35 protein-coding genes and 1 pseudogene (1 of these 36 running past the window's edge) are annotated in these 57671 nt (G+C 58.1%); 14 read left to right on the top strand and 22 right to left on the bottom strand.

What is annotated here, in order from left to right; genetic code table 11:
- From OBACDRAFT_RS25605 to OBACDRAFT_RS16065, 9 genes and pseudogenes are all read right to left on the bottom strand, one after another.
- Nucleotides 1–3414 carry the 5' portion of an RCC1 domain-containing protein gene (locus OBACDRAFT_RS25605; RefSeq protein WP_052362121.1) on the bottom strand. Its footprint begins 1659 nt before the window's first position, so the window shows 3414 of its 5073 coding nt (coding positions 1–3414); the start codon lies at nucleotides 3412–3414; its stop codon lies beyond the left edge, outside the window.
- 79 nt (nucleotides 3415–3493) lie between these two features.
- Nucleotides 3494–4195 carry a hypothetical protein gene (locus OBACDRAFT_RS16100; RefSeq protein WP_043587354.1) on the bottom strand — a complete coding sequence of 234 codons (702 nt, stop codon included), beginning with the start codon at nucleotides 4193–4195 and terminating at the stop codon, nucleotides 3494–3496.
- Between the two features lie 476 nt (nucleotides 4196–4671).
- Nucleotides 4672–5160: pseudogene (locus OBACDRAFT_RS16095) on the bottom strand ((E)-4-hydroxy-3-methylbut-2-enyl-diphosphate synthase); the annotation flags it as partial.
- Nucleotides 5093–6790: a (E)-4-hydroxy-3-methylbut-2-enyl-diphosphate synthase gene (ispG, locus tag OBACDRAFT_RS26790; protein WP_081722112.1), complete on the bottom strand. Its 1698-nt coding sequence runs from the start codon at nucleotides 6788–6790 to the stop codon at nucleotides 5093–5095. The pseudogene OBACDRAFT_RS16095 and the gene ispG, both read right to left, overlap by 68 nt.
- A 36-nt stretch (nucleotides 6791–6826) precedes the next feature.
- Entirely contained in the window at nucleotides 6827–8314 is a 1488-nt protein-coding gene (gene rseP / locus OBACDRAFT_RS16085; protein WP_043587350.1) for an RIP metalloprotease RseP, read from the bottom strand.
- 120 nt (nucleotides 8315–8434) lie between these two features.
- Nucleotides 8435–9601: a 1-deoxy-D-xylulose-5-phosphate reductoisomerase gene (dxr, locus tag OBACDRAFT_RS16080; protein WP_043587348.1), complete on the bottom strand. Its 1167-nt coding sequence runs from the start codon at nucleotides 9599–9601 to the stop codon at nucleotides 8435–8437.
- A gap of 45 nt (nucleotides 9602–9646) precedes the next feature.
- On the bottom strand, nucleotides 9647–10570 hold the full coding sequence (locus OBACDRAFT_RS16075; RefSeq protein WP_043587346.1) for a phosphatidate cytidylyltransferase: 924 nt from the start codon (nucleotides 10568–10570) through the stop codon (nucleotides 9647–9649).
- Between the two features lie 119 nt (nucleotides 10571–10689).
- Nucleotides 10690–11496 (bottom strand): polyprenyl diphosphate synthase, encoded by an 807-nt coding sequence (uppS, locus tag OBACDRAFT_RS16070; RefSeq protein WP_081722111.1) that lies wholly within the window; start codon nucleotides 11494–11496, stop codon nucleotides 10690–10692.
- A gap of 271 nt (nucleotides 11497–11767) precedes the next feature.
- Entirely contained in the window at nucleotides 11768–12982 is a 1215-nt protein-coding gene (locus tag OBACDRAFT_RS16065) for a collagen-binding domain-containing protein (RefSeq protein WP_043587344.1), read from the bottom strand.
- A 114-nt stretch (nucleotides 12983–13096) separates the two neighbouring features.
- Between OBACDRAFT_RS16065 and OBACDRAFT_RS16060 the strand changes: the two genes are divergently transcribed.
- The 10 genes from OBACDRAFT_RS16060 to OBACDRAFT_RS16035 all read left to right on the top strand — a co-directional run bounded on the left by OBACDRAFT_RS16060 (nucleotide 13097) and on the right by OBACDRAFT_RS16035 (nucleotide 25928).
- A complete protein-coding gene (locus OBACDRAFT_RS16060) occupies nucleotides 13097–14584 on the top strand; it encodes a hypothetical protein (RefSeq protein WP_043587342.1) in 1488 nt (495 codons plus the stop codon).
- Nucleotides 14581–16242, top strand: a complete 1662-nt coding sequence (locus OBACDRAFT_RS16055) for an exosortase/archaeosortase family protein (protein WP_043587340.1) — start codon at nucleotides 14581–14583, stop codon at nucleotides 16240–16242. Before OBACDRAFT_RS16060 ends, OBACDRAFT_RS16055 begins: the two co-directional genes overlap by 4 nt.
- 157 nt (nucleotides 16243–16399) lie before the next feature.
- Nucleotides 16400–17797, top strand: coding sequence for a PEP-CTERM sorting domain-containing protein (locus OBACDRAFT_RS16050; RefSeq protein ID WP_157837133.1), 1398 nt, complete (start codon nucleotides 16400–16402; stop codon nucleotides 17795–17797).
- Between the two features lie 587 nt (nucleotides 17798–18384).
- Nucleotides 18385–18948, top strand: coding sequence for a hypothetical protein (locus OBACDRAFT_RS29950; RefSeq protein ID WP_052362120.1), 564 nt, complete (start codon nucleotides 18385–18387; stop codon nucleotides 18946–18948).
- A 44-nt stretch (nucleotides 18949–18992) separates the two neighbouring features.
- A complete protein-coding gene (locus tag OBACDRAFT_RS16040) occupies nucleotides 18993–19640 on the top strand; it encodes a type II secretion system protein (protein ID WP_043587336.1) in 648 nt (215 codons plus the stop codon).
- Between the two features lie 36 nt (nucleotides 19641–19676).
- Nucleotides 19677–20459 (top strand): pilus assembly FimT family protein, encoded by a 783-nt coding sequence (locus tag OBACDRAFT_RS26785; protein WP_081722109.1) that lies wholly within the window; start codon nucleotides 19677–19679, stop codon nucleotides 20457–20459.
- An 11-nt stretch (nucleotides 20460–20470) separates the two neighbouring features.
- Complete coding sequence (locus OBACDRAFT_RS28390) at nucleotides 20471–21007, top strand: type IV pilus modification PilV family protein (protein ID WP_157837132.1); 537 nt, start codon at nucleotides 20471–20473, stop codon at nucleotides 21005–21007.
- A 12-nt stretch (nucleotides 21008–21019) separates the two neighbouring features.
- Nucleotides 21020–22219 carry a prepilin-type N-terminal cleavage/methylation domain-containing protein gene (locus OBACDRAFT_RS26780; protein ID WP_081722108.1) on the top strand — a complete coding sequence of 400 codons (1200 nt, stop codon included), beginning with the start codon at nucleotides 21020–21022 and terminating at the stop codon, nucleotides 22217–22219.
- Nucleotides 22220–22260: 41 nt separating this feature from the next.
- Nucleotides 22261–25206: a hypothetical protein gene (locus tag OBACDRAFT_RS28385; protein WP_157837131.1), complete on the top strand. Its 2946-nt coding sequence runs from the start codon at nucleotides 22261–22263 to the stop codon at nucleotides 25204–25206.
- Nucleotides 25182–25928 carry a hypothetical protein gene (locus OBACDRAFT_RS16035; protein WP_157837130.1) on the top strand — a complete coding sequence of 249 codons (747 nt, stop codon included), beginning with the start codon at nucleotides 25182–25184 and terminating at the stop codon, nucleotides 25926–25928. The genes OBACDRAFT_RS28385 and OBACDRAFT_RS16035 overlap by 25 nt, the downstream gene beginning before the upstream one ends.
- 276 nt (nucleotides 25929–26204) lie before the next feature.
- Here OBACDRAFT_RS16035 and OBACDRAFT_RS16030 read toward each other — a convergent pair whose 3' ends face one another.
- From OBACDRAFT_RS16030 to OBACDRAFT_RS26775, 4 genes are all read right to left on the bottom strand, one after another.
- Nucleotides 26205–27392, bottom strand: coding sequence for an IS256 family transposase (locus tag OBACDRAFT_RS16030; RefSeq protein ID WP_198529925.1), 1188 nt, complete (start codon nucleotides 27390–27392; stop codon nucleotides 26205–26207).
- 130 nt (nucleotides 27393–27522) lie between these two features.
- Nucleotides 27523–37437 carry an autotransporter-associated beta strand repeat-containing protein gene (locus OBACDRAFT_RS16025; protein WP_198529921.1) on the bottom strand — a complete coding sequence of 3305 codons (9915 nt, stop codon included), beginning with the start codon at nucleotides 37435–37437 and terminating at the stop codon, nucleotides 27523–27525.
- A gap of 466 nt (nucleotides 37438–37903) precedes the next feature.
- Complete coding sequence (locus tag OBACDRAFT_RS16020) at nucleotides 37904–38809, bottom strand: polysaccharide deacetylase family protein (RefSeq protein ID WP_052362119.1); 906 nt, start codon at nucleotides 38807–38809, stop codon at nucleotides 37904–37906.
- A 134-nt stretch (nucleotides 38810–38943) separates the two neighbouring features.
- Nucleotides 38944–40020: a glycoside hydrolase family 113 gene (locus tag OBACDRAFT_RS26775; protein ID WP_232767248.1), complete on the bottom strand. Its 1077-nt coding sequence runs from the start codon at nucleotides 40018–40020 to the stop codon at nucleotides 38944–38946.
- 127 nt (nucleotides 40021–40147) lie between these two features.
- Here OBACDRAFT_RS26775 and OBACDRAFT_RS26770 point away from each other — a divergent pair, with 127 nt between their 5' ends.
- Nucleotides 40148–40993, top strand: a complete 846-nt coding sequence (locus OBACDRAFT_RS26770) for a helix-turn-helix domain-containing protein (RefSeq protein WP_043587329.1) — start codon at nucleotides 40148–40150, stop codon at nucleotides 40991–40993.
- 58 nt (nucleotides 40994–41051) lie between these two features.
- Here the strand turns inward: OBACDRAFT_RS26770 and OBACDRAFT_RS16005 are convergent, their stop codons facing one another.
- The 5 genes from OBACDRAFT_RS16005 to OBACDRAFT_RS15985 form a co-directional block, all read right to left on the bottom strand.
- Nucleotides 41052–42362: a hypothetical protein gene (locus OBACDRAFT_RS16005; protein ID WP_157837129.1), complete on the bottom strand. Its 1311-nt coding sequence runs from the start codon at nucleotides 42360–42362 to the stop codon at nucleotides 41052–41054.
- Nucleotides 42326–45901: a hypothetical protein gene (locus OBACDRAFT_RS16000; RefSeq protein WP_043587326.1), complete on the bottom strand. Its 3576-nt coding sequence runs from the start codon at nucleotides 45899–45901 to the stop codon at nucleotides 42326–42328. Before OBACDRAFT_RS16000 ends, OBACDRAFT_RS16005 begins: the two co-directional genes overlap by 37 nt.
- Nucleotides 45902–46009: 108 nt before the next feature.
- Nucleotides 46010–47377, bottom strand: coding sequence for an autotransporter-associated beta strand repeat-containing protein (locus tag OBACDRAFT_RS15995; RefSeq protein ID WP_052362116.1), 1368 nt, complete (start codon nucleotides 47375–47377; stop codon nucleotides 46010–46012).
- A gap of 42 nt (nucleotides 47378–47419) precedes the next feature.
- Nucleotides 47420–48250, bottom strand: a complete 831-nt coding sequence (locus OBACDRAFT_RS15990) for a hypothetical protein (RefSeq protein WP_232767246.1) — start codon at nucleotides 48248–48250, stop codon at nucleotides 47420–47422.
- Nucleotides 48251–48292: 42 nt separating this feature from the next.
- Complete coding sequence (locus tag OBACDRAFT_RS15985) at nucleotides 48293–49030, bottom strand: type II secretion system protein (RefSeq protein WP_043587322.1); 738 nt, start codon at nucleotides 49028–49030, stop codon at nucleotides 48293–48295.
- Between the two features lie 195 nt (nucleotides 49031–49225).
- Between OBACDRAFT_RS15985 and OBACDRAFT_RS15980 the strand changes: the two genes are divergently transcribed.
- Nucleotides 49226–50263, top strand: a complete 1038-nt coding sequence (locus OBACDRAFT_RS15980) for a LacI family DNA-binding transcriptional regulator (RefSeq protein ID WP_043587374.1) — start codon at nucleotides 49226–49228, stop codon at nucleotides 50261–50263.
- 131 nt (nucleotides 50264–50394) lie between these two features.
- Here OBACDRAFT_RS15980 and OBACDRAFT_RS15975 read toward each other — a convergent pair whose 3' ends face one another.
- On the bottom strand, nucleotides 50395–51681 hold the full coding sequence (locus OBACDRAFT_RS15975) for a Gfo/Idh/MocA family protein (protein ID WP_052362115.1): 1287 nt from the start codon (nucleotides 51679–51681) through the stop codon (nucleotides 50395–50397).
- Nucleotides 51678–52685 carry a KpsF/GutQ family sugar-phosphate isomerase gene (locus tag OBACDRAFT_RS15970; protein ID WP_043587320.1) on the bottom strand — a complete coding sequence of 336 codons (1008 nt, stop codon included), beginning with the start codon at nucleotides 52683–52685 and terminating at the stop codon, nucleotides 51678–51680. Before OBACDRAFT_RS15970 ends, OBACDRAFT_RS15975 begins: the two co-directional genes overlap by 4 nt.
- 88 nt (nucleotides 52686–52773) lie before the next feature.
- On the opposite strand from OBACDRAFT_RS15970, the gene OBACDRAFT_RS15965 reads away from it, so the two are divergent.
- Nucleotides 52774–53763 carry a LysM peptidoglycan-binding domain-containing protein gene (locus OBACDRAFT_RS15965; RefSeq protein ID WP_232767243.1) on the top strand — a complete coding sequence of 330 codons (990 nt, stop codon included), beginning with the start codon at nucleotides 52774–52776 and terminating at the stop codon, nucleotides 53761–53763.
- A gap of 339 nt (nucleotides 53764–54102) precedes the next feature.
- Here OBACDRAFT_RS15965 and OBACDRAFT_RS15960 read toward each other — a convergent pair whose 3' ends face one another.
- Both OBACDRAFT_RS15960 and OBACDRAFT_RS25585 read right to left on the bottom strand, forming a co-directional pair.
- Nucleotides 54103–55401, bottom strand: a complete 1299-nt coding sequence (locus tag OBACDRAFT_RS15960; RefSeq protein WP_043587318.1) for an FAD-dependent oxidoreductase — start codon at nucleotides 55399–55401, stop codon at nucleotides 54103–54105.
- The gene (locus OBACDRAFT_RS25585) at nucleotides 55398–56168 is read right to left on the bottom strand and encodes an IclR family transcriptional regulator (RefSeq protein WP_052362114.1); all 771 of its coding nucleotides are present in this window, start codon (nucleotides 56166–56168) and stop codon (nucleotides 55398–55400) included. Before OBACDRAFT_RS25585 ends, OBACDRAFT_RS15960 begins: the two co-directional genes overlap by 4 nt.
- A gap of 185 nt (nucleotides 56169–56353) precedes the next feature.
- Here OBACDRAFT_RS25585 and OBACDRAFT_RS15950 point away from each other — a divergent pair, with 185 nt between their 5' ends.
- The gene (locus tag OBACDRAFT_RS15950; protein WP_043587316.1) at nucleotides 56354–57670 is read left to right on the top strand and encodes a hypothetical protein; all 1317 of its coding nucleotides are present in this window, start codon (nucleotides 56354–56356) and stop codon (nucleotides 57668–57670) included.
- Nucleotide 57671 lies beyond the last annotated feature (1 nt).

Below are 57671 nucleotides of genomic sequence, written 5' to 3'. Positions count from 1 at the left end.
GGTCGCGCCCTTGATCGCCTTGCCATTGAAATACCATTGATAACTCAACGTGCCTTGACCGGTGGCGCTCACCGAGAAGGTTGCGCTTTCGCCTTGCCATTTGTTTTGTGATACAGGCTGTGTCATGATAACGGGGAAAACTGAAAAAGTCGTCCCGATTCCACTGACTACACATGTGTTCGTTCCACTGGTCGCATCGGAGAGGATCGTCACCTTGCCGCTATAGCTCAATGCCGCTGTCGGCTTAAAGGATACTGTCACGGCCTGAGTGCCGCCTGCCGTAATCGTGCCGCTGTTCCAATCGCCGCTGAAGCCGGACGGGAAGCTGATGCCTGTCACGGTGAGGAATGCAGTGCCCGTATTGCTGATGGTCAGAGTTTGCGTTGCCGTCTGTCCCACTATCACGCTGTCGAAGGACAGATCGCCCGACAGCGCGATCACGCGAGTGGGGACGGGGGCAATGGCTTGCACTGGTTCATCACGTTTGGTCCTGGTGCCATCACCAAGCTGGCCATAGTAATTGTAACCGGAAGCCCAGGCAGAACCATCGTTTTTTAGATATAATGAATGAGAGGTACCAGCGGAAATAGCCGTGACCTCGCTCATGATATGCACTGGCGCATAGTTTTCAAAGGTCCAGCCGGTAGTCCAGACGGTCCCGTCGGCCTTCAAAAACAAAGAGTGAGAGCCGCCTGCTGAAATAGCAGCCACATTCCCCATGATCTGCACTGGCGTGCTGCGATTGGTGGTGGTGCCGTCGCCAAGCCGACCAGACTCATTGATACCAGAGGCCCAGACGGTGCCATCCCTCTTTAAAAACAAGGAGTGAGAATCACCTGCTGAAATAGCCATAACGCCACTCATGGTTTGCACTGGCGTAGAGCGATCGGTTTTGGTGCCGTCACCAAGCTGACCGAAATTGTTGGAACCGACAGCCCAGACGGTGCCGTCCCTTTTCAGGAACAAGGAGTGCGAGTAACCAGCCGAAACGGCAGTCACGTCACTCATGACTTGCACGGGCGTATCACGGTCGGTCTTGGTACCATCACCGAGTTGGCCGTCGCTGTTGTAACCGGAGGCCCAGACAGTACCGTCGGCCTTCAAAAACAAAGAGTGATTACCGCCTGCAGAAATAGAAGCCGCGCCATCCATGACCTGCACCGGCGTAGAGCGATTAGTCCTCGTGCCATCGCCAAGCTGGCCGAAGCCATTAGAACCGGAGGCCCAGACGGTACCGTCATTCTTCAAAAACAAGGAGTGAGAGTTGTCTGAAACGGCGACCATGTCATTCATGATCTGGACAGGAATTGTCATACCGGAGGCACTACCAGAAGCCCAGGCCGTGCCGTCGGCTTTGAGAAAAAAAGAACTGGAACTGCCTGCAGAAACAACAACCACGTCGGGAGCATTTTCGGCGGCAATGCCAATGCCGGAGACACTGCGAGTATCGGTGTCGCCAGAGTGATTGACCCGGATTGCTACATCACCGCCGTAGCTTTGGGCGGCAGTCGGCTTAAACATCACGGTCACGATTTCGGTCTCTCCCCGTGGGATGATCTGACCATTCCAATCGCCAGTGATGCCAGAGGGATAGATGATCCCGGTCACGTTGAGGGTGGAGGCACTGACGTTGGTAATCTCAAGCACTCGGACGGCCGCTTGCCCAACAGTAACGTTGCCAAAAGACAGATTGCCAGAGAATGCGACAATGCGCGTGGCTTCAATATCTGACCGAACCGCGCTACGTCTGGGGATAGTGGTGCCGTCGCCAAGCGCCCCGGAACCGTTGGAACCGGAAGCCCAGGCAGTCCCATCGGACCTCTGGAATAAGGAATGTTGGTTGCCTGCAGAAATGCCAGTTGCCTTGTTCATGACCTGCACCGGTGTGGTCCGGTTGTCGGTGGTGCCGTCGCCGAGTTGCCCATACTCGTTGGAACCGCAGGCCCAGACGCTACCGTCTCTCTTGAGAAACAAGGAGTGAGAGGAACCGGCCGAAATGGCGACTACATCTCTCATGACCTGTACCGGCGTGCTACAGTTGGTCGTCGTGCCATTGCCAAGCTGGCCGGAACTGTTATAACCAGTGGCCCAAGCGGTGCCGTCACTTTTGAGAAACAAGGAGTGAGAGGAACCGGCCGAAATGGCGACTACATCTCTCATGACCTGTACCGGCGTGCTACGGTTGGTCGTCGTGCCATTGCCAAGCTGGCCGGAACCGTTATAACCAGTGGCCCAAGCGGTGCCGTCACTTTTGAGAAACAAGGAGTGAGAACCGCCTCCCGAAATAGCAGCAACATCGCGCATGACTTGTACCGGCGTACTGCGGTTGGTGGTGGTGCCGTCGCCAAGTCGCCCAAGGTAGTTATAGCCGGAGGCCCAAGCGGTGCCGTCAACCTTCAGAAATAAGGAATGCCAAGCACCAACAGAAACTGCAGCAACGTCAGTCATAATCTGCACCGGCGTATGGGAGTCGATTTTTGTGCCGTCACCAAGCTGGCCATAGTAATTGGAACCGGAAGCCCAGGCAGTGCCGTCGTTCCTCAGAAAAAGTGAGTGGCCGAGGCTAGCCGAAATGGCAACTCCGTCGCTCGTGATCTGTACCGGTATGCTGCGATGGGTCGTGGTGCCATCGCCAAGCTGGCCATCATTCCAACCGGAACCCCAGACGATGCCGTTACTGGATAGAAACAAGGAGTGATTGCCAGCGGAGACTGCGACTATAGAAGATCCTGCCGCCGGGATTCCATTGCCGAAAACACTTCGGGTCTTTGTGCCGCCGACGGCATTGGTGACGACAGTCACATTACCTTCGTGCCTCTGGGTGGCAGCGGGTACAAAGGAGACGGTCACATTGCGGGTCTCACCGGCATCAATGGTGCCGCTGCTCCAGTTGCCGGAAAAGCCAACCGGGTAGGTGATATTCATTACCTCAAAGGAAGTGTTGCCGGTGTTGCTGATCGTCAGCTTGCGCGTAGCGGTTTGCCCCACCAAAACGTTGCTAAAAAACAAGTCACCGGAGAGGGCGAACGCAATGCCAGAGCCAGAAACTTCCTGGGTGTTTGTGCCGCTGGCGGCGTTGGAGACGATGGTTATGTTGCCTCCATAGCTTTGGGCTGCAGTGGGTGTAAAGGTAATGGTTACGTTGCGCGTTCCGCCAGCAGCGATGGTTCCGCTGCTCCAGTCGCCGGAAAAACAACCATTCGGGTAAGTGATACTGTATATCGCAAGGGAGGTACTGCCGGTATTGCGGATTGTCAGCGTGCGTGTTGTGGTCTGATCGACGATGACGTTACCAAAGGACAGGTCGCCTGACAGGCTGATGGCCGAGGCTGCTATCGCTACTGCTGTGCTCGCAAACAGAAGTAACAGGGGCAGCACAGCGAGTACGCGATTGGTGCTAATTTTTGTATTCATAGCGAATGATAATTCAGGTGCTCCGTTGCTGTGTTTTATCGAGTTGATGACGGTTTGTCGGTTGATGTCGGGCGGAGTATCATTTCAGCAAGAAACCGGCTTTACGAATTGATCGGATTTCCTCGACGAGAGGTTTCCAGGAATCCTTTGATTTCCGTGCAGGGTGCCAATAGTCGATCATAATACGATCCTGTCCCTGATGATAACTGCAGTCTGCACCGGGGATCCGCTTGTATCCGGGAAACAATTCATCTTTTACAAGCCCGAAGGTGTTTCCGCACAGAATCAGACGTGGACTCAACAGGTCGATCTGCTGGCGGAGAAATCGGGCATCCTTCTTTACGACATGGTTCAAGTCGTCATAATCGGATGTCGCCACGCCGTTTGCTTTTTTTATATTAACCCAAGCCGAACGGAGCATGGTTTTCCGCGCCTCCCGGTAATCCTCCTTCCGGTCCTTTTCGATATTCGGATCGGCTTGATCCAACGTGCATTCGATCGCATGCAGCCATTCGATCATTCTGTAATGGGTGGCTTGGTTTGCGGTTCCTCCAACACGAAGCAAACCGTCGGCCTCCTTGATGGCTTCCGCATGATTCCACTTCCCACCTCCATGCGCCTCTTTCAAAAGGCACATGATCCGCCAGCGGCTTTCGATCCACAGCGTCGGGTCTGTTGCGCCATCGTAGATAAAATCAATATCCGGGTTTTTGTAGGAATTAAACCATTCCTCACGCAAGGAGTGGTCTTCTTTTATAAATTTTGGAACTGTTGTGTTCATAAGGCAAAAGGAACGCGCTTTTGCCAATGTCCTTGGATGTACCCTTGATTCAAGGGCGAGGAGAAAACCCTTGTTACTTGGATACAAAAAAGGGACGCATTTACTTGCGTCCGTTATCGGGCACCTTGGAAGGCCCATAGAGAAGACGCTTTCAATGCGCCCCAGCACGGGGCGCATCTCCAGCGCGGCCTCTCTATCTCGAAATTTCCAAGGTTTCGATAACGACAGCAGCCGAAGCTACGCAAAACTAGAGTTATTTTGGGTTAGTGGTTTCCGGGTTAAGTGATGCCTGGGTTGAATGAGTTGGCGGAAAATTGCGTCGATGCGACGAGAGAAGGGCGTTGTCTGGCGTTTTCCGAAGCCGAGGTCAAGCAGGCACTTCTCTTTGCGGCTTCACGCCTTTGTTCTTCCAAAACGACTTTGCAGAACACGGAGCCCGGACACAGGATTTCCGATAATTCCCCGTCGTTTACCGGTCAGCCTGAACCAGAAGGCACCGGGACGGGAGCTTCGGGCACGGCATCGGCGGGCTCCATCCACTTGCCGTGTTCTTTGATGAGGGCGATGAGGCGGGCGTCGGCTTCGGCTTGGGGGATGTTGTATTGGACGCAGGTTTTGCCGACGTAGAGGTTGATTTTCCCCGGTGCGCCTCCGACGTATCCAAAATCGGCATCCGCCATTTCGCCGGGGCCATTCACGATGCAGCCCATGATGGCGAGTTTCACGCCTTTGAGGTGGCCGGTTTTTTCACGAATGCGTTGCGTGGTGGTTTGCAAATCAAAGAGGGTGCGTCCGCAGGAAGGACAGGCTACGTATTCGGTTTTGGATACGCGGGCTCCAGCGCCTTGCAGGATGTTGTAGGCGAGTTTGGTGGCGCGGGTGGGGTCGGGGTCAGTTTCAATGCTCACAATGTCTCCAATGCCGTCGCAAAGGAGAGCGCCGGTGAGGATCGAGGCGTCGAGGAGTCGCGAAAGAAAATCTTGGGGATGCGAAATGGGGGGGGGGGGGGGGGGGGAGGGTAAAGATGAGACGTTGGTCGGGTGGAAGCGTGCGGAGTGTGGGCGCGAGCGTGGCAAGGGCGTCGGCGGTTGTTGCGATGGCGAGGGTGTGGTGCTGCGCGTGAGCGTAGGCGGCAAATTCGCGCAGCACGGTGGCGTCGGTGTTTGAGGAGGTGAAAGAGCGGAGGAGGATTAACGGCGGGAGTTCGGGGTTGGAGATTTGAGATTTGAGTTCGGCGAGCGTGATGGATGGGGCGAGGTCGAGGACGAATGGGGGCGGCAGGGGGTCGGCGGTTTTTGGCTGAGGGGCAAGGGTTGCGGGCGGGACGCCCGCGCCACGAAAGGGGTGTGGGCGTTTGGCAGAAAAAGCCCGCGCCACGAAGGCGGTTAGGGTGGCGGTGTCAGGGATGGCGATGATGCGGCCTTCGATGGGAGTGTCGGCAGAGGGGGGGGGGGGGGGAGGGTAAACGTCACGGGTGAAGACACGCGGGGGATGGTCGGGGCCGACAGGGATTCCGCAGGCTAGTTTTTGCGGGAGGATTTCGCGGCGGGTGTAGTGGTAGGGGTCGATGCTATCGGTGGTCGAGGAGGCAGTATTCGGTAGGGAGGTCTCTCCGAGGCCTCCGCAATTGCGCGCCGAATTTTTATGCGTTTCGCATTCCTTCAACTGGTACGACGACGGAGGCCTCGGAGAGGCCTCCCTACCATTTGCCCAGATGGCGTGGGCTTTGGCGGCGAGTTTTTGGGCGACGGGGATTTCGTAAACGCTGTCCTCGGTAAGGGAGACGCGAATGGTGTCGCCGAGTCCGTCGTGGAGGAGGCTGCCGATGCCAATGGCGCTTTTTATGCGGCCGTCTTCACCGTCGCCCGCCTCAGTCACGCCGAGATGGAGCGGGTAGTGCATGTTTTCCTGATCCATGCGGGCGACGAGAAGGCGGTAGGCCTGGATCATGACCTTGGGGTTGGACGCCTTCATCGAGAGCACAATGTTTTTGAAATTGTGGCTTTCGCAGATGCGCAGGAACTCAAGGGCGCTCTCGACCATGCCAAGCGGGGTGTCGCCATAGCGGTTCATGATGCGGTCGGAGAGGGAACCGTGGTTGGTGCCGATGCGAAGGGAGCGGCCAAGGGCTTTGGCGCGGAGAACGAGCGGGGTGAAGGCTTCGTAAATGCGCTGAAGTTCGCGGTCGTATTCGGCATCCGAATACTCGTTGACGGCGAATTTTTTCTTGTCGGCGTAGTTGCCGGGATTGACGCGGATTTTTTCGACGTGCTCGACGGCCTCCATCGCGGCGGAGGGCAGGAAGTGGATGTCGGCCACGAGCGGGATGTGCCCAAAGCCGGCGGCGGTGAGTTTTTTGCGGATGTCCTTGAGGGCGCGGGCGGCGGCGTGGTTGGGCGCGGTGACGCGGACGATTTCACAACCGACTTCGGCGAGGGCGATGGATTGTTTTACGGTCGCCTCGACGTCCTGCGTGTTGGTCGTGGTCATCGACTGCACGCGCACCGGATTTTGGTGTCCGATGCCAACGGCGCCGACCTTGGCTTCGGTCGTGAAACGGCGAACGGTGGCGTAGCGGGATGAACAATAGTTCATGCTGGGAGCAGTAATCGGTAATCCGTAAGCCGGATGTTATTTGGCTGGAGCGTCCGCAGGTTGTTCGACGGCGGGTGTGTCGGGCATGATGTCGCGTTTGACGCGGCGGATGTCGAAGAAGGACACGTAGAGGATCATCGTGAGGAGCAGGGCCATGAAAACGGCCTGGGTGTTCATGACGAATTTCATGGGAAGGGGGCGGCCACGGAGTTTTCCAATGGTGGCAAACATCATGTGCCCGCCGTCGAGGACGGGGATGGGAAGGAGGTTGAAGATGGCGAGGTTGATGTTGAGGAGAACGGTGAACCAGATGACGCTGCGCAGATCGACTTGGGCGAGGCGGATGAAGACGTGGGCGATGCCGACGGGGCCGCTGAGTTTGGAAACGCCGATGTCGGACTTGGGGCTCACGAGGCTGACGATCGTGCGCCAGGTGGTGCGTATGTGGCGCGCGATTTGTTCGTGCGGGGGGATGTGGACGAGGGGGGCGTTGAGGATGTGGGGGTTGAGGAGAACGCCGATGCGGGGGACGGGCTGGCCGGTGTTTTCGTCGTTAACGAGACGCGGGGTGACGGTGAGGGTGAAGGGCTGGCCGTCACGCAGGCCGGAGACGCGGACGGGCTTGGCTCCGTGTTCGCGGAGGTAGTCGGAGATGGAGCCGACATAGTAGGCGGCGCGGTCGTCGATGTGTGTAATGATGTCGCCGATACGCAGGCCGGCGTCGCGCGCGGCGCTGTCGGCGGAGAAGCTGTCCACGGCGGGGTTGGCGGAGGGGGCGATGCCGATGGAGCGAATGCGTTCGGGGCCGACGTAGGCGGGGATGAGGCTGAGGGTGAGCGGGGTGTTGTCGCGCAGGACGGTGAGCGCGACTTCGGGGGAGCCGTCGGGGGTGCGTCCAGAGCCGAGGATGACGAGGTCTTCGATTTCGCGGAAGCGGGACACGGCTTTGCCGTCAACGTGGGTGATGATGTCGCCCGGGCGGAGGCCGGCGGTGGCACCGGGAGAGGGGATTTTGTTGCCATCGGTCGTGACGAGGGTGCTGGCGACGTAGCCGATTTGGGTGGGTTCCTCCTGCGGGAGTCCGGCGATCCAGAGGATGGAGGCGAGGGCGAAGGCGAAGATGATGTTGCAGACGGCTCCGGCGACGAAGACGAGCATTTTGGTGGAATAGGAGGGGGGGGGGGCGGGGCTTCGCCCCGAACATCCAACGTCCAACGTCGAACGTCCAACATCCAAATCGGAAGCAACGCTTGTGGGTTCGCCCTCAATGCCGCGCATGTCGGCGAGTTGCGGGAGGGCAACGTAGCCGCCGAGGGGTATCCAGGAGAGGCGGTATTCGACGCCGTCTTTGCCGGTCCAGGCGAAGATTTTGGGGCCGAATCCGATGGAGAAGCGGTCCACTTTCACCCCGCGGCGGCGGGCGGCGAGGAAGTGGCCGAGTTCGTGAACGAAGATCGAGCCGCCAAAAAAGAGGGCCATGAGGACGAGGGCCCAGAGGAGTGAGAGGACGGTGGTGATGGACATGTGGGAAAAGGCTGAAGGACTGAAGGCTGAAGGGTGGATGGTGGAAGCTGAAGGGTGGAGTTGGTAATGGGAGGTTGTTGGTGTTCGTTTGTGTATTATCGCGGCGGGGGCATTCAGCCTTCAGGCTTTCAGCCCTTCAGCCTTTTGCTCCGCGATTCGGCGGGCTTCGGCATCGGCCGCAAGGACGGCGGAAAGTTCGGTGGGCGTGGTCATCATATCGATCGGGATCGTGGAGAGAGTCTGCTCCACGACTTGGGGAATCGCAAGGTAGGGGAGCCGACCGGCGAGGAAGGCGGCAACGGCGATTTCGTTGGCGGCGTTGTAAACCGCAGGGGCCGCGCCTCCTGCGTGCATGGCGGCGCGGGCGAGGCCGAGCATGGGATAGCGGGCGGGGTCGATGGGGCGGAAGTCGAGCGAGAGGGTTTGGGTGAAATCGAGCGTGGTGCGGGCGGCGTCGGGGGCGCGGTCGGGGTGAAGCAGGGCGTGCTGGATGGGGAAGGTCATGGAGGGGGGGGTCATTTGCGCCATGATTGAGCCGTCGGTGTATTCAACGAGCGCATGCACGATGCTTTGCGGGTGGAGGACGGCGTGACATTGATCGGGGCGGAGGCCGAAGAGGATTTGGGCTTCGATGAGTTCGAGTCCTTTGTTGGCGAGCGTGGCGGAATCGACGGTGATCTTGGGGCCCATGCTCCAGTTGGGATGCCGGAGGGCGTCGGCGGGAGTGGCGTGGGCGAGGCGCGCAGCGGGCCAGTCGCGGAAGGCTCCTCCAGAGGCGGTGAGGTGGATGTGGCGGACGTCGTCGGCAGAGTGGCCGGTGAGACATTGGAAAACGGCGTTGTGCTCGCTGTCCACGGGGAGGAGTCGGGCTCCGCTGGCTTTCGCGGCGGCGAGGACGAAGGGGCCGGCGAGGACGAGAATTTCTTTGGAGGCGAGGGCGAGGTCTTTGCCGGCGGCAAGGGCGGCGAGCGCGGGGGCAAGCCCGGCGGTGCCAACGACGGCGACGAGAACGATGTCGGCTTCGGGGAGCGTTGCCAGGATGGAGAGGGAATCGGGGCCGGTGTGGAGTTTTGTGAGGGGGGGGGGGGGGGGGGATGCATTGGCGGCGACGGGGTCTGTGAGGGCGGCGTGGGGGACGGAAAATTCGCGGCAGATGGCGGCAAGTTTTTGCGCGTTGCGACAGGCTCCGACGCCAATGAGTCGGAGTTTGTCGGGGTGGGCACGAAGGACGGCGAGGGTGTTTTCTCCGATCGATCCGGTGGCTCCGAGGAGGACGACGCGTTTCATGTAATGGGCTGAAGGCTGAATGATGGGCGCGGGGAGGGAGGGGGTTTACTGGAATAGGGCGAAGAGAAGGAGTCCGATTGGGGAGGCCAGGAGGAACCAAGCAGCGGGAGCGGCGAGGAGGAGGCTGTCGGTAAGGTCAAATATTCCGCCGATGCCGGGGATGATGTTGCCGGAATCTTTGGCACCGGCCCGACGTTTGATGACGGACTCAAGCAGATCGGAGACAATGCCGAGGATTGCAATGGGGACGGCGATGGCGGCGGCAATGGCAGGAGTGAGGGAGTCGGGGAGCCATGCACTGCAGTAGGCGACGATGACAACACTGACCAACACGGAGGTTAGGACACCGCCAACCGCGCCTTCCCAGGTTTTCTTGGGACTGGTGAGCGGCGCCATTTTGTGTTTGCCGCAGGCCAGCCCGGTGAGGAGCGCACCGACATCGCAGAACTTGGCGGTGGCAATGAGCCAAAGGGCAAGGACAACACCGGTACGGGGATGGGGGACGTTGATGCAAATTATCCTGACAAGGTAATGGAGGAGGAAGGGAACGCAGAGGAGAACGAAGAGCGTCCATGCAAGGGACTCGACGCGGTTTTCCATGTCGCGGCGCGCGAGGAGGAGGAGAACACAAACGATGGCGGCAAGGGCAAGGAGGTTGGCGGGGTTGCCCGCAAACCGGCACGCATGGAGGAGAAAAAAGCTGCCGCTCTCCATCTGCCAGCTGGAGTTGGCGAACAGGGCGTTGGCGACGATTTCGGCGGCCGGGGCGAACATGATTAGAATGCCAAAAAGGAGACTGGTGCGAACAAAGGGGCGGTGTCCCATTTTTCTGACCAGCAGGCAGAGTTCGAGCTGGGTAAGTGCGCCGACGAGGACGGCCAGCGCGACCGCGCCGGGAGCGCCGAAAAACCAGAGGACACCAATGACAATGGCCCAGAGGGAAAGAGTGCTGAGTGTGCGTTTGAGCATGGGAAAATAAAGGGCTGAAGGCTGAAAAAAAACGGAAGGATGGAGTGCGGAGTGGCGACAGGATGGATGTGGACGGTGGTGAAGATGGAGGGTTGATGTTTTTTTCAGATTTCGGATTTTCAGCCTTCAGCCTTCAGGCTTTCAGCCTTTCCGTCCCGCGCTTGCTCGCCGGTGCAGCCGAAGCGGCGTTCGCGGCGGTGGTATTCGGCAACGGCGGCGGCGAGGTCGGTTTCTCGAAAATCAGGCCAGAGGACGGGCGTAAAAATAAACTCCGCATAGGCGGCTTGCAGGAGCAGAAAATTGCTGATGCGCATCTCGCCCGACGTGCGAATGACAAGGTCGGGATCGGGAATGTCCGCAGTGTCGAGACGGGCGGCAATGGCGTCCCACGTAATGGCATCGGGCGTGAGCGTGCCCGCAGCGGCATCGACGGCGATCCGGCGAACCGTATCGGTGAGTTCAATACGCGAGCCGTAGTTGAGCGCGAGGATGAGGGTGTGTTCGGTAAACGGCGCGGTGGCCTCAATGGCGGCGGCGAGTTGCGCGCGGACGGGGGGGGGGAGGGCGTCGGTCCGTCCAATGGTGCGCAGGCGGATGCGATTTTTGACGAGGGTCTTGGTTTCGCGTTTGAGGAAATGCTCCAGGAGATTCATCAAACCGCCCACTTCATCCTGGGGACGTTTCCAGTTTTCCGAGGAAAAGGCGTAGAGGGTGAGATAACGGATGCCTTGCGCTTGCGCGCCTTCGATGGCGGCCCGCACGGCGTCGGCTCCGCGGCGGTGGCCTTCGAGGCGGGGCAGGCCGCGCTGGCGGGCCCAGCGTCCGTTGCCGTCCATGATGATCGCCACGTGAACGGGCGGCGCGGGGGGGGAGAGCGTCGTCGTTGTGGATAGGTTGGAGGAGGCGTCGGGAGGAGCGTCGGACATGCAGGAAACCCGGGAGTTAGGGGGGCGCGACGAGGTTGTTCAACGCAGAAGGCAAGGGGCGATGGGGATGGGGTGCCTCAAAGTGATGTCAGGCACCGGGGGGCGAGGGGGGGGGGGGGACGATCGGCCGATCTCTGCCGACGAGGCTCGGCTCGCGTCAGCAAGCCTCGCCCTTCCGAATACAGGATTATGATACGGATGGGCGCGGCTGCGCCGCGTCTGGCGGGTCAGGAGACCCGCCCTCCGGCCAATCCTGCCGCACTTGAGAGGGCTACACCTGTTGGGGAAGTGCCACGGGGCAAGCGGCCGCCTGCTTGCGCTTGCGGTCACGCCAGGATTTGAGGCCGAGCACAAAAGCGCCTGCACCCACCATCATCATGCCCCAGGTCTGAGGCTCGGGGACGGGGGAAAAGGCAACGGAAGGCGCGGCGGTAAAGGCCCCGTTGTAATAAAGCTCCCCGCCCTGCCCCTGAGTGTAGCTATTGGCCACAATCTGGCCGTAAATCTTGGTGGCGTTGCCCACGTTAAGGTCCACCAGCGGGGCAAGGATGCTCCCGTAAAATTGAGAGGAGTTGCTGCCAAGAAGGGTCGCGGATTGAACGGTGGTGCTGGTGTCGGTGAGGGAACCGGGGAGGATGTTCCAGAGCAGGTGGTCGTTGTTGGTGCCTTCATGGACATTGACTCCAGAGGCGGCGATAACCGTGCGTCCGGCGGCGTTGGTGACGTTGATCACAAGGTTTACATCGTCGGGCACATCAATGCGGACCGAACTGACTGTCTGGCCGTTGTACTGATTGCCAACGAAGAGGTTGGCATCGAGCGTCACCGTGACAATACCGGTGACTCCACTGGGCACGGACACGCTAAGAGTTTGGTCGGTCACGATGATTGACGCGGTGGCGGTGACGGCGGCCAAGGTCTTGGAGGCGGCGGCAAACGTGGACTGCAAGTCGTTCCACGCCCAGTTGGGGCTGGCTCCGTTGGTGCCAGGATTGAGGGAGCGGTTGGGGTCTTTGGAATTTTCCAGATTCAAAATCTGACCGCCGGCCATGAATTTGATCTGGTTGGAATTCGGAGAGACGTCAGTCCAACTGCCAGCCATGCCGGGCGTGGAGGCATAACCGTTGCGGAGTTTCGATTCCCCCTGCAAGGCGAGTTGCCCGCCAACATACAGGGTAAGGGCGGAACTGCTCTGCGGATAGAGAGCGTCCTTGCGGGCGATCTCCGAGCCACTGCCCAAGGTGAAATCCCCCCCAACGGCAACGGCGGAGTCGGTCTTGCTGTTGCCGCCCATGCTGGTGTTGCCGAAGGTGACCAGATTGTAGCCTTGGATGGCGCTGGCGTAGTTAATAATGGCTTCGTTAGCCGTTGATGCGCGGATTGTTGGGGCGACAATGAGGGCGCAGGTCAGAGTGGCCAGTGAGGCCACGGCGTGCATCGTGTGGTAGCTGATGCGACGCATCGAAGAGATGTGTCCTGAGTTCATTTGTAAAAAATAAGTTTAGCCCACCCAGGGAATTTCGTCAAAGATCAGTAAGGCTTTTACCCCATATAAGAAGTTGCCGAAACGGAAATCTCCTCATTACCATATTGTTCGCACATGGGGTGGTTCACCGATTTTTTTCGACTGGCATGGGGGTTCTTTTACTGGAACGCGCGCAAAACCGCTTGGAAGGTCCGTTCCACGCGGGGCCGCTGTCCCTGCCAGCATCCCAGCGACTCCGGCCGCGCGTGGGAAACCGGTTGCGAAGCTCTGGCGGGCTGGAACAGCCCCGTGCGCTTTCGCCGCCTCTGCCCACTCCTCCAGCGTACCGAAGCCGGCCTCTGGCGCTGTTCCGTGAACCGGTCCGACGTGCGGCCCTTCTGGGGTCGCGCGCTCGCTTTCCACGGCGGCGTCGTGCTCGTCCTCTACCTCGTGGCGACACTGGGGGCGTTTACCTTCCTTCGCACGGTCGGCTACGCAGTCACCTACCCCGGTGTGCTCTGGCCTCCCGCCTGGAAAAAATACCCTGCCATCCGCGCCGAGTTTTTTCTGGAAAAATACCGCCATGCCTCGGCAGCGGGCGACAACCGGCAGGCCCTCATGGCGCTCTCCACCGCCTACAATCTGGATCCGCGCAACTACCAAGTCGGCCTGCTCCTTGCCAACCTGTCCCAAGCCAGCAATCCCGGCCTGTCCGACCACGTCCACCAGCGACTCATAAACGAGCACCCGGCGCAGGCCGCCGCCATCGCGCAACTCTGGCTCCGTGCTCTCATCGTTCGCGGTGATTTCCAGACCATCGAAACCCTGGCCGCCTCCCGCCTCCAAGTCTCCACGGACCAGGCCGCCGTCTGGATGCACGCACTCCTCTTTGCCAATCTCCGCACCGGCAACGGCAACGTAATCTCCACTCTGCGCAATTCCCCTCACCTGCCAGCCTGGGCCTCCGACCTGCTCGCCCTCCACGCAGACCTGGGCACCCTGCCGCCCGCAGCCATTCCCCCCCGCCTCGCTGCCATCGCCAGCAACACAACCGACCCGTTTTCCTTCTTCTTCGTCTGCCGCCGCCTCATCCAACTCGGCCACGCCCACGAGGTCATCACTCTGCTGGAGAACAGGGCCGGCCTGCTCCGTCGGCGCGACTTCGTTTCGTTGCGCTTCGACGCCCTCGCAGCTCTCGGGTGGGACTCGATTCTGCGCAACGAAATCAGCTCCCTGCTCCTCGCCGATCCCACGCCGGCCGTCGTGGAACTGCTGGCCACGCACCTCATCCGCCATCCTGACTCCGCCCGGCTTGCCCTCGTGTTTGACCGTCTCGCCCAAGCTCCCCTTCCCGACACCACGGAAAACTACCCGGCCTATCTCGCGCTCTTTTGCGCGGCGGGCGTCGGACGCGACCAGCCCCGGCTCGACTGGGCCGCAGTTCATATCAGGACCATCGCCCGCGTTCCATTCCGCAGCCTCGATATCATCGGGCGCGGCCTTGTTAAAGGCGAAGACGTTCATGCCGAAAACCATCTGCCCGCGCTGCGGCAACTCCCGTTTGAGACAACCTATGCGTTGCTCGACCGCCTCAAGCCGCCACCCTCCCCTCCCGGTCAATGAACCGCCTCCCGCCTCCACCTCCGCTCTCCAAACCCGCCTGGATCACGCTCGTGCTCTCCGCTGGCCTCATGCTCGCCCTTTGCCTGCGCATGTGGCCCGAATGGACGCACAATCCCGACCTCTCGCACGGCCTGCTGACCCCCGTCCTCTTCCTGATCCTGCTCTATGAAAGCCGTCGCAACGGTCCGTGGAGACATCACGCCGACACGACCGGCCTGCGCCTGTTACGCGGCGCTTCGCTCGCAGCCAGCGTAATGCTGGTCATCATTGCCGGACTCTATGCGGCGGCCGTGGACTGGGCCCATCCCCTCGTCAGCCTGTCACTGTCCCTGGCCCTCTCGGCACTCCAATTCGCACTGCTCCTCTGGCTGTCCGGCAACCGCGTGCGCGCCCTGCCGCTCAACTGGCCGGCCCTCGTCGCCATCGCGCTCTGGCCACTCTGCGCACCCATCCCCCCCGGCACCTATTCCCGGCTCACGCTCCAACTCCAATTCTGGATAACCGACCTCGTGCTTGCCTCGCTGCACCTGCTCGGCATCCCCGCCGACACCGCCGGCAATGTGATCCTCCTCGCCCATGCCAGCGTGGGCGTCGAGGAGGCATGCAGCGGCATTCGCAGCCTGCTCTCGTGCATCGTCGCCGCCCTGTTTTTCTCCGCTACGCTCGTGCGCCGTCCCTGGGCTCGCGTGCTCCTCATCGCCCTCGCCCCGCCGCTCGCGTTTGGCATGAACATCCTCCGTTCGCTCGCTCTCACGCTTCTGGCCAACTCCGGCGTGGACATCAACGGAACCTGGCACGATGCCACGGGCTTCGCCGTGCTCGGCATCACCGTCGCGGCCATTGCGGGAATCGCCGTCATGCTCGAAAACCGGCCAGCCTCCACCCCGCAGCCAGCCATGCAGCCGGCCAAGCTGCCGGCCAAGCTGCCGGCCACGCCACCCGTGCCATCGCCAGCCCCACCCGCCGCCGGCCCGGCTTCCCGGCACCCTTGGGATGCACTCGCCGCCACGATTGCCGTCACCCTGCTCGTCGCTTTCTTCGTTATCAACACCCGCAGTCCTCCCCGTAATCCCGCTCCGCCTCCCGACCTGGCAGCCATCCTGCCGTCCCACCCCCCCCCCGGCTGGGATCTCGTCGCCACCGAGGATCTCCACCGCTTCAGCGGCATCCTTGAAACCCAATACATCATTCAGCGCACCTACGTGCGTCGCTCCCCATCGGCGGGGACGCCCGGCCCTCTCCAGATCACCGTCTATCTTGCCTACTGGCCTGCTGGACAAGCACCGGTAAGCCGGGTGGCCATGCACACGCCCGATGCCTGCTGGCCCGCAGGCGGCTGGCAGATGAATTCCCCCGAACCTCCGCCCGCGCCCTTCCTCGTGGGCGATCAATCGCTGCCCGCCCCCACGTACCGTTCGTTCACGCAAACAGGCGTCGTCCAGAACGTCTGGTATTGGCATCTGCACGACGGACACGCCCTCTCCCAAACCGATCCACGCTCGGCCCTCTCGCTCCTCAAACTCGCCTGGCGGCACGGCTTCCGCACCGCCGGGGACCAGTGGTTCGTGCGCATCTCCAGCAACCACCCTTGGTCCGCCATCCAGCACGATCCGCTCCTTCAGGAAATTTTCGCCCTCCTCCGTCCCTACGGACTCTGACTGCGAACCGGGGGGGGGGGGGGGGGGGGGCGAAAACGAGAGAGATGATGCATGCTCCCTATTTAAATGTAGGGTGAATACCTGATATACCTATTGACGAGACCCCAATGATCCATTTACTCATTTTTTACAAATGGACTTGGGACACATCTTTTCGATGCGTCGCATCAGCTACCACACGATGCGCGCAGCAGCCCTTCTGGCGATGGGGCTGTTGGTTGTAATCAATTTGCAATCAGCGACCTACACATGGGATGGAGGCGGTAGCAACAACAATTTATCCACGGCCGGAAACTGGAACCCCGATGGCGCTCCCGCACAAGGAGCCGGGGCCGATTTGATTTTCGCCGGGAGCACGCGCCTTAGTCCCACTGTCGAGTGGGGTTGGACGGTCAAATCGCTTTCATTCAATAGCACCGCCGGGGCGTTCACCCTCACTGGAGGCCAGTTTACCATCGGCACGGGCGGCGTCACCAACAACAGCACCAGAACCCAGACAATCCAGAGCCAGATCGCCCTCTCAGCCAATCAGACATGGAACGCCGCCGTCGGCGCGATCGTCTCCACTGACAATTTCAACGGTGGCAACAACACCCTCACGCTGGCGGGCTCCTCTGCCATCACCATCTCCGGCCAGGTCAGCTCTGTCGCCACGCTCAACCTCACCGGCAGCGGCAGCCGCACGTTCGGCACTCAGACCACCGCCTCCACAGTCAATATTACCGGCACTGGCGCCAGCAGCTTCAACGGCCAGCTCAACGTCGGCACGCTGAACATGAGCGCCGGCACGAACAACTTTGCCAATGTTCAGGCCACCGGCGGCATTAACATCAGCGGCTCGGCCAACGCCAATTTTACGGGACCGGTCACCGGTGGCAGCAGCGGCATGAACATTTCCAGCAGCGGCAACGTCAACTTCAACGGCTCCATCAACAGCGGTTCCATCACCCTGAATGGAAGCGGCACCACCACCATCAGCGGCAACGGCAGCATGAGCACCGGCGCCGTGACCGTGAACAACGGCACGCTTGTCCTCGACCACAATGGCGCCGCAATCAACAGCACGCTCACCGTCAACAATGGCGGCACTGTCATCTTCGGGCAGAACAACCAGATTCCCAACTGGCAAACCGTGACGCTGAACGAAGGCAGCACGCTGCACCTCGGCAACACCTCTCAAACCATCGCCAACCTGATCATCACTGGAGACTCGGTAATCGATTTCGGCGAAGGAGGCTCCCAGCTTAATGTTCAAGAGTGGGGCAACATCTCCATCGCTGACGGCATCACGATCACCATCGTCAACTGGGACGACTCCAAGGGCGATGTTTTCACCGGAAGAAATCCCGGCACCCCTGTAGTGAACATCCAATACGCCGACAACAACGGCAACGTTTACGCCACCGGCACCTGGGGCGGCGGTCTCATCACTCCCGGTGCTCCGGTGCCCGAACCCGCCACCTACGGCTTCATGATGCTGGGCTCAGGAATCGCATTCTTCGCCTGGAGGCGTTGGCAGACGGCGCGCAAGCAGGCGCAAGCCCAGCATGTCTGACAACTGATGTTACGCGAAGCGTCCGTGGCGCGGGCGTCCCGCCCGCAACGTGCATCCCGTAGCGCAGGCGTCTCGCCTGCAATCCATAGGTTGCGCGAAGCGCGGTGCTCTCTTCTGCTTTTTGCTGATTGTGTTATTTGGGAAAGCGGCACTTCGCGCAATAGACTGACTTGCAGGCAGGATGCCTGCGCTACGCTATGGCGCGGGCGTCCCGCCCGCTTCGGGGATTTGGGTTGGCGCGCGTTTTTTCTGCAATCCTCCGTCACGTAACTTCAGTGAATCTGTTTTCCATCAGAGTCCATTAGTGTGCATTAATGGTTAAAAAATGGATTTTCAGGTCCTGACTTTTCAGCTTTCCGGTTAACTTTTCCCCCGTCCGCGTGTCTTACCCAACGTCACCCATGCCTTTTCCCCCTCCAAGCCCATCTTTGCGATTGCTCCCCGAAAACGGATGCCTTTCCCTGTTCAGCTTTCCCCCTATGCTTCGAAAATTCTCCCATCATCGCCTCACTCCGCCACTTCAGCGTTTAGCATTCAGCGGTCAACGTTCAACTCCCCTCCCCCCCCCCCCCCGCCGAGCCTTTACCTTGATTGAACTGCTTACCGTCATCGCAATCATCGGAATTTTGGCTGGCATCACCTTCGGCATCACAAAAGGCGTCAATGAACGCGCCGCCATTAACCAAGCCAAAGCCGAACTCGCCGCCCTGTCCGTTGCCTTGGAAAACTATAAACGGCAATATGGGGATTATCCGCAAACAAATCGTATCGCGGCGACTGAAATTACAGCTACATTAAACGAAACCAGTGTATCGGGTAAATTTTTCAATTCGCTTGCCGGAAAACTTGGCCCCAAAGGCGATCCCATAGACGGGCGTAGTTTTGTGGAACTTGGCAAGTTCACGCTGGAGACTGCCAATTTGCCAACATCAGGCAATACAATTTCCGTTGCCAATGCCTTCCTCGACCCGTGGGGAAAACGTTATCTGTATTCCTATAAAAACAGTTCCAGTCCCGGTACATGGAAAAACCCATCTTATATTCTATTTTCAGCCGGTCCGAACGGGACCTTCACACAACCTGGCACAAACGGGGATTTACCAACCGCCTCCGATGATAAAAATGCTGATAATATCTACGCCAACGAATAGTCTCCCCCCTCGTCCGAACCTCACCATTACAATTTTTTTGAAATATGAAACATCTCATCCATAGGAACAAAGCCTTCACACTCATTGAGCTTCTCACCGTGATTGCCGTTATCGGCATCTTGGCTGCAATTATTATCCCGACGGTCGGTTCTGTTCGCACTTCCGCCAAGAAGGCAAAAACCAAAGTCCAGTTTTCGCAAATCATCCAAGCCTACGAACTTTTCAAACAAGAATATGGCTTTTATCCATCTCTTTACACAAGCACAACGAGCACTCCAAACATTAAAAAGCTGACTGGGGCAACAGAGACAAGATTACTTGCTGGAGCACTGACAGGCAAAGAACCAAATGGTGCCAAAATAGAGGATGATGATAAAGACAATCTTTGTGGGAACAGAAAAAGACTTGGTTTCTATTCATTTGCAACGGATGAGCTTACAAATGACTACAAAATAAAGGATGCGTTTGGAAATACGGAAATAGTCATTATCTCTGATAAAAATGGTGACGGACGGATTACAAAGAATGGAACAGCTAGCGAAAAAGATGTTGCTGATTTTGAAGACGTAACAGGCAATGATGGAGAAATTTTCACAAAAGCCAAACTGGGTATTCCAACTGAAGGAGTTCGCGCTAGTGTCATCATCTATTCCGCTGGGGACAAAGGCAAAGGCGTGAAAAGTTGGGAATAACCCTCCCACTTCGAATACCTCCTTACAACGCACGCCATGCATCAAAAAACGATAAAACAAACAAAAGCGTTCACGCTTATCGAACTGTTGGTGGTGATAGGCCTGATTGGGGTTCTGGCTGCAGGCATTGGGGTTGCACTAAAAACAAACGATGGCGGCACTTCCCTCCAAGCCGCCCAAGCTACTGTCAACAGTCTTATCTCCGCCGCCCGCTCCCAAGCCGCACTCAAAAACGCCCGCGCGGGTGTCTTCGTCAATGTTACCACCAATACCAATGATGAAGCCTCCAATGGGTTTCTGTCCACCTTGCGTGTCGCTTACGAAAATTCATCAGGGAAATGGGTGACGACTGGTACTGCAACATCGCTTCCCAAAGGCATATTTATCGTGCCTGGTCATGGACAATTTTCAAGCGGTAGCAACGTGACCCTTGCAAGTAGTTGGCCCACGACATTACCGACTGCTGCAATCTCCACTGTGTTAAAAACCGATGCAGGCACTGAAGCAGATACGATTACAGACATGCGAATGCAAGCCACAGGGTCCGAAACTGTAGGAGGAAATTATCAGCCATTGGTCGTCTTTACGTCGGGTGGTTTACGAAGTCAGACAAAAGAAGCGGCACAAGGCGGCACTGGGCCCGCATGGATAAGTTCAGGAGATCGCATCGCATTGGCTCCTGCACAATTACTATCTCCTGCGCACATTTCCTTTGAAAACGAAAACAATGTGCTCGGCCTCAAAATTGGCACATATGGCATCGTTACATTCTTGAATGAGAAAGATGCCTTTCATTCAGACAGTTCAGGTGGTGATTGATAAACTCTAAAATGAAAACGAATGAATTAAAAACTGGTTTCTCACTTGTCGAAGTGGTTGTGGCCACTGGTATTTTTGCATTGGCAGTAGTTAGTGTTTTGGGCGTTTTGGCTGCCACAAGCAAATCCATTGTCGAAAATAAAGAAAGTGATGACGCATCCCGACTTCTCACACGTATTCAAGCCGGATTACAAGAGGAATACAAACACAGCAATTATTCGACATTTGTCAGTTTTATAAATTCTCCATCTTCCCTAATCTATGCAAATCGAAGTGGAGAAAAGATAGGATCTGGAACGGCTAAGATTTCAAAAAAGGATGGTTCAGGAACGGAGGACATGTGGCCATCTGGGAAAAATGGAGAGAAATTTTTTGAAATTAAATTATTAAAAAATGACAATCTAGATCCTGATCCAAATTCTGGTTTCATTGCATTTAATGTGAAAATCTCATGGCCAGCTTATATGCCAACTGCCGATGGTGATGGAAGTCCTGTGGAAGAATCACAACGCAACGCCTTGATCGTCCCCTCGGCTATTGTTCGTTAAAACCCACCTCCTATGGAATCGTTTATTCAAAAAAATCTTATTAAGCGGAAAGACGGATTTACAATTATTGAATTGCTTGTCGCCCTTGGGATAACCGCCATGCTGATAACTTTGATGGTGACGATCACTATGAGCGTGCTAAACGCATGGAATCAATCCGCTGCAAATCTCACGACAGAAAATCAAGCTCGTTTCGTTTTTAATCAATTAGCAACCGATCTTGAAGGAATGCTCTTCAAACAAGATGGGAATAATTGGCTTGCGGCAACAGTACAAAGAGATCAAACTGTTGACATTGGTGGTGGTGCAACAGCAGGCGACACAAAAATTGGTGTAAGTGCATCAGGTAGCGATAAACCCCCATTCTATACGAAATGGACCCCCATAAACAATGCTGGATCTGGCACAACGACGACGAGGAAACCTAGTTCAAGTGCGTCAGGAAGCAACAATACAATTTTAGGTAATAATAAATCATTCGATATCGATACCAGTGATAAATTGGAAGATTGGAGATTTGGGCATGCTGGCGTTTGGCTTCGTTTTTTCACGACTGGCACAATTGAAAGTCAGCCCTGTGCGGTCTCTTATCAATTGATACGCATCCAAATTGGAAATCCCGCCGTGAGTGCTCAATATCGCTATATGTTTTTCCGTTCTGAGGTTAGCGCTGAAAACACAATAAAAGCTGGATATAATATAATTTATCGCGGATCATACACAGATAGTTCAAACAGCAATGCAGGAAAGGATGTTTACGACATAGGGAATGGAGACAGCAATTACCGATACCCAGGCATCATACGGCGTCCAGCAGCGTCATTGGTGATTGCCAATGATATCATTGACTTTGGGATTCGTTTTTTTGCACGAAACGCCACAACCGGTTATGAGGAAGAAATTTTTCCTCACAAAGCAGGGAATGTTACGCCATCATCAGTGCCATTTACCTTTGTCGCAACTTCAAACCCTGACCCGACGAGTAATTCTGATCCTGCAGCTTATACAGGGTATGGCAACGACTATCAATCAACATGGACGGGAATTCCTGTTGCAGCAGAAATCATGTTGAGAATTCTAACACCAGAAGGTTCCAAGATTTTGGAAGATTTTGAACGCTCTCGTATAACAACAGGAAATTGGTGGGAAATCGCTGAAAAATATTCAAAAGTTTACACTCGTCGCATTTCATTAAAAACAAACGCACTGTGACTCCCCCCTCCGGCAGTAAATATCAGTTAAATAAAATATTTATGAAGACGAAGAAACAACAATGCGGCTTCGCCCTTTTGATCACAATCGTGCTGATCGCCTTCTTGGTGCTAATCTTGGTTGCGATGTCCACGCTGACGCGGGTCGAGACACAAGTTTCCTCGAACTCGCAAGATGTTGCCAAGGCCCGTCAAAATGCGATGATGGCGCTCAATATAGCTGTTGGCCAACTCCAGAAATACGCCGGGCCAGATGCTCGTATTACAATTCGCGGAGATTGGCAAAGCGCCACTGTCAATCAACCCTATTTGACTGGCATTTGGAATAAAAATACCAATACTATTGATACTTGGTTGGTTAGTGGAAATGAAAATTCTATTGTGACAGATCCAGCCACGATGGTTCCTTCATTGGCTTTGCATAACCTCTTTAATGACGCCAACTCCGGACCCGAGGGAGGCGGTGGAGAAGTTGCCTTGGTTGACGAGTATTCTGTACCTACGACGGGCAACGATGTTTGGGGCGAACCTAATATCAAAAAACGCATTGTGCTAGATAAGCAGAAGATCAAAATCAAGCAAGATGACATACCAGGCATGAGTGGAACTACCGATGCAACGATTGGCCATTATGCCTACTGGATTGGCGATGAAGGTATGAAGGCAAGCATTGCGCTGACCGATGCAGTCAGCAAAGACTATGCCAATCGTATCGATTATAATAACTCTGGGACATACAGCCAAAACTGGGGGGGAGGGGGAGCCGTTGGCACCGCTGATACAAATAAAGACCGCCAACGCCTGAATCAACTATCTTTAATACGCCCACGTTTGGAGTTAACATTAAATGACCCACCCAGCAGCTATGACAGCATCCATGTTGATACGATTAACTTTTTGCCACGGATCACTAATCGAGCCCAAATGCGTCTGTTACCAAATGCAACTGCTAGTGCAAGCAATCGCGCAGAAGCTATTCGCACGCAATTTCATAATTTAACGCCATTAAGTGAAGGAGTGCTTGTTAACTTAAGTGCATCACATAACGGGGATGGGAATGTGATATTAAAAAAAGATTTATCCCCACTTAATGAAGCAGCAGACTCCGACGCTGTTAAATTCATGCGCGTAAGGCCAGAACCGGGTTCCGCCACACCTTACGAGGCAACATATTATCCTAGGACACAAAACTCGGTTCCTGATGCTCTTATGCCCATTGGCCCGATTGTGACAGATTTTAAACTCCGATTTTCTATAAAGAAAAATCACACCTCCAGCACCGCAACCAGTTTGGTGATTGATATGGGGTATGCTATTGATGTAGAATTATGGAATCCATATGCGGCCAAATTGGAAATAGGCGGTACAAATGGCATTCAATTTTATGTTGAGGGGGCATTACCTGTCATAAAAATAAAGAATGGATTGAGCCCAAGTTATGATGCCATACCTTCGTATTCGTCAGTCATTTCCTTGGCCTCACCTGTAACGATAAACATACCAAATACCTTGATCTTGGAGCCCGGCGAAATCAAAGGAATTTCTGGAACAATCAGCGCCGGGCTTTCGGTCGGGGGCGGGAGTGGAGCGGCACAAACAGTATTAACACAAACAACTACTGCTGACACAGATATTGATAAAATCGAAGTAGAAGCTGTTTCCAACCTAAAGGTGACAATGCGAATGGCCGAAATAGGAAATACCGAAATTCAATCATATAATCTAGAATTCGATAATGAATCTGACATATCACCTTCAGGCAGTTATGATTTTGGTTATGGATTTATATTGGCCAACAATCTCCAGCAATGGACAAATGGAAATCCTGAAAACTCATCTGGGACGCCGCATACAAGCAGTGATCCACGAGTAAATATTGATATAACTGGCGCCACTCCGACCACAGACCTTACTCTTCTGGCATCCACAAAAGCCCCATCGAGTTTGAGCGGCGATGTGGATGGCCTATTTGCTGGTCAGTCAAAAATCATACTTTTTGACCTTCCCCGTCAGGAGGTGACTTCATTGGGAATGCTGACTCATCTGAAAAAAAATAAAGCATATTCTATTGGTAGTCCTTGGGGGGGGGGGGATAATGCCATATTGGATGAATGTTTCGTATCAACTATACCGCGAGAGGGGCACGATATCGTATTAAGCAGCAATTGGGGATTTGGCTCACCGCTTGCATTACCCAATCGTTACATACACATATATTTGCCTCAGGGCCAATCAGCAATGTCAGAGGCCAATATTCGTTCCGACATAAAGGCATATGATAAAGCCGCACGCTATTTAGTGATTAAAGGCGCATTTAATATTAATTCAACATCCAAGGATGCATGGACAATGCTGCTGGGCAATGCACTGTCGGATTGGGAATATCAGGGAGGCACAGAACCTAATCTGGATGATGTATTTTTTCGTTTTCCACACGGTGCGCAGCAACTTTCGAAACCTGTTGATGGCAGCACTTCCATAAGTGATATGGATGCGCTTGAAGGCGCAGGACGACAAGTAAACGCAACCAACGCAATTCAGAATCTGGCACAAAAGATCGTAGATCAAATACAGAGTTGGACAACTTCAAATAATAAGCCATTTGACAGCTTAAAAGAATTTATAAATTCTGGAGTAATAGAAGGAGCGATTACAACCCAAGGAATAAACAGTTCCATCTCTGCCGATCTGCGCAATACAGCGGGTGCTTTGACACAGGCGGATGTCGTTGCATCAATGGCACAATTCATAACAGCGCGTTCCGATACGTTTCTTGTCAGAGCATATGGGGATGTCAGGAATCCCATAACCGAAGAGATTATATCGCGAGCATGGTGCGAAGCAACGGTGCAGCGAGTCCCCGATCTCACGAAACCCACCTCTGGCTCATACAGCACCGATAACGAATTAAACCCTCCCGCCAGCTATAAATTTGGACGACAATTCAAGATAATCTCCTTCCGATGGCTCACCACAGACGAAATTTAATCCGGCTTGTCTTATTCCTGTCTCCACTTTGGACGACATTTGCGCAATCAGTCCCCGATAAAGAGAGACGAACCGAGGGGAAGGATACCCATCCCTATTCATTTTGCGCCATCGCATTGGCAAATGATGAAATACTGGAGAATTTTTACTGTTATATAAACGCGAACGATATTCCGATGGTCAAACTGTCGACCAACCGCCGTTCACAACCCATTGCCCTGAAAAAGAAGCCAATTCATTTGGTCTTCGTCGCCAAGGATGGCGAGAATACCCAAAAGCCATGGAAACCTCTCAGCGAAATAGCATGGCCAGGCCAAACCAAAAATGCACTTGTTCTCTTTGCCGTTGTACCATCCGCCAACGGCAAGGAAGTGAGGGGGATGCCGATTGACGACAGCATCGACGCATTTCCGATCCACTTCACACGAATCCTTAATCTTACAGGGCAGGAACTTTATGCCAAGATTGGGAATACCAATATTGTTTTACCCAAGTTGCTATCCAATCCTATTCCCTATCCGCCGGAATTATTAAAGGACAGGGATGACAAATCGACACCCCGTTTCCCGTTGGGATTGGCGGTAAAACAAGGGCAGGACGACTTCAAAATCCTTTATCGTGGCTATACGGAGGCATGGTTGAATGCCCGAAAGCTTCTGATTATACGACAAAACGAAAAAGACAAAACACTACAGGTTCAGGAATTGGTAGATAACGGATAGCTCTTCTGGTGTATTTCTCCGTGCCTCCGTGTGAAATTTTCAGAAGGTGTCTGGTCCGTGAATCTCGCCTTATCAAGGACGGACTTGCCGAATCGCTGGAAATACGCCATCCTTCATCTATAAGGGTAGTGTCTGTCAAGTTGCGCAGATTTTGGGAAGCATATATTCGGCGCAGGAAGGTTCTGTGTTGTTTTTGTTGTATGGTTTTTCGTTGAGGGCTCGGGGCTGCGCGTAGGCCCGGCTTGGCGGGCCGCAGCGCAGCCCCGAGCCAAAGTTTCATGCCGCCTGGACTTCCATCGTCGCGGCGTTGTTAATCCGGGCCATGTCCATGTAACGTTTCTGGCCCCATTGCGTTCCAGCTACGTGGCGCAGGCGCGCGGCCACAAGTACCATGGCCGAGTTGCCGTCGGGAAACGCTCCCACGGCTCGTGTTCGCCGTCGTATTTCCCGCATGAGCCTTTCGAGCGGGTTGTTCGTTCGCAATGAACGCCAGTGCTGGCTCGGGAAGTCGTAATAGTTGAGCGTTTCGTCGATGCTTGTTTCCACCAGTTGCGCGGCGGCGGGCAGTTTCATCTCGCGCAGTTTCGCGCCCACTTGCGCGGCTTTGATGCGTGCCGAGGCCCGGTCCTCGCTCGCGTGAATCGCTTTGAGCATCGCCGCCACCTCACGCACTTTGCCGGCGGGTACCAGCGACCACACGTTGCGGTAAAAATGCACCGCGCAGCGTTGGTGTTTGGCCTCCGGATAGAACTCGGCGAGGCTTTCCACCAGACCGAGGCACTTGTCCGAGATGAACAGTTTCACGCCTTTGAGTCCGCGTTCTTTGATGCGGCGCAGAAAGTTTTGCCACGAGGCTTTGTCTTCCTTCGTCCCTTCCTCCACGGCGAGCACTTCGCGGTAACCCTCTGTGTTTACTCCCACTGCGACCAAGATGCTTACGTTTTTGACTTCGCCGCCCCAGCTGCGTTTCAGCCAGATGCCGTCGAGATAAACATAGGCGTGCTCACCTTCGATCGGGCGGGCGCGCCAGGTGTCGATTTGCACCGCGATCTTCTGGTTGAGTTCGCTCAGCGTCGATGGACTCACGCGCGAGCCCCATAGCGCCTCGGTTATGTCCTCGACGCGTCGCACGGACACGCCCGCCAGATACATCTCCACAAGAGCTTCCTCGACGCTGCTTTCGCGTCGTCGATATCGCTCTATGATCGCCGTTTCAAATGGCAGTTTCCGCAGCTTGGGCATGCGCAGCGTCACTTCGCCCGCCTTCGTGTGGTATTGCCGCTCGTAATGGCCCGCTCGCTGGTCTTTGCGCGCCTCGGTGTGCTCGTACCGTCCTGCCCCGCACAAGCGTTCGGCTTCGGCGTCGAGCAGCGCGTTGAGCGTTTGCTCCACGGTCGATAACACCACCTTGTCGAGGTGGCTTTGGATCATCTTTTCGTCCACGCGGATTACTCCGCCGGGCATTGCTTTGTCTTCGGTCGCGGTTTCATCGCGACCTTCCTTCGTGGTTTCTGTTGTCATCAGGGTTATCTCCCCTGCCTCTATAGCTTTAGAAAATGTGCGCAAGACTCCGGACGTTATCATCCGAAGGCGGTTATCGGCGTTGTTTGCGGCGGTAGATGCAGGTCCAGCCTAGGAATGTGGAGCCGATGATGAGCGCCCAGGTGGCGGGTTCGGGAACGGGGGTGGTGTAAATGAGGTAGTTGCTGCCGTTCTCTGAGATGAATTCAAAGTGGCCGGTGTAATCGCCGTAGGCTGCGTTGTGCGCGGTGTTGAGGGCAAACCAGTTGGCAGCGTCGTAGAGGTCGATGCTGCCGCCGTTGATGAGGTTGAAGCTGGCCAGATAAACAGTGGTGCCGTTGACGTAGTCGTCGAGGTTGACGAGGGCGGTGCCGGTGAGGGTGAGGTTGCCTGCGATGGAGATGAAGTCGCCTTGTTGCCAGTCGATGATGGAGCCGCCTGCGAGGTTGAGGTTGCCGCCGATGTGGAGGGTGCCGGTGTTGGCGGTGTCGGCGTAGTTGCCGGGGGCTATGATGGCGCCGCTGGCAACTGAGACGTTGCCGAGGGCGGTGCCGGTGCCGCTGAGGGTGGTGTTGGCATTGGCTGTGATGGGACCAGCGAGGCGGGCGGTGGTGGCGAGGGCGAGTTCGCCAGTGTTGATGGTGGTGCCTCCGATGAGGTCGGTGCTGGTGCCGGTGAGGGTGAGTTTGCCTGCGCCGGTTTTGGTGAAGTTGCCCGCGCCGTTGAGGGTGCCGGTGTGGGTGAGGTCGTTGGTGATGTCGAGGGTGGCGGTGACGCCTGCGTTGCTGGTGAGGTTGTTGGCGAGGGTGAGTTTGTTGTAGGTGCGCAGGGTGGAGTTGCCGCCAAAGGTGATGTTACCGGTGCCGAGGCCGCGGTTGGCTTCGATTTCAATGGCTCCGGCGTTGATGGTGGTGGTGCCGTGGTAATTTGTATTGTTGTTTTCGATACCGAGGGTGCCGTTGCCGTTTTTGATGAATTGGCTGTTCGTGTCGCCGGTGATGGGGCCGGTGAGGGTGGTGGTGGCGTCGGTGTAGTTGGCGGTGAGGGTGGCGTCGGTGAGGGCTAGGGTGCCTGCGCCGCCGAGGTTGTTGATGTGTTGGTCGTGGTGGTTGAGGTCGAGGGTGGTGCCGGTGTTGGCGAGGGTGACGCGGGTGCTGTTGGCGATGATGTCGGTGGTATTGGCGCGCAGGATACCGTTGGTGATTTGGGTTTCGCCGGTGTGGGTGTTTTGGCGGGAGAGGGAGATGGTGTTGGTGGCGTTGATGTTGAGGTCGCCGGTGCCGGTGATGAGGGCGTTCATGTCGGCGGCGTTGCCTGTGGCTCCGGCGCGTTCGGTGAGGGTGAGCGCTTTGCCGTTGAGGATGTCGATTTGGGTGAGGCCGTAGTTGAGGTAGAGGCCGTTGGAGCCAGTGCCGTTGGTGGTGGCGAGTGAGTAGTCGTAGATGGCGTTGGCGACGTGGGTGTTTGTTTGGGTGATGGCTTGGGTGCGGGGGGTGGTGATGGCGGTGCCGGTGGCGTCGAGGAGGGTGAGGTTGGCGGCGTTGCCTGTGACGGTGTTGGCGTTGATGAGGGTCACGAGGACGCGGTCGTCTTGTTCGAGGAGGTTGGCGTCGGTCGTTGAGGAGGGGGGGGGGGGGGTAGCGCGGATGTCGAGTTGCACGCTGCCGCTGTTGAGCGCGAGTGTAGTGGTGTTGATGATACCGGTCGAGATCGTCGATGAGGGGAGGGTGGCTCCGGGGTAGATGAGTTTGCCGCCGTCGAGGGTGAGGTTGGCAGTGGTTTGGATGCCGTCGGTAACGGTGGTGGTGTTGCCGGTGCCGAGGGAGAGGGTGGCGTTGGCAAGGCGGGTGCTGGCGGCAGCGTCGAGGGCGAAGGTGGAGCGGTCGAGGCGGAGGGTGCCGTTGAAGGCGGAGGTGGCGGGGTTGTTGGCGAGGGTGAAGGTGTCGGTGGCGTTGGCGAGGTTGACGGCGAGGGTGCCGTTGCCTTTGAGGGTGTTGGCAAAGGTGTAGTTGCCGGTGGCGGTGGGGGCGATGGTGAGGCGCGCGGTGGGGGCGTTGAGGTTGAGCGTGCTGGCGGCGCCGAGGTTGTTGGTGTCGGTAATGGTGGCACTGGCGTTGGCGGCTACGTGCCAGTTGCCGGTGTAGCTGGCAGCGTTGGTGGCGAGGGCGATGTTCTGGCCCAGGATGTTGGTGCTGCCGGTGCCGGTAAGGGTGTTGGCGATGGTGCCGTTGGAGAAGTCGAGGTTGAGGGTGGTGTTGGCGGCAAGGGCGATGTCGCCAGTGCCTGCGGCAGAGCCGTGGCCGAGGCGCAGGGTGCCTTGTTGCACGGTGGTGCCGCCTGCATAGGTGTTGGCTCCTTGGAGATCGAGGAGGCCTGCGCCGGTTTTGGTGAGGCGGGCGTTGGCTGCGCCGGTAAGTCCGTTGGCTCCGTAGCCGGTGCCGATGGAGAGGCGTCCGGTGGGGTTGGCGATGTCGAGGGTGGTGCTGGCGGCAAGGGTGGCGGCGCTGTTGCCAGCACCTTGGAGCGTGAGGGCGCGGGGGCCGGCAATGGCGATGTCGCCGGAGAGTGCGATGGCGTTGTGCAGGGTGCGGGCGGCGTTGATGGCTTCGAGGGTGCCGTTGGTCACGGTGAGGGGGCCGGTGCCAAGGGGGCCGTTGGTCACGGCTCCGCCGGAGATGGAGCTGCTGGCTCCGATTTGGAGTGTTCCGTCTTCGAGGATGGTGCCGCCGCGGTAGGTGCTGGTTCCGGCTGTGATGCGGAGGATGCCGTCGCCTTGTTTGGTGAGGCTGGCTGGGGCGTTGATGCCGACGCCGGCGTCGGTGATCTGGCCGGAGAGGGTGGCAATGCCAGTGCCTTCGTGGTTAACGCGGAGGTTGTTGGCAAGGATCAGGTTGGCGGCGATGGTGGGGGAGGCGTTGGATTCGGGAGTGATGCGAATGTGGACGTCGTCTTCAGGGAGTTCGCCTTGGAGTGTGAGCTGGCTGCCGGGGTTACCAATGGTGAAGGCGGCTCCCATGGTGTTGGATACGACAATGGCACCGAGTTGTTTGGTGGTGCCAGTGTTGATGGTTTTGCCGTTAAGCTCCGGATCGAGGTCTCCAAAGAGGGCAGAGTCGCCGATTTTGCTGGGGTTACCGGGGCGGGTCCAGCCGCCGTCCACTTCCCAAGAGGAGCTGCCTTGCCATTCGTAGGTAACCGAGGTGGCAACGAGTTCGTAGAGGCCGTTGCCCAGGGCAATGACTTTGGCTCCGCTGGTGCCGTAGTTGAAAGTGATGTTGCGGATGCGTTTATCAACTTCGCCGGAGAAGTTCGTGAAGAGGAGTTGGTCAACGCCGTTGCCGCTGGCGAGGCCGTTCCAGTTGGTGACGTCAAACATGAGGTCGGCATTGCCAGTGGAACCAAAGAGGTAGCTGCTGCCGGTATCGACGAGCGCGAGGTCGGAGAAGGTGAGTTTGGTGTCGTAGGGGGTGTTGCCGAAGTCGATGCGGGAACTGTTGGTCATGTCGAGGATCGAACCGGCGGCAAGGGTCTGGTTGTGGCCACCAAGGGAAAGGGTGCCGCCGTCAAGGGTGAGCTTGCGGGTGTCGCGTAGGAGGTTGGTTGCGTCGAGTGCAAGCGTGCCTTGTTCGATGATGAGGTTGGCGGTGTCGAAATTGACAGCCGCAGTGGTTACACCAGTGCCGGTTTTAACGATGGCACTGGTATCAGAGACGGTGCGAAGGATGCCGAGTACACTGAGGTTGTCGTCAACTGCGCGTCCGATGCGTTGCGCGGTGCCATCTGGCGTGCCGATAACAAGGCGGGCGTTGTTACCCCAGGAGGCGGGTTCTCCGGGGAGGATGGCACCGGGCGCGGTGGACGAGCCGAGGCGGATGCCTGTGCCGTCTTTGATGAGTAAGTTGGCGTCGGTCAGGTAAGCGGAGTGGCCATCAGCAATACGAATGGCAAGGCCTTGGCCGCTGTCGGAAATAGAGAGGGTGCCTATGCCCAGGGGGGTGCCTGTGCCAGCAACGCGTTTAGCACCAATGGAGATGTCTCCGCTTGTGCCATCGTGAACGTTACCATCGCCAACAATCATGCCGCCTGCCTTGATGGACGTTCCGCCTGTATAGTTGTTGTGGGGGTCGATTAGCTGGAGGTAGCCTTCGCCAGTTTTGGTCAGTTTGGCGTTTCCAGTAAGCTGGGTGTCGGCAGAAAAGACGGTGAAGCCGGATTTGGCATCAATGGTCAGGTCGCGTGTGAGGTTGACCGCCCCATTGTAGGCAAAGGTGAGCACCTGTCCGTTGTTATTGGAGAAATTGTTATAATTACTGCCTGTGCCAATGGCTTCGTTGATTACGCCTGTGTGGAGTCTGGCAACGTTGATCTCCAGCTTATTGTGAAGAGTGACGTCGTTGTTATAGGCATAAACGCCTGCATCCATGACGGTGTTGACGCCTCCGAGCGTGAGTGTGCCAGTACCAATCGGACCTTTGGCAACGGTGCGTCCGTTATCGTTGCTTGTAGACGAGCTGCCGAGTTGGAGACTGAAGGCATTGTCATGCAATTGCTCGCTCATCGTGACCTGACGGAAATTAAGGCCCTCGGAAAAGGTGTTGTCGCCGCCTTCAAAGCGCATGGTCAGGCGGTCGTTCGGTGATTTCTGGGAGATTGATGTAATCTCGAATCCACTCTTGTTTGCGACACCCACACCAGCATCGACGAAAATGTGGTCTTTGCCGAAAACAAGATTTTGGCCGCCAACAGAGTTTTGGCTTGTTATAGAGAACATGCCACTGCCAAGGCGACTGGTGCCAGCATGCGTAAAGCTGAAGTTGCCACCATTGAGCATGACGCCGCCACTCCAATCCAAGCGGTTCTGCAGAATCCGTGTGGTCACAGGAGGCGTAGTTGTTGCATTGGATTTTCCGTCTATAGCGCGAATCGTCGGACTGCCCGTGATCGTAAAGGTGCCACTACCCAACGCCGTGTCACTGCCAATATACAAGTGGCCGGAACCGAGTTCAACTCCACCTTTGAAGGTATTATTGCCAGACAGTGCGAGCCTGCCCATGACGCGCAGGCCACTGGTGTCGTCAACACCAACCATGTTTTGACGAATATAGAGGTAGGCTCCGTCACCGGCATTGGTTGCGCTTGATATGGTTTTTATTCCGGAGCCAATCAATCCATTGGTATTCTTGGCGGGATCGTGGCTGCCAAATTGGATAAGAGCATTGGCCTGCGTCTGGCGTGTGGTGTAGGCGAATTGCAGATCCGCATCCAAAAATAATGGTGTGTCAATGGTATAACTGCGACCCACCGTGGCATGCAATATGTGTGAGCCCGGGCCGGAAACATGCAGGCTATTGGTGCCGAAGAGCGTGCCTGATGCACCTATGACGATACCACCATCAAGCCAGAGCGTTTCGCCCGTGTAGGTATTATTGAGGACAGAATTGGCGGTCAGATTATCACCCACTTGCCAGAGACCGACACCGGTTTTGGTGATTCCATAATTGCCACTGATGACACCGGTGGTGGTGAGGCGTCCCCAAAGGTCTTCGCCGACGCCGGTATTGCCTGATGCATTGGCTGATTTTGTATTACCAATAGTATCGATGGTCAGATTATCCCGAAGTTCCAAGTCGGCTGCTATAACAGGCGCACTGGCAGAAACGGCTTTGTTATCATAACTGATTTTGGCACCGTTGCCATTGTTATCCAATATGAGTTTGCTGCCACTTGTGCCAGCGATGGTGAAGGCCTGGTTGATATTGGCTTTGATATTGATGCCGCCAAACGTGTTGGTGCCGTTGAGCAGGATGGTTTTTCCATTCAGGGCTGTATCATAGTTGTGAATCAAGGCCATCGAGCCAGCAGCATTTGGAATTGTAGAGGCTCCAACGGGAGACCAGTTGTCGTTTTGCTGGAAGCCATTGCTGTCGAGGTCGTTGTTTCCGAGCCATTCGAAGAGTTGGTTCTGGCCAGGAGTAAAATAGGTGTAATTGCCAGACGTGAATGTATCGGCATCTTCATAGCCAACGAAATGCATGTTGTTCAGCAAATTATTGATCAAGGTGCCAGTCAGACTAGATGTTAAAATACGGAAATAACCATATTGATCAATGTTGCTTGCATTGGATGCCCATTTTCCGTCCGAAGCGGAATTCATCATGTAGAGCAGTCCGGGCGCCGCATCCATAACAAGGCTCTCAAAGGTGAGTCCGCCTGTGTTCTTTCCGATATCGATAGTGGATCCAGTTGTTGTTATATTGAGCCTACCAAATTGTTGTTTGTAACCATTGGCATCAAACTTGCCGCCTTGGAGTGAAAGCGCGAAATTGGTGTTAGTCATGCTTCCATCAATAATGGAAGATATTTTATTATCCGAACCAAGACGAATCGTGCCACCGGCGGTCGTGACTTTGTAAATATTAATATTGGCCTGATTCGTCTCGATGGTACCTCCGGTGTAAGCGACAAGCTGACTGTTACTGTGGTTGAGGCCGGAAACAACATTAGATGCACTGCCAAGATCCAGGATGCTGCCTTGTTCGGGAGTGACGCCAGATGGTGTATAATTTACTGCGATGGTAGAGGCAGTCAGACTGGTTTCAAGAGTGGTGCGGCCAGTCCCGGTCTTGTTCAACATTGAACTGGCACTATGCGACTTTAAATCTGCCGATGAGCCACCCAAGATGAGCGGAGCATCGCTTTTTAGCACTGTATCATAACCAGCGGTATTCATTACCAGGTTAATGTTCCCGACTGAACCAGTTCCGTAATTGAGAGACGCCCCGTTTTCAAACGTAAGGTTGCCATCGGAAATAAGGAATACGGTGCCAGCACCGGAGGTATTAACGAATTTGGCGTTCGCGCCACTGAAAAGGACGTTGCCACTGACGCTGGAGTTTCCCTTCACAAAATTGAGACGGGCGCCATCATCTGTCATGTTTATTGTGCCAGCAACAAGTGTATCGTAACCGTTGTTTTTAACAAAAAGGCCGTAAGTTCCTGATGTTTTATGCCCGCTGCCGATATTGAGCACACCGCTGCCAAGATAGTTTGTGTAATCAGTGTATCCGACAAGAGTGCCTTCCCTCTTGCCGATCAAAAGATTGTTTTGAAGGTTTGTATTCGCAGCGTAGATACCTTTGGCAATCGTTAGACCTCCGGAAAATGTGCTATGGTCTCCATTGAGATCAATCTGTCCAATAGTACCATTCCCATTTTTGAATGTTAGTGCGGAGCTGAGCACCGTTCCGGTTTGATCAGCGCCATCGACGAAATCGAAGTTGAAGGTATAGCGACCTGTGTTTCCAGATATGGTGGTGCTAGCTTGATTGAGGGCCACGTCGCCGGAATAGCCAAAGATCACAGGGGAGCCGGCCATGCCGTTATGCTGAACGGTGAAGTCGCTGTTTATGATGAACTTATTTAAGTTTGGCAGATTAGGAGCGGCCATTGCAACAGTGCCTGTTCCATCAATGGAAATGGTAGCATTTCCGATCGTTGCACCCGTGCTGCCACCCGGAATAAAAAGTATGCCCTCTACCAAATGGATCGTGCCAGAATAGGCTCCTGCACCTGATTGTGTATCAATACGGAGTGAGCCGGTGCCAGTTTTGATAATGTCGCCAGTTCCATAAAGCGTATTGGCTGTAAAATTGATGTCGTAGCAGGCGGGATTAGAGAGCGATGCGGTTTTGTTTGAGGTAATATTAAACTCAACCGTATCGTCGATATCAACACGTGAGGTGTTGCCAAAAATCACTTGGGAGGTGGCGCTGCCAACATATTTCACCACAGAATTTTTATCTGCGATGCCATTGTCGATTTTGAGGATGCCTCGGTTTGAGGTGCTGGTTCCGTTGAAGGTGAGGCTTGTGCTGGCTCCAGAGAGATTAAAGTCCAAGCTTGCGACATGGAATGTATTGCTGCCGAGCGACATGGTTCTGGCGGTAGAACCGGAGAAGGTCATGTTGGCCGTCATTCCCGAGGTATTGGGCACACCGCCGTCCCAGTCTTGTTCATTGAGCCAAGTGAAGGTGTTGCCAGCAGAGGAGGAATTCCAACGGGAAATGTCGGCGAGATAGGGGGCGATTTCGTATTTGCCACCATTGTTGGTCACTACTGATGAGCGTGATACGCCAGTAAAAGAAATGCGTGCAAGCTCTGCCGCTGAGAGGTTGGGGTCAGCCAGTACGTAAATGTGCGCCTTGTCGGAGGCATCGTCCCATATGGTTTTGTTGGCCAGAATGTTTTTGCCCCAGTCAGTGACGGCGAGGCTGGCATTGGAAGCAAGGGAGAGGCTGGCAAAGGTTTGCGAGGTGTCGTTGAGGGTTAGCTTGCCTCGGGTGGTGCTGGTGTTGGTCGGCGCAAGCAGGGCAAGAGCGGTGTCGAGAGAGACCTGATTGTCGCGTCCGAAGGCGACCGTGGCGTTATTGGCAAGGGCGAGTTGGCGGGCGGAAAGGGTCGTCACTGAACCGAAGTCGAGCGTGCCGTCTTCGACGCGGACGTCGCCGCGGGTGTGGAAGCTCGACAGGGATGTCGCAGGGGCGGAAGAAAAGGCGAGGACGTTGGTGCCTCGTTTGATGAGATTGAGGTCGGTGTCTGTGAGTTCGTAACCGGAGATGTCCGTGGAAATGGTGCGGGCCGTGGCACCAACGGAGTCGAAAATAAAATCAATGCCCCCGGTGTTGGAAAGGTTGGTGCCATTGAAAAGCAGGTTGCCGGTGAGGACGAGGTCGCCTGCCGTGCCGGAGGAGCCGCCGGAGAGGGTGCCGCCTTTGAGAGCGAAACTGGCACCGTTGTTGATCTTCATGATGGCATTGTCGGCAAGGGTGAGGGTGCTGCCAGCAAGGGTGACCCGGGTGTTGCCGGCGGTGGCGCCGTTGATGTCGAGCGTGGTGCCGAGCTGACTGACCGTGATATCGCCGACACCGAAGTAGTTTTCGCCGTTTTTTGCCGCGCCAAGCGTGACGTTTTTTCCGCTGTCGAGGGTGGCGGTGGCGAGCTTGCCGAGACGCACGTCGGTGCCTCCTGAGTAAGTCGAATTGCCGGAGGAAAGAATCAGGGTGCCTGCACTGCCGTCCTTGACGAGCTTGCCGGGCGTCGCGCCGGGGGCAGTCGAATCGACAAGGGCGTGGTTGGGCCCAAAGGTCGTGGTGACGCCGTAGGCAATCTGGAATGTGGATGTGCCGTCGAGAGTGGAGGCACCGCTGCCGTCGAAGGTGTAGATGTTGCCGGAATTGCCGAGAAACTGCGGCGTGGAATCAGCCGAGAAATCGAAGAGGTTGCCAAGGGTGCGGTTGGCGGCGATTTGAAATGCGCCGCCGTTGACAGAGACGCGCCCTGTGCCGAGAGCCGCGTTGTTGCCAAGCAGAAGGGTGCCGTTCGACAAGGTCACGCCGCCGGAAAAGGTATTGGCTCCGTTGAGCGCAAGGGTGCCGGTGCCGGTCTTGGTAAGGGTGCCGTCCGTGCCGCTGATAATGCCGTTGATCGTCACGAGTCCTCCGGTCGATAGCACGTTAATATTCATGGCGTTGGCATCCAGATTGATGCCTCCGTTAAAGGTAATTCTGCCGCTGCCGCCGCTGTTGTTGAAGAGGTTGAGGTCGTTGGCGAGCGCCAGCTTGGACGCCATGGTAAGCGAGCCGTTGCCGTTGAATGTAAAACTGGAAGGAGCCCCCGTGCCGCTGTTGAAGATCAATGTGTTGCTCGCACTTGAGAAATTCAGCGTGTGCGCAGTAGCGGCAAGATTGACGATAAATGCGTCGAGCGTGCGGTCAGCCCCGAGCGCAATGGTTTGCCCGGAGAGGCTGGGCGTGGTGGCGGAATTGAATTCGGCGCTGGCACCGGGCGCATTCGGGACGATGCTGTTGTCCCAGTTGCCCGCAGCCGACCAATTGGTGTTTCCAGCCCCACCAGTCCAAGTAGAGCCAATCGCCTGACCAGTAACAATAAATGAGAGCAAAAACGCCATTGCCAGTGCGGTTGCGAACATGAGAGCGCGCATCGCCGATTCATTGGCGAATGAAACAATGGATAGTAGCGTAAGTGGTCGATGCGAGGAGAGCGTTCTCATAATGTCAGTGGTAGCTCCAGAGCTTCCAAGGAGCCGATCTTATCACCCCCTCTGGCGAAAACATAGTCGGGTAAACGCCTGATATTACACTGCCCGCAGATGGGCATGAACCCAACGCAAACTTCCTGAATATCGAACAGCGAGATCGGATTCCATGCGCGGGCGAGGACGGGGCAACTCAACGTGATGTCAGGCACCGGAGGGCGGGTCTCCTGACCCGACGGCGAGGCTCGCGTCAGCGAGCCTCGCCCATCCGAATACAGGATTACGATACGGATGGGCGCGGCTGCGGCCGCGTCTGGCGGGTCAGGAGACCCGCCCTCCGGTGCCTGACATCACGGTGTTGCACCCGGCGAGGACAACGAACGTGCCCAAAGCCGTAGGATCACAACCGTATCGTCTGCCCCGGCGGCACGTCCACCAAGCGGCCATCAACATTGAGCGTCACCGTGAGCGCGCTCGGGTTGTGCGCGAGATTACGGTTGGCCGACAGCACCAACCGCTGACGCACCGCCTCGTAGTCGAACAACTCGATGTTCGTGCAATACCACACGTCCGGCTTCCCGGAGAGCGGCTTGTAAATGCGCTCCACGCCCGCCCAGTCGTCGCGGTCGTCAAACTCGTAGGCGTGACCCCACACGTAAAACACGCCGTTGGCGCGCGGATTGGCGTGCCATTTCGTGAAACGCGCCGGCACGTCGTCGCCCGCCGCATCCACGTTGTATTGGTGCGCCGTCGCCGGCCACGCCAGCGGTTCGGCAGGCGGAAAACACTTGTCGGAGTTTTGCGTCGTGCGGCTGTAAACCATGCCCAACCCTCGCAGCACCTCGATCACCCGCTCGTTGTAGGTGCCAAATGGATACGCCATGCCGCGCACCGGATAACCGACCAGTTCCTCCAACGCCCGCCGGTCCTCCAAAACCTCCTGTGCGATTTGCAGCGGATCAAGCCGCTCCAGCCACGGATGCGTCACCGTATGCACCGCCACCTCATGTCCGCGAAAAAGCTCCGCAACCTCGGAGGCATCAAGGTAGGTGCGCACGCCACGCCCGGCCTGTTCGACGGCGGGCTTGCCGGTGCGCTGGAGTTTGCCCGAGTTGACGTTGAAGGTGCCCTTGAGTCCCCACTGGTTGAAGGCGGCGACGATGCGCCGGTCGAACGTCTGGCCGTCATCGAAACTCGTGGTGACGGCGATGCGTTTCCCTCCCGGGAAGGCGCAAATCTCAACGCGCGAAGGTTTCGTTGCAGTCGCGGCGGCATTGGCAGTGCATGGATTCGAAAGCGTGCTCATGGGCGAAAATTCGGTGAAACAAAACCGCCACTCTGAACCATCGCCCAACCATGACAAGCCAGCGGAGCGACGGTTTCGGCCAAGGAGGGCAGGTTTCCTGACCCGCCGCCCCCCCCCCCCCCCCCTCCTCCCGCTCACCCGCCCAGTCGCTGTGTCCACGAACGAAAGAGCTCTGCCGCCGGCTTGCCATGGAGGATGAAACCCTTGTCGCCCGCCGGATCGTCCTTGAATTGGACACGGTCGGACTGCTCCTCCCATTTCCACCAATAAAATCCGCGCCACCACGGCTCCGGCGAAAACACGCGGCACACCGCCTCAAGGAAATTGGCCTGCTCGTCAGGCGCATAACGCCCGTCACCGCGCCAACCGCTCGGCGACATCGCGCCGCCGGTCGAGGACGTGCATCCTGTCTCGCCAAACCAGAACGGTTTCGCGAAGATCGTTGCCACGTCGCGGTAGTAGGGAAGCCATGACGAAAGTTTGGCGACCATCTCGTCCACGGTCGCCCCAGCGTGGTCAGCCGCCTGCCGGTAAAAACTCACACTCAACCCGTCGAGATCGTAAAACCAATGGTCGGCCCGGCGTCGCAATTCCGCCAATACATCCACCTGCGGCGTATGACACGAGTCAATGGGCCCGCGGTAAACACTACGCGCAGCGGCAATGACCCGTTTCCAGTGGTCGTTTTCGTCCACCATGCGGTCGAGTTCGCTGTCGAGTCCATACCACTCGCAACCGCATTCCTGCGCAATGCGCGCATAGTGCAGAGTGCGGGCGATAAGCCCATCGAACCACGCCGCGCGATGGCGCGACACGCGCCCCGGGATGCGTTCGCGATCAGGGGGGAACCACACCTGATTGCGTCCGTGACCATCGAGCGTTTCGAGCATCGGGCGCAGATGCACATGGATGCCGCGCGAGTGCAGCAGGTCGATCACGCGCCGCAACTCGGCATCGTCCGGTGTGTAGGTAAAATGTCGATACTGCACCTCGCTGCTCGCGGTGTCCTGAAACACCGTCGGAATGAGTACGCACCAACGCACGCCCAGCGCCGTCATGCGGTCCACCTCGACGCGCGCGGCATCGGAGGAAAAGTAGCCGTTGGGGGCATTGAAGCCAAACGACACGCCGAGACGTCGTGCATTGCTGGCAGGGGGGGGGGGGAGGGAAACGTTGGAAGCGACAGGCGCGCCGGACGTGATGTTGTTCATGGTAAGCTGTGGTGAATCGTGATGAATCGTCGCGTGCCACCTCACGCCGAAAGTTGTCCGCCGGCAAGGTCACGGAAGGCTTGAGCGCGGGTTTGTGTTGAGCATTGCTCAGAGCGGAAAAACCGACATGGCCCAAAACGCTCCCATCCAATCCGTCGAACGCGCGATACGCATCCTGTTTGCCGTGGCCGGGGCGGAGGACGGGCGAACCATTGAACAAATCGCCCGCGCGACCGAACTCAACCCGAGCACCGCCTACCGTCTCGCGCGCACACTGGAAGGTGCGGGCATGCTGGCACGCGCAATGCGGCACACGTCGCCTGCGTCGCTCACGTCGTGCCCCCCCTCCCCCCCCCCCCTGCCCACATCTCCCTCGCGGTCGCAGTTGCCCGCGCCGTCGGCGTCTTCGGTGCGTTTTTTAATCGGCCCGGCCGTGGGCGAACTCAAACACCTCGATGACGACCGACACCTGATCGCCATCGCCAGCCGCGTGCTCGTGCGCTGGCAGGCAAAATTGCCCGGATGCAATCTTGGCCTGGTGGAGCGAATCGCACACGAAAGCTGCGAGCGCCTGCGGGTGACCTCCGCCCGCCCCGGCGTGCCGATCATCCGACGCACCAAGCTGCACCATCCCTACGGCAAGGTGAGTCCATTGTTGTTTCTTGCCTACGCGACGCCTGATGAGCGCGACGACTTTTCCCGCCGACATCCCTTCGAACGCGAAGGCCGCGCCCTCTGGGGCGACCTTGCGCGGCTGGAGGGATTTTTGGCGGACGTAGTGCGTTATGGATACGCGCAACCTGATTTCCCGGACGGCAAATGGTTCCGCCTCGCCGTCCCTGTTTTCGCCTCCGACGGTCATCTTGCTGCGGCGGTGGGCGGCTACGTGGAAAACAGCGCATCCCAACGCACCCGCCAACGCCTCCTCACCCTCTGCCGCGGCGCGGCGGAGGAAATCGGACGGGGATTGTGAGAAGACGGAACAGCCAGACTGCCAAATCTGCTCCCATCCAAACGTTTGATCGGAAAACTCAACCGGGCAGCGAAATCATGAACATCTGCCGGGTACCGTCCGCGGCGATACCGGGGACGACGATGGCGTTGCCCTCACGGTTCCACGCCGGAGCGGGATCAAGACGAAGCGCGCCGGTCTTTGTGCTCCAGTCTGCCATGTAAACACCGGGGGACCTAAAGGTACGGCCTGTTTCGCGGTCGAGAAAAACGTAATGATTGCAGCTTCCGATGCGATCACCGTTGACGAACCAACGCGCATCGGGAGAGACGGCGATGTCGCCTTCGGGATTGGCAAAAAGTTCAGGCCCGCCGAGGTCGCCGACGATCTTTTGACTGGCAGTATCGTAAATAACCTGGCGTCCGTTGCGCGAACCGATGATGCGGGTGCCAGTGTCCCAGTCGGGATGACCGCCGATGAAGATCGGCTGCGCGGTGAGACCAGTGCCGTCCTGACGAACAGTGAAGGCGATGTTGATGCGCGAGCCCTCTTTCTCGGTCTCGAAATCGGCGCGGCAAAAAAAATAGAGCAACCCGCTGTCCCGACTCGGAAGCGTGTGGTTGATGAAGAGGTGGCGCGTGTCGATGCGCTTCGGGTCCATGGGGCGAATCGCTTCGCGGAGTTGCGCGAAGGAGACGATGAGCGTGCGTTCGCCGGTGTCGGTCTCGATGCGATAAATGCCGTCGTCCTCGGGCGCGGAGACACCCGTCGTCCAGTCGGTCGCGCCCTTGTAGCCGGTTGCGGGACGCATGCGCGCCAGACGGGCATAGTTGATGGCAAAAAAACAGCGCTCATCCTGCGCGACCCCGCCGTTGGCGACGGGGCAATCGTCATAGCGATATTCGCGGACGCGTGCGCCATCGCCCTTGCCGGGTGTGCCGTTCTTGTCGGCGGTGATGTCGTAGAGCACGGTAAAAACCTTGCCGGTTTTCACATCGCGGTCGTTGAAGAAAAACTGCGTTTCCGGATGCCTGGGATTCCAGTAAAACATCGTGCCTTGCTGCGGATTCCAGCCGCGCGTCCGGTCAATGACACGCAAGGTGTTTGTCGTCGTGTCGTAGAGGCAGACACCGGCAGGGTCGCCAGCTTCGGGCAGGCGGTCCTGAAACTCCGTTTCGAGGCAAAGAATATAACGGCCGGTGGCGTTCCACGGAATCGTGCGGCACTGGCCGATGTATCCAAAATAATGATTCATCGGTCCCTCGGTGAGCTGGCGCACGGTCACGCCGGCATCGCCAGGCGGAGACATTCCACTGTCGTCCTGAGTCTTGAAAATACGCGACATGAGGCTGGTCAGGGTTGCGCCGAATGATCCGGGATGTCCAGCCACGATTCGCGGAGGCCGGTTTCCACGCGCCAGCCGAGCCATTTGGCGGCCTGCATTTCCATGCGCAGGGGAATCGTGGCATCAGCAGTGGATGGGACACGCAGCACAAGTCGGTCACGGTTATTCAAGGGCTTCCCTGTATCCTCCCAATCAATACCAAGAGGACGCCCCCAGCGGGCGTGCGCGACGACGTTGCCCTGCTTGTCCAGCAATTCCACCGCGGCAATCGATCCATAATCGACGAAGCGCCAGTCGAGCGCGACGGAGACATCCACGCCAGACGACGCAGGCGTGATGTCAAAGCTGACGAATCCGTTGCCGTGACGATGCTGGCGGAAAAACAACCAATTGTTAGCAGCCAGCGATATTTCGGCGTTGGCGGCGGAAAGTTCAGCCTGGGCATCGCCAGCGCAGCGCAGAGTCAGCCGGACAGCGGACGCGGATGATGGCAACGGCGGCAGGTCGAAAACCTCAAATTTCGGGCCGGCAAGAGAGCCAGAAGCGAGTTCGGTGAAGGCCGAATCGTCAGTGGTGAGTCGATAATCCAAAACATCGTCGGCTGCGTTTTTACCCGAGCGAAATCCGATCTGTTTGTAAAGTCGAACGGCAGGCGCAGTGCGTGCAATTGGAGCGCTGGCCGTGGGGCGAATGCGGAATGTGAGGTCGGCATCGTGACGGCCTCCGGCGCGGCCGGTGAGAAGCGCGATGCCCGCCGGATGCGCGGGCGTAAGTGGAGAGAGGGGGACGCCGAGCCGGGCGGCTTCGTGCAACCAGATGGCTCCGCGCACGGCGTTGATGCCCATGCCATGCGCGCTCATTGCCTGCACAGGAAGCCGGTCGGCGAACGCTTGCAAATAAGCGGGATCGTTGGTGCGCGCAGCCAAGGCCGCGGAGGCTTGGAAAAGAAACTGGTCACGATCCTCACCAATGTTTTCGAGGAGATCGCGTTTGGCCGTGACGTCGAGGAGCTGGCGTCCGTAGGCCGCGATGCGGGCATCAAGCGCAGGGGTGGAGCCGGTGACTGCACGCCATTTTTCGAGAGCCATGATATTGATGCCGGCGTAGTAGGCGCCGGTTTCCATGGGCACGTCGTGGGCGAGATGAGTTTCGAAGGCGTCGCGCAAGAGTTTGTAGTGGGTTATCTCATACAGCTCGGCAAGGTGCAGGAGCACACGGGCGCGTTCGCGGCCGGTATAGCGGAGCTTGTGGCGTGAGAGGAGTTCAGCAGCAGTGCCGCGCGCGGCCTCGTAGGAACGGCGGTCGCCGGTCAACAGGTAATGTCCGATGAGGCCGGTGCTCCAGTAGTGGCCGACGTGCCAATGGCTCGTGGTGTGGAGACCGGCGGCGTGGGTCTGCATCCATTTGGAGTTTTGGGACGCATGCAGGATGGCGACGTCACGAAACTGCCGTGTCATGATGGCGGCACGACGAAAGAGCGCCGGGTCGCCTCCGCGCAGGTATTGCATGAGGAGCGCTTCGATGAGCGAGGTTTCGTTATTTTTCCATCCACTGGGCGCGCCGGCATCACCAAAATCGAAGCCGCCTGTTGTATCCTGTCTTTGGATATCCCTGGCGAAGGCGGCGAAGAATGCCTCCAGCGAGAGTTCAAAGAGCGGGAATTTCCCGCGGGCCTCGGCGGCAGTGAGCCAGGGGCCGCCAAACACGCCGGTGCGGACGACATGGGCGGGATCAGGGAAGACGCGAAGTGGATGCGTGATGCGAGCCTGCGCAGTGCGCAATGCGGCGGTGGTGACAGCGGAGTCCGAAGCAGCGGGGGCGAGGAGAAAGCGAAAGGTCTGGCTGATGCCAAAGGGAAGCTCGACGTAGGTGGCGTGACGCGGAGGTTGCGCATAAACGGTCACGCTGCCGGGCCGCCATGTGATGGCGGCGGGGTTCATGTTGTCGAAATCAGCGACAGCCACCGTGACGTCGGGGAAGCAAACGGTTCCGGTGGCGCGGGTGGATTCGTGGCGTTGGGTGGTTGCGGAAGCCGCGCCGCCGTCGGTATCGATGACAAGATCGTAGCGACCTTCTCCGAAATACTGGTGTAGCTGCGTGAGGGTGAGCGATTGACGGGGCGCGGGAAGCGTGAGGGCGTTGCCGTTGGCTAGCGTGATTTGAACGGTCGAGCCGGCGGAAGCGGCGGGGGGGGGAGGGAACGGCACGGACAATGTGAGACCGACAGAGCGGACGGTGAGGTGCGAAACGCGTTCCTGCTGTTCGTAGCTCATTTCGACTTCGAGCGCATCGGTATTGGCGAAGGCATGCAGGCGGCAGTCGTAGGCAACGCCGAGTGTGCGTCCGTTGCCATTGGCGGGGGAGGATTCGTGAAGGCGACCGCGCACGCGAACGATGGCATGAAGGGGGCCGTTGCGTTCGAGTTCGACGATGTCGGGCGCGATGGCGTCGGAAACAAAACGACGTCCGTCGATGGTGGTGAGTTCGAAACCGGAAAAGCGTTTACGAGAGAGGGGCAAAGGACGCCCGTTGAGGTTGAGTGTGATTGCGTCGGCAGTCTCGATGGCGAGCGGGGCGTTCGTTTTGGGGGTATCAGGAAAAGACGGGGCGTAATGCAGGAAGTAATTTTTAATTGAATACGATTCAAGCGTGACCGGCAGTTCCACGAGGACGGAGATGGCGCTGCCGTCGAGTGGGCGGCGGGCGAGGATCGTGGTTTGCGCGGAGACGGGATTGCCGTCGGCGTCGGTTACGCGGAGTGCGCTCGTGTCATAAACTTGTCCGGGCGCGAGCGGGATGCCTCCGGTGGCGATTTCGGCGTGGCGAGCGGCGCCAGCGGTTTCCGTGACAGTGAAGGGCGCGCTTCCTGCCGGGAGACTGACGGCGGAGGGAGGGGGGGGGGGAGGGGTTATTTCGGGGGATGTGCCAAGCCAGTCGCGCAAAACCACTCGTTCTTCGCGGACGGTGGCGAAGGCGGGCATCATCGAGGTGAAGGGACCGGGTTCGGCGCGGTCCACTTCGAGTTGCGCGGCGTCAATCCAGATGTCGCCTTTCGCGGGCGTGAGGGGACGTATCCAGGTTTTGAGAAGATGGACGCGGATGTGTCCCTGATCGGTCGCTTTGGTGACGCGCACGGGAACAATGATGCGCTGCCATTCGGAGGTAAGCGTGACGGTGTGGTTTCCGGTGACGCGGGGGCCGGTCTTGTAGTGGTCGTCGATGGCGAAAACCTCGAAGCCGGCCTCAACTTCGACGCCGGGCCGATCGCTGCGGGCGTAGATGGAAAATACGGCGTCAGCTTCACCGGGAAAGTCGCGGGCGATGCGCCATGTGAAGGGACGCGCGCCGCGAAGCACGAGCGAGCGGCGGCCTTCATATGCACGGGTGGTGTCGAAGCGCCAGCCAGAGAGTTCGCCGAGGTCGCGCCGGTCGGAGCCGGAGGGGAGACCGATTTCGCGGGGTTCTGCGCGGAACTCGAATCCGCCGTCAGCAAGCCAGTTGCCCGCCGGAAATGTGTCTTCGGCGGCGGCCATGATGGCGAAGGAGAAGACAAGGCTGGACAGGAGTGCGCATGGGAATCGCATGGGAAAATAGGAGGGGGGGGGGGGCGACCAATGTAGAATGCAGAATGCAGAATGTGGAATGCGGAATGTCCAATCCACGAGCGCAAATGCTCCTGATCATTCTTCATTCTACATTAGCCCGCGGTACAGATAGCGGCGCAGTGCGGCGAAAGAAAATACGCCCGCGCCAAGGAGCAGAACCCACGCGGCGGGTTCGGGAATGGCGCCGGAGGTGACGATAAAATTCCCGATCAGTTCGTTCATGCTCAAGGTGCCGGAGAGGTTTTGTGTTCCGAAGTTTTTGTAGGTGAGCGTGGCACCGGCGAAGGCGTTGGCACCGGCAACGGAAAGGAGGTGTGTGTAGGTTTGGTCAAGGATTCCCGTGCTCTGGAAATCAATCACGAAGGTGGCTTCGCCGGAGCCGCTTTGCGTAAGGTCGCCGGAGAGGTTGAGTTTTGCATTGGCTCCAAGGTCGAGGCCGAGGACGGCTCCGCTTGCGAAAGCAGCGTCGTTCAGGGTCAGAGCCGCGCCCGCGACAAACGTTGCGTCTTTCGCAACGGTCAGGTCGCCAGTTGCGGCAAGGCTGCCGGTGATGACAAGCGTGCCCGCGTCAACTTGCGTGCCACCAGTGTGGGTAAGCACGCCGGTGAGGGTTTGTTTGCCCGCGCCGGTCTTGAGAAGGGCGAGCGTGCCGCCGGTGCCGTCGGCAAGGATCGTGGTGGCGGTGAAAGCGGTGGCGGCATCGGTGTCGATTTTGAGCATGGCGGCGTTGGAACCGCTGGAACCAGCGCGTTGTGAACCATAGATTGTCGCAGCCGTGCCACTCGTTTGCGTGAGGCTTTTGATGGTCGCCGTGCGACTGTAGCCGGTGGAGTTGTTATTGATAAGGTAAACGTTTTTGGTGTTCGAGCCGCTGAAAGTGACGGCGCCAAGGGAGTAGTTTTGCGTGGCGTTGAAGGCCAGAATGGAGGTTGGTGAGCCGCTGTTGTTGTTGCCCATATCAAGCGTGCTGATGGCGAGCGAGTTGATCCGGCGTCCGCCATCGTTGCGGCCAAAGTAAAAATTGCCGTTGGTGTTAAAGTTGAGCCTGTTGATCGTGAGGTTGAGGTAACGGCCCGTGTTGTCGTCGGCAAAGTTGATGGAGCTGCTGCCATTGTTTTTTGTCAGGGTTCCGGTGATGGCCAGCGTGGCGCTTCCCTCGGTGTTGGGTGAACTGAAGGTGAGGTTGGTGCCGCCGTTCGTTGTCGCGGAGAGGTTGCGAACGGTGGTGGTGCCGTTGCCTAGATAGATGTTTTGTCCACTGGTGGTCGTGGTGACGGAAACATCGGCGTCGTCAGCATTGGGCACGCCGTTTGGAGTCCAGTTGGTGGCGGTGTTCCAGTCGCCACCAGTGGCTTGGTTCGCCCATGTGTAACTGGCGGCGCTGGCGTTGAGAGCGAATAGCCCGAGGCTGGCGAACAGCAGGGCCGCGAGAGTGATGATGCGGGTCGTTTTCATAGGTTTTGGTCGGGTGGTTTCGGATTCGGATTAAGGTTGATCTCAGGGAGAGAGAGGGGATGCGGGGGGCGTGTTGGTCGTGATTTTCACGCCGGTGATCGTGAACGCGCCGGAGAGGTTGCCGGAACCGAAAATGAATGTGTCAAACGTAGTGGTAATCGGGATACCGATGCGTTTTTCGTTGCTGATGACGAAAGGCGTTCCGGCAACTTCGCCCCAAAATTTCAGGCCGGCGGTTGTGCATTCGATGGTAAAGACAACCGGCTGCGGTTCGGTGCCGAAAGCCGCGCCTTTGAAGCCGATGATGCGGTTGTCTCCGCTCGTTGTGAAAACGGCGGCGCCTTTGGTGATGGTTTTGTCGCCGGGGTCGCGAAAGAGATTGGTCTGGTCGGCACCGCCAGTGTTGAGCGTCACGAAATATCCAGACGCGCTGTCTCCCGCAGGATTGGTGTTGGGGTTTTGAGGGAAGAGCGTGGCGGGATTTTTTCGGCTGTCGTAAAGGCCGAGTCGGAGCGCGCCGCCGATGCTGGCAGGGGCGTTCTCGTAGCGGATGGTGAGGCGGAGTGTCACGCAGTCACCGGGCGCCGCGAGTGTCACCGGATCGAAGCGCGTGTATCCGATCGCCCATGCTCCGTTGACGCGAAGGCCAGTGCCGGAGTTTTTGAAAATGTCGCTGGTGCCAAGATTGCCGTAAAGGGTGCCGCCGTCGGAGGTGGCAGTCTGGTTGGCGCGGGCGTCCTTGACGGTGACTTGCGCCAGATCGTCGGCGAGGACCGTGCGCGTTTCCGCAGCAGCAACTATCAACGGGGCAACGGCGAGAATGAGCGCAATCAACAGGGTCGGTGCAGCGGAAGCAGAGCTGGGTTTTCGCATGAACATGGTTCGTCGAATGATCGGGAGCGGGGGGGGGGAGGGTTACGGCCACGTTTTCTGCGGTTCTTTTAGCCCGACGGTGGCGACGTGGCCGTCAAAGAAAGCGCGGTTATATTTGGAGTTGTGCACGGAGGGCGCCATGTCGGCGACGTCCCACCCATACGCCCATGTTTTTCTGAGTTCGGCATCCATGTCGGTAAGCATCCAGACGCGACTCGGCATCGGGATTGAGTGCAGGGAGACGGGTTTTTGTTGAGGCGTTCCAGCGCCAGCATCGGGATTGCCCCAGACGGTACCGGTGTAGTCAGAGAAGACGTCGCTGCGGGTGTTGACAGCGTAAACGATGGCCGAATCCGGTTTGTCGGTGAGGCGGTCGGGACGCGCGGAGGCGAAACCGGGACATATCATGATGGGCACCATGATGACTTCGTTGTTGATCAATCTGGTCTGAAACTGCGAGGCGATGAAGCCGGTGAGGCGTCCCTTGTCGTTACCCTTTAGATGGGCCGGGAAAACTTTTCCGTAGAGCGGGCCTGGGAGGGTGTTGTTGCGCTGTTCGTTGGCGTAGAGGATGATCGCAAGGGCAATTTGCCGCATGTTGGACTGGCAGGAGGCAGTGCGCGCGCTCTGGCGAACTTTGCCGGTCACGGGGAGAATGATTGCCGAGAGGATGCCGATAATCGCGATCACGGTGAGCAACTCGATCAGGGTAAATGCACGGCGGGGTGGACGTGGTGTTTTCACCGGCACAAGGCGCGTGTTTGAGCGTGATGATTGCATGGGCGGGGTGGTGTGGTGTTTGCGGCAAGATTGCCCGGCCTTTCCGTAGGCGCAATGATCGTAAAACTTTATTGTATAGTAACAGGAAACCGGCTTCCCATGCCGGGCATGAAATCAGAGGACACCGACTCATTCTCCGGACCCGCCGCGGCAAAGTTCGCCTTGTCTTCGCATGGAGCGCCGACTGTCCCGCGAGTGTCGCTCAAGGATGTGGCAGAGGCGGCGGGGGTGACGCGGATGACGGTGTCGCTGGCGTTGCGCAATCACTCGTCGATCCCGGAAGTGACGCGGGCACGCATCCGCGAGCACGCGGAGCGGCTGGGCTACCTGCCTGACCCGGAAGTGGCGCGTGTGATGGGTTCGATCCGGGCGCGCAGACGTAGTCACCGGCCCACTACAATCGCCTACATCACGGCGCACGAAAACCGGTTTGAATGGCGAAATCATCCCACGCATCTGGCGTATCACGATGGCGCGGAGCGGCGGGCGGCTGAATGCGGGTACAATCTGGAAGAATTCTGGCTGGGAGAACCGGGAATGACGGCGCGGAGGCTGGGGGATGTAATCCGCAATCGTGGCATCAACGGCGTGGTGGTGTCACCGTTTCCATGGGCGCAGCCGTTGTTTGACGAATTTCCGTGGAAATTCTTTTCGGCGGTGGCACTCGGCTATTCGATGGTGCAGCCGGCGCTTTGCCGCGCGTGCAACCACCAGTTCCAGTCAATGCAGTTGCTGGTGGCGAAGCTTTGGCGATGCGGTTACCGGCGGATCGGATTCGCGATGGAACGCGATCAGAACGACCGCGTGCGGCACAACTGGCGCGGCGGGTTCATGTCGGATGACGCGCCTTTGCCGGGATGGCCTGTAGTGCCTTTTTTGTTACATGAGGACTGGACACGGGATCGCTTCGCGGCGTGGCTGGAGTTGGAAAAGCCGGACGTGGTCGTCACCGCCGGTCCCGAGGTGGAGCGCTGGCTGGCGGAATTGGGATTGCGCACGCCGCGCGATATCGGGCTGGCCAATGTGGACCTTGTGCCGGTCATGGCGGAACACAAAGTCACGGGCATCAACCAGAACTCGCCGCAGGTGGGCGCGGCGGGGGTGGATTTGCTGATTACGTTGATGAACTCCAATGAGCGCGGTGTGCCGCGGGTGCCGCGGATTTTGATGGTGGAGGGGGAATTCGTGCAGGGGAAAACGACCAGGGCAATTTCCACAAAGCCCCCGGAATAATCCGTCTTATACCACTTCCCTCCCGAACGTAGAATAATGGGTTCAAACATCTCACGCGGGGACGCGGAGGCGCGGAGGATTGGAAACAGATGGTTTTCTCCGCGTGAGATGTTTTTGACGGGGATTCTGATTCAGGGATTATTCGCGGCGGCGCTGGCGCTGATGCGGGTGATCGTCTCGCCGAGATGGGCGATGTCGGACGGAGCAACAGGCTTCGCGGCGTGCCGGCGGGGCCAGCCGCAGGTCTCGCTGGGCCAGCGACCGGTATCCAAAAAAGTCTGCATGGCGTCGGTCAGGCCGGTCACCACGAGGTAGTCGCGCTGATCCTTTTCGTTGCGCACGAAACGGCGGGCCGACTCAGGGATCGGTGTGATCTCGCCGCTGGAAACATAGGAGAGTCCGTTGAAGTGGACGAATGGCCGGCTGTCCTCCAGACGCGTGGCGGGACGGGCAACCTCGCCGCGAAGGTAGCGATAATATTGCTGGTGGTTTTCGACGAGGGTGTCGAAGGGCGGGAGCGCGGCGCGCTCGGTGCGGCCGTCGTTCCAGGTGATTTCGTAGTGCGAGCCGACGACGTAACGAATGCGGGCTTTTTCCAGAACGAGGGTTTCGTGGTGGATGTGCGGTTCGGGACAGGCGTGGGTGAGGGCAACGCGGATGGTGACGCCGGTGGCGGTGACGGCCTGCGTGAAAAACGTGTCGGTGCCCTCGATGGCATTGCCGCGGTAAAGCTCGGCCTTGACTTGGGCAAGCACGGCCCAGTCGAGCACGGCGGCGGGACCGGCCCAGTAAAGGGTGTTGTGCGCGTAGTGCGCCATGGCGTTGCCAAAACAGGAATCGAGCAGCAAGCGCCCGTCAGGAGTGCGCAAATGGGCGGCCCAGTTGTTGCGGGAAAAATAGCTGGCGGTGCGCGGCCATTGGGCCAGGAGGCGCACGTCGGTGAGGGCGCCAAACTCGCCGGCGAGGATGCGTTGTTTGAGCTCGGTGCGGGGTTTTTCGATGATGAAGTTGAAGCCGACGAGGGTTGCCTTTTTGGCGGCGCGGTCGGTGGCGATCATCGTCTCCAATTCGGCGGGGTCGAGGGTGGGCGGTTTTTCGAGATAAACGGGAATGCCGCGTTCGACGGCGGCGCGGTGCATCTCGGCGTGCAGGGCGATGGGCGTCGGGATCACAATGAGATCGAACTGGCCGGCGCAGGCGTCGAGCAGAGCGCGGTAGTCTTCAAACACGCGGACGCCGCGGGCGTCGAAGCGCCAGCGTTCGCGCTCGGCTTCGAAGGCGTCGGGCCGCGGGTCGCAGGTGGCGACGAGCCGGGCCTGGCCGAGCTCTTCGAGCGCGAGGAGGGCGCGGTGGTGGACGCCGGCAAAGCCGCCCATGCCGATGATTGCGACGCGGATTGGAGGAACGCTGTTGCTCATACGATTTTTAGTTTTGGCAAATCCTGACCGTCCACGAGGCCGACGGGACGGCCGGAACGGTCAACGACGATGAGATCGTCGATTTTGTGTTGTTCAAAAACGCGGAGGGCATCGACGCCAAGCGCATCATCGCGGATGGTTTTGGGCGATCGAGTCATGAATTCGCTGACGGGCTTTTGGAGAAAATCGGGGCCGGTGAGGGCGCTGCGGCGGAAGTCGCCGTCGGTGAGGATGCCCGTGAGTTTGCCTCCCCCCCCCCCCGGCTTTCGGGCGGTGGAGACGAGGGCGATGGAACCGCTCTTGGCCTTGGTCATGCGCAGGATGGCGTCTTGCAACGTGACGGTTTCAGGAGCCACGGGGAGGCGGTCGCCGGTGCGCATGATGTCGCTGACGCGCAGGAGAAGGATGCGGCCCAGGTTGCCGGCGGGGTGGAAGCGGGCAAAATCGTTGCGAGTGAGTCCGCGGATTTTGAGCAACACCATGGCCAGCGCGTCGCCAAGCGCGAGGGCGGCGGTGGTGCTGGCGGTGGGGGCGATGCCGAGGGGGCAGGCTTCGCGGGGCACGCGATAGAGGAGGCGCAGCGGAGTGTGGCGGGCGAGTTCGGAGTCGGGGTTGCTGGTAAAGGCAACGATGACGACGCCGAAGCGTTTGAGGAGAGTGACGAGTTTGATGACTTCGTCGGACTGGCCGCTGTTGCTGAGGAGAATGACAACGTCGCCTTCGGCGCAGAGGCCGAGGTCACCGTGGAGGGCCTGGGTGGCGTCGAGGAAGCACGAGGGAATGCCGGTGCTGTTGAAGGTGCCTGCGAGTTTTATCGAGATGTGGGCCGACTTGCCCACGCCGGTGAAGATGAGTTTGCGACCGGCCTCGATGGCGGACTGCACGGCGCGCACGACGTTGACAAACTGGGTGTCGAGACTGGCGCGGGTGGCGTCGATGGCGTCCTGCTCGATTTGCAGACACTCGCGGGCGTGATTGATAACGGATTTGGAAGCCAGAGCCATTTAGGATTTGAGTCAGAGGGAAGCTTGCGAGACTTAGGAGCAAACCAACGTCCATCAAACCATTTTCCCGTTTTACCGTTTTTCAGCCATGCCCATGAGGAGTTTTTCGTTTGTCAAGTCGTCGCCCGTCCTGCGTGTCGCCGTGCTGTTGCTGGTGTTGACGGTGACATCCGGCTGGTGGGGCGGGTGCGAGCGGCAGGCCGCGACAATCTACACGGCAGAGGCGGATGACCCGAATTTTCGCCGGGGCAAGGAATTCGCCAAACAAGCGAGCAATCGCGAGGCGCTCTCGTCGTTTCTACGCGTGATCGCCGATCGCGGTGACAATGCCCCTGAGTCTCATCTGGAACTCGGGATTCTCTATCAGCAGCACATGAAGGATCCGCTTTCGGCGATCTATCATTTCAAAAAATTCCGCGAACTGCGGCCCAACTCGCCACAGGCCAACTTTGCCCGCCAGCAAATAGATGCCTGCATCCGCGAATTCGCGCGCACGCTGCCGGGCGAGTTGATCGAAAACCAGACCCCGCAATCCTCACTCCACGAGGAAAACAACAAGCTTCGCCGCGAGATCGATTCGCTCAAAGATCAACTCGACATCGCCCGCAACTCCGCCCTCGACGCGAGCCGCAACGTATTGCCGCCGCTCACCGTCGATGCCAGCCGCACGTCAACGCCGCCGGGGGGGGGGGGACAGGGGCAGTCGCAAGCCTACGGGCAGGCGCAGCCCCCGGCGCAGTCGTCCGGGACCACTTATGGCAACAATCCGGTGCCGCTGGTGCCGCTCGCGCCTGTGACCTCGACTTATGCCCCGCCGACTCCGGCCCCCCTCCCACCCCCCCCCCCCCCCTCCCATCAGGCTTCACCGGCGTCCATCACGCCAGTGCCGGCAGCACCCGCAACAACCGCGCGCGGGCAACGCCACGTCGTGGCCAAGGGTGACACGCTCTACAACCTTGCCCAGCGCTACTACGGCAACCGCTCGCGCTGGCGCGATATTCTCGCTGCCAACCGCGACCAGTTGCCCGGCGAAAACGCCACACTGCGAATCGGCATGGAATTGCGCATCCCGCAGTGATTCCCGGCGTCAGGCGTAGCCGAAACTAGAGCAATCTCATTTGAACTGTAGCCATTTGATACCTGGTAGGGAGGCCTCTCCGAGGCCTCCGCTGTGCGTAGTGTGAGAATGCGAAATTCATAGGTAGATGGAACGTGGTTTCGGAGGCCTCGGACGGAGCGCAGCAGCGCGGAGATGGCATCGCCGGAGGCGATGGCCCGAAGGGCTGCCCTCGGCAGAGGGCACAAAGGCCTCCCTACCATTAAGACAACGGCTATATCTCAACTCTAAATGCTCTAAAGCTGCTGTTACGCATTTGCAGAACCTGACGCGAAGTCAGGAGATCAGACCCTGCAAATTTCACTCGCCTGCCGCATTCGCATCCGGATGTGGCCTCGCCAGATCCGCATCAATGATGACGCCCGCCTTGCGCAGCGTCGCTTGTAATTTTTCCACTGGAATCCGTCTCCGATCCTCAATCCGCTCGCGGATCAACAACGCCGCCGCCATTCCGCTCGCCTGACCCGTCACGGCACACGTGCCGATGGCGCGCGTCACGTCGATCACCGTGTGATCCGACGACATGCACCGCCCCGCGACAAAAAGATTTGGGCAATCATCGGCATGGATCGCTCGCAACGGAATCGGATACACCGGCCCCTTTCGCCTCCAGTCGCCCGTCATTCCCACGCAGTCATCCAGCCAAGTATGGCGGTGACATTCGCCGAGCGAAAACCGGTTTTGCAAACGCCTCGTCACGCGAAACGTTGGGATCGACGTCAACGCGAAAGGATAAATCACCGACTCCGGCGACGCCTCCTGCTTCTTCGCCAGTTTTTCGAGCAGCAGCCTGCGCGAATCAATCACCTGCCGCGTGACGTCGCGGTGATCCGTGCCGGAAAAAAACGGCCCCACCGCGTTGTTCCCGCCGCGATGCTCCTTGTCGTAGGGATTTGTCCATGACACCAGGCGAACCTTGCCGTCATTGATTTCATAATACCAACCACAAAGCACATTGTGCCGGTAAGTCTCCACCGGACACCCTGCGAGAAACGCCAGGTCCGCGTCACCACTCGCATCGACAAACACCTCCGCCGCAATCGCCAGCCGCCCGCTCTTGTTCTCCACGATCAGATGCGCAATCTCGTCGCCCCGCTTCAGCACCTGGCACACCCGCGTATCGTACATGAGCGTCACGCCCTCCGCCTCCAGCAAACGCTCCATCGCCATCTGAAACGCGTAGGGATTGAAACTCGACATGTAGCGTTTTTTCCGCCGGTCCTCCTGTCCCGCCGTCCCCTCCCCCGCCTTCCAGCAATCCGGCACCGGCACGAAACCCGCCGCCGGCAGCCCCGCCCCCTTCAATTCCGCCACCGAATGATGCAACAACTCCTCGGCGATGCCCCCCATCACCTGCCGCCCGAACCCGTCGCATAGCGGCAGGTATTTTACGACGTGCCCCAGCGTGGCCAGTCCGCCGAGACCAAATTGTTTTTCGATCAACACCACGCGCATTCCCTGTCGCACGGCGGCCAGCGCCGCCGCCACGCCGGCGATGCCGCCGCCCGCCACCGCCACGTCATACGCGGCATCAAGCGGAATCTGTCTTTCCGGTTCGGATACAAATGCGGCCGTCGCCGCCGAGGTTTGAGCATTCATGATGATAAATTCCGTGTGATCGCCGCGCCTGCCGCCCGGGCCGCGACGATCAGTTCCCTCTTACGCTGCGCCAGCCCCTTGCGCTCCCTCAGATTCCACTGGACGGTCAACGCCGCCGCGAGACCGCCGCCCGGACGAAAAACCGGCAGCGCGAGTTTCAGCCGCAACGGCGTTTTCTCCGGCATCAAATAAAAACCCGTCTCGCGCAACACCCGCAACGCCGTCTCAAACGCCTCCCGGCTCTCCCAAAAATGAAGCCCGTAGGCATCAAACGGATACCGCGCCTCGTAGGCCTCCCGCACCTCCTGCGGCCAGAACGCCAGATGCGCCAGCCCGCCCGCGGACACATACGGCGGCAGCACATGGTTGACCTCCTCGCGCACCACCTCCGGCTCGTTTGCCGGCGTGTGGGCGCGCACCACGACGCTGTCTCCGATGTATTCGGAAAAATAAAGCAACACCCCCGGCAACTCCCGCGCCAGACCCCGCATCTGGTCATAAACCACGTGATAAAAACGATCCCGCCTCTGTCCCTCGGCCAGTTGCAACCATTTGTCTCCCGTCACATAGCGCGCCGGGTTTTCCAGCCGCCGCACGTAACCGCACTCCACCAGCGTATGCACCAGATGATACGCCGCCGGGGCCGAGCAGCCAATCTCCGCCGCAAGCTCCTTGAGCGAAGCGCCCTCCTTTCGCCGGGAGACCGCCTCAAACAAGGCAAGACCACGCTGGAGTGACTGGACAGGTTTGAATGCTCGATTAACCATAGGTTAATTTTTATTTTCTAATGATTAATTAAGAATCAACGCTCCCACTGCCTGTCAACGTCAGACACGCGCATTTTCACATGCATTGCGCAGGTCAAAAAAATGCCAATCGCGTCAAGCCGCGCTAAAGACGCGAATAACGGGATTTGTTTTAATCTTAACCGGCCTCATATTAGCCACCCGTCATGCCTGCCAACGCCACCAACGCCCCCTCCACCATTCGCCCGCTTCCCATCTCCGACCGCTGGAGCCTCCACAGCTACTACACGCTCTGCCCCTACGCGCCCGACGGCTCCGACCGCCTGCTTCTCTCCGGAGCCGACCTCGCCACCCGCACCGGCGAAGTCATCGTCCTCGGCCCCGCCGATGCCAGCGGACACCGCGCCATCCAAAACCGTTTCCCCGCCGGCCCCGTCAACGAGGCGTATTGGCACACCGGATACTGGCAAACCTGGTCGCCCGACGCCCGCGCTGTTTATTTCCAAGGCGGCAGCCTCACCGCGCCCCGCATCCGCCGCCACGACCTCGCCACCGGCGTCACCACCGAGATTGAAGGCGACATGGAAGGCGCCCCCCCCGACGGCGAACCCATTCTCTCCGGACTCCTCGGCATGCTCTATGCCGCCGGTTACGGCGACGGACTCTACAAACCCGACACCGCCCCCGTTCCCTTTCAAGCCCGCGACAAACACGGACTTTTTGAATACAGTTTTCCACCACCCCCCCCCCCCCCCCCCCCTCTCGAAATCCCAAATTTCAAATCCCAAATCCCAAATGCCCCTGTTGCCCGGCTGCGACTCAGCATCAACGATGTCCTTCAAAAACTCCCCGCCGCCACCCGCGACCGCATACGCAACACCGACAGCGAACTCGCTGCCCGACTCGGCAACGGCGATGCCGCCACGCTCATGCTCTACTGCGCACGCTGGACGCGCAACGCCCGCCGCTTCCTCTTTTTCTTCGGCAACCACTGCGTCGTAAAAGGACGTGGCGAACCCAAAATCACCTACGTCCTCACTGCCGACCGCACCCTGCGCGACATCCACGTCGCCCTTGATTTCAGCTACGAACGCCGCGGCGTCCACTGGAGCTGGCAACCCGACGCCGAGCACCTCATCGGCTACGGACCCGACCCGCAAAACCCCTCCCGCCAGTGCCTCGCCGAAGTCCGCTATGACGGCACCGGTTACCGCAAACTCAGCGACCACGCCAGCGGCGGGCACCCAAGCGTCAGTCCGCTCGATTCCGATCTCATCGTCACCGACGAAGGCACGCCTACGGGCGGCGCGGTTCTCTTCATCTCCAAACGCACCGGGCAAACCATCCAGCGCATCGAACTCCCCAAGTTCATCGGCGACCGTGAACCGCCAGGACGAAATCCCCTCCGCATCTGCCATCACCCGGTTTTCAACCATCGCGGCGACAAAGTGCTCGTCAATACGCTCCCCGGCGCGAATGCCGTCCCCGCTGAAATCACTCCGCCCGGCGTATTCACTAAATAAT

The organism is Geminisphaera colitermitum TAV2, from assembly GCF_000171235.2.
Taxonomy (GTDB): Bacteria; Verrucomicrobiota; Verrucomicrobiia; order Opitutales; family Opitutaceae; genus Geminisphaera; species Geminisphaera colitermitum.
Note: the sequence above shows the minus strand (reverse complement) of the source record. Positions and strands in the feature narration are given on the sequence as shown.

Bases quoted from the DNA above. Each gene is read 5' to 3' on its own strand.
- OBACDRAFT_RS15950 (WP_043587316.1), top strand. From the start codon at position 56,354: ATGCCTGCCAACGCCACCAACGCCCCCTCCACCATTCGCCCGCTTCCC.
- OBACDRAFT_RS16075 (WP_043587346.1), bottom strand. From the start codon at position 10,570: ATGCTCAAACGCACACTCAGCACTCTTTCCCTCTGGGCCATTGTCATT.
- OBACDRAFT_RS15975 (WP_052362115.1), bottom strand. From the start codon at position 51,681: ATGAGCAACAGCGTTCCTCCAATCCGCGTCGCAATCATCGGCATGGGC.
- OBACDRAFT_RS28385 (WP_157837131.1), top strand. From the start codon at position 22,261: ATGAAGACGAAGAAACAACAATGCGGCTTCGCCCTTTTGATCACAATC.
- OBACDRAFT_RS25585 (WP_052362114.1), bottom strand. From the start codon at position 56,168: ATGGTTAATCGAGCATTCAAACCTGTCCAGTCACTCCAGCGTGGTCTT.
- OBACDRAFT_RS16055 (WP_043587340.1), top strand. From the start codon at position 14,581: ATGAACCGCCTCCCGCCTCCACCTCCGCTCTCCAAACCCGCCTGGATC.
- OBACDRAFT_RS16050 (WP_157837133.1), top strand. From the start codon at position 16,400: ATGCGTCGCATCAGCTACCACACGATGCGCGCAGCAGCCCTTCTGGCG.
- OBACDRAFT_RS15970 (WP_043587320.1), bottom strand. From the start codon at position 52,685: ATGGCTCTGGCTTCCAAATCCGTTATCAATCACGCCCGCGAGTGTCTG.
- OBACDRAFT_RS15960 (WP_043587318.1), bottom strand. From the start codon at position 55,401: ATGAATGCTCAAACCTCGGCGGCGACGGCCGCATTTGTATCCGAACCG.
- OBACDRAFT_RS16040 (WP_043587336.1), top strand. From the start codon at position 18,993: ATGAAACATCTCATCCATAGGAACAAAGCCTTCACACTCATTGAGCTT.
- OBACDRAFT_RS16030 (WP_198529925.1), bottom strand. From the start codon at position 27,392: ATGCCCGGCGGAGTAATCCGCGTGGACGAAAAGATGATCCAAAGCCAC.
- OBACDRAFT_RS26775 (WP_232767248.1), bottom strand. From the start codon at position 40,020: ATGAACAACATCACGTCCGGCGCGCCTGTCGCTTCCAACGTTTCCCTC.
- OBACDRAFT_RS16000 (WP_043587326.1), bottom strand. From the start codon at position 45,901: ATGCGATTCCCATGCGCACTCCTGTCCAGCCTTGTCTTCTCCTTCGCC.
- OBACDRAFT_RS28390 (WP_157837132.1), top strand. From the start codon at position 20,471: ATGAAAACGAATGAATTAAAAACTGGTTTCTCACTTGTCGAAGTGGTT.
- OBACDRAFT_RS26785 (WP_081722109.1), top strand. From the start codon at position 19,677: ATGCATCAAAAAACGATAAAACAAACAAAAGCGTTCACGCTTATCGAA.
- OBACDRAFT_RS15990 (WP_232767246.1), bottom strand. From the start codon at position 48,250: ATGCGAAAACCCAGCTCTGCTTCCGCTGCACCGACCCTGTTGATTGCG.
- OBACDRAFT_RS16100 (WP_043587354.1), bottom strand. From the start codon at position 4,195: ATGAACACAACAGTTCCAAAATTTATAAAAGAAGACCACTCCTTGCGT.
- OBACDRAFT_RS15995 (WP_052362116.1), bottom strand. From the start codon at position 47,377: ATGAAAACGACCCGCATCATCACTCTCGCGGCCCTGCTGTTCGCCAGC.
- rseP (WP_043587350.1), bottom strand. From the start codon at position 8,314: ATGTCCATCACCACCGTCCTCTCACTCCTCTGGGCCCTCGTCCTCATG.
- dxr (WP_043587348.1), bottom strand. From the start codon at position 9,601: ATGAAACGCGTCGTCCTCCTCGGAGCCACCGGATCGATCGGAGAAAAC.
- OBACDRAFT_RS26780 (WP_081722108.1), top strand. From the start codon at position 21,020: ATGGAATCGTTTATTCAAAAAAATCTTATTAAGCGGAAAGACGGATTT.
- OBACDRAFT_RS15985 (WP_043587322.1), bottom strand. From the start codon at position 49,030: ATGCAATCATCACGCTCAAACACGCGCCTTGTGCCGGTGAAAACACCA.
- OBACDRAFT_RS16025 (WP_198529921.1), bottom strand. From the start codon at position 37,437: ATGTTCGCAACCGCACTGGCAATGGCGTTTTTGCTCTCATTTATTGTT.
- OBACDRAFT_RS16065 (WP_043587344.1), bottom strand. From the start codon at position 12,982: ATGAACTCAGGACACATCTCTTCGATGCGTCGCATCAGCTACCACACG.
- ispG (WP_081722112.1), bottom strand. From the start codon at position 6,790: ATGAACTATTGTTCATCCCGCTACGCCACCGTTCGCCGTTTCACGACC.
- OBACDRAFT_RS16035 (WP_157837130.1), top strand. From the start codon at position 25,182: ATGGCTCACCACAGACGAAATTTAATCCGGCTTGTCTTATTCCTGTCT.
- OBACDRAFT_RS26770 (WP_043587329.1), top strand. From the start codon at position 40,148: ATGGCCCAAAACGCTCCCATCCAATCCGTCGAACGCGCGATACGCATC.
- OBACDRAFT_RS16060 (WP_043587342.1), top strand. From the start codon at position 13,097: ATGGGGTGGTTCACCGATTTTTTTCGACTGGCATGGGGGTTCTTTTAC.
- uppS (WP_081722111.1), bottom strand. From the start codon at position 11,496: ATGTCCGACGCTCCTCCCGACGCCTCCTCCAACCTATCCACAACGACG.
- OBACDRAFT_RS16020 (WP_052362119.1), bottom strand. From the start codon at position 38,809: ATGAGCACGCTTTCGAATCCATGCACTGCCAATGCCGCCGCGACTGCA.
- OBACDRAFT_RS15965 (WP_232767243.1), top strand. From the start codon at position 52,774: ATGCCCATGAGGAGTTTTTCGTTTGTCAAGTCGTCGCCCGTCCTGCGT.